General features: G+C 60.1%; 42 protein-coding genes and 1 pseudogene. 24 read left to right on the top strand and 19 right to left on the bottom strand.

Going from position 1 to position 50,888, the window contains the following annotated elements:
* On the top strand, nucleotides 1-411 hold a 411-nt coding region (locus KMP13_RS17940), incomplete at its 5' end, for an IS5 family transposase (RefSeq protein WP_215267349.1).
* Nucleotides 412-420: 9 nt separating this feature from the next.
* On the opposite strand, the gene KMP13_RS17935 is transcribed toward KMP13_RS17940, so the two are convergent.
* Entirely contained in the window at nucleotides 421-564 is a 144-nt protein-coding gene (locus tag KMP13_RS17935) for a hypothetical protein (RefSeq protein WP_215267348.1), read from the bottom strand.
* 628 nt (nucleotides 565-1,192) lie between these two features.
* Here KMP13_RS17935 and KMP13_RS17930 point away from each other — a divergent pair.
* The 6 genes from KMP13_RS17930 to KMP13_RS17905 all read left to right on the top strand — a co-directional run bounded on the left by KMP13_RS17930 (nucleotide 1,193) and on the right by KMP13_RS17905 (nucleotide 7,931).
* Entirely contained in the window at nucleotides 1,193-2,272 is a 1,080-nt protein-coding gene (locus tag KMP13_RS17930; protein ID WP_215267347.1) for a mandelate racemase/muconate lactonizing enzyme family protein, read from the top strand.
* 31 nt (nucleotides 2,273-2,303) lie between these two features.
* Nucleotides 2,304-3,272: a helix-turn-helix transcriptional regulator gene (locus KMP13_RS20995; RefSeq protein ID WP_215267346.1), complete on the top strand. Its 969-nt coding sequence runs from the start codon at nucleotides 2,304-2,306 to the stop codon at nucleotides 3,270-3,272.
* Nucleotides 3,273-3,485: 213 nt separating this feature from the next.
* Nucleotides 3,486-4,991 (top strand): aldehyde dehydrogenase, encoded by a 1,506-nt coding sequence (locus KMP13_RS17920; protein ID WP_215267345.1) that lies wholly within the window; start codon nucleotides 3,486-3,488, stop codon nucleotides 4,989-4,991.
* 47 nt (nucleotides 4,992-5,038) lie between these two features.
* Nucleotides 5,039-6,076, top strand: coding sequence for a C4-dicarboxylate TRAP transporter substrate-binding protein (locus KMP13_RS17915; RefSeq protein WP_215267344.1), 1,038 nt, complete (start codon nucleotides 5,039-5,041; stop codon nucleotides 6,074-6,076).
* A gap of 20 nt (nucleotides 6,077-6,096) precedes the next feature.
* Nucleotides 6,097-6,618: a TRAP transporter small permease subunit gene (locus KMP13_RS17910; RefSeq protein WP_215267343.1), complete on the top strand. Its 522-nt coding sequence runs from the start codon at nucleotides 6,097-6,099 to the stop codon at nucleotides 6,616-6,618.
* Entirely contained in the window at nucleotides 6,618-7,931 is a 1,314-nt protein-coding gene (locus KMP13_RS17905; protein WP_215267342.1) for a TRAP transporter large permease, read from the top strand. Before KMP13_RS17910 ends, KMP13_RS17905 begins: the two co-directional genes overlap by 1 nt.
* An 87-nt stretch (nucleotides 7,932-8,018) precedes the next feature.
* Here KMP13_RS17905 and KMP13_RS17900 read toward each other — a convergent pair whose 3' ends face one another.
* The 3 genes from KMP13_RS17900 to KMP13_RS17890 all read right to left on the bottom strand — a co-directional run bounded on the left by KMP13_RS17900 (nucleotide 8,019) and on the right by KMP13_RS17890 (nucleotide 10,832).
* Nucleotides 8,019-9,290: a TRAP transporter large permease gene (locus tag KMP13_RS17900; RefSeq protein WP_215267341.1), complete on the bottom strand. Its 1,272-nt coding sequence runs from the start codon at nucleotides 9,288-9,290 to the stop codon at nucleotides 8,019-8,021.
* A complete protein-coding gene (locus tag KMP13_RS17895; protein ID WP_215267340.1) occupies nucleotides 9,287-9,781 on the bottom strand; it encodes a TRAP transporter small permease in 495 nt (164 codons plus the stop codon). Before KMP13_RS17895 ends, KMP13_RS17900 begins: the two co-directional genes overlap by 4 nt.
* Nucleotides 9,782-9,842: 61 nt before the next feature.
* Nucleotides 9,843-10,832, bottom strand: coding sequence for a TRAP transporter substrate-binding protein (locus KMP13_RS17890; RefSeq protein ID WP_215267339.1), 990 nt, complete (start codon nucleotides 10,830-10,832; stop codon nucleotides 9,843-9,845).
* 200 nt (nucleotides 10,833-11,032) lie between these two features.
* Between KMP13_RS17890 and KMP13_RS17885 the strand changes: the two genes are divergently transcribed.
* On the top strand, nucleotides 11,033-11,791 hold the full coding sequence (locus KMP13_RS17885; protein WP_215267338.1) for a DUF3047 domain-containing protein: 759 nt from the start codon (nucleotides 11,033-11,035) through the stop codon (nucleotides 11,789-11,791).
* Here KMP13_RS17885 and KMP13_RS17880 read toward each other — a convergent pair.
* Together KMP13_RS17880 and KMP13_RS17875 are read right to left on the bottom strand one after the other, a co-directional pair.
* Complete coding sequence (locus KMP13_RS17880) at nucleotides 11,788-12,399, bottom strand: YHYH protein (RefSeq protein WP_215267337.1); 612 nt, start codon at nucleotides 12,397-12,399, stop codon at nucleotides 11,788-11,790. The genes KMP13_RS17885 and KMP13_RS17880 overlap by 4 nt on opposite strands.
* Nucleotides 12,362-12,724, bottom strand: coding sequence for a hypothetical protein (locus KMP13_RS17875; protein ID WP_215267336.1), 363 nt, complete (start codon nucleotides 12,722-12,724; stop codon nucleotides 12,362-12,364). Before KMP13_RS17875 ends, KMP13_RS17880 begins: the two co-directional genes overlap by 38 nt.
* A 266-nt stretch (nucleotides 12,725-12,990) precedes the next feature.
* Between KMP13_RS17875 and KMP13_RS17870 the strand changes: the two genes are divergently transcribed.
* Nucleotides 12,991-15,498: a GcvT family protein gene (locus tag KMP13_RS17870; protein WP_215267335.1), complete on the top strand. Its 2,508-nt coding sequence runs from the start codon at nucleotides 12,991-12,993 to the stop codon at nucleotides 15,496-15,498.
* A gap of 129 nt (nucleotides 15,499-15,627) precedes the next feature.
* Nucleotides 15,628-16,017 carry a hypothetical protein gene (locus tag KMP13_RS17865; protein WP_215267334.1) on the top strand — a complete coding sequence of 130 codons (390 nt, stop codon included), beginning with the start codon at nucleotides 15,628-15,630 and terminating at the stop codon, nucleotides 16,015-16,017.
* Between the two features lie 275 nt (nucleotides 16,018-16,292).
* On the opposite strand, the gene KMP13_RS17860 is transcribed toward KMP13_RS17865, so the two are convergent.
* From KMP13_RS17860 to xdhA, 9 genes are all read right to left on the bottom strand, one after another.
* Nucleotides 16,293-16,667 (bottom strand): hypothetical protein, encoded by a 375-nt coding sequence (locus tag KMP13_RS17860; RefSeq protein ID WP_215267333.1) that lies wholly within the window; start codon nucleotides 16,665-16,667, stop codon nucleotides 16,293-16,295.
* Between the two features lie 72 nt (nucleotides 16,668-16,739).
* Nucleotides 16,740-17,417, bottom strand: coding sequence for a DUF938 domain-containing protein (locus KMP13_RS17855; RefSeq protein ID WP_215267332.1), 678 nt, complete (start codon nucleotides 17,415-17,417; stop codon nucleotides 16,740-16,742).
* Between the two features lie 523 nt (nucleotides 17,418-17,940).
* The gene (locus KMP13_RS17850) at nucleotides 17,941-19,014 is read right to left on the bottom strand and encodes a BMP family ABC transporter substrate-binding protein (RefSeq protein ID WP_215267331.1); all 1,074 of its coding nucleotides are present in this window, start codon (nucleotides 19,012-19,014) and stop codon (nucleotides 17,941-17,943) included.
* Nucleotides 19,015-19,122: 108 nt separating this feature from the next.
* The gene (locus tag KMP13_RS17845) at nucleotides 19,123-20,043 is read right to left on the bottom strand and encodes an ABC transporter permease (RefSeq protein WP_215267330.1); all 921 of its coding nucleotides are present in this window, start codon (nucleotides 20,041-20,043) and stop codon (nucleotides 19,123-19,125) included.
* Nucleotides 20,043-21,125 (bottom strand): ABC transporter permease, encoded by a 1,083-nt coding sequence (locus tag KMP13_RS17840; RefSeq protein ID WP_215267329.1) that lies wholly within the window; start codon nucleotides 21,123-21,125, stop codon nucleotides 20,043-20,045. Before KMP13_RS17840 ends, KMP13_RS17845 begins: the two co-directional genes overlap by 1 nt.
* Nucleotides 21,126-21,230: 105 nt before the next feature.
* Nucleotides 21,231-22,748: an ABC transporter ATP-binding protein gene (locus KMP13_RS17835; protein ID WP_215267328.1), complete on the bottom strand. Its 1,518-nt coding sequence runs from the start codon at nucleotides 22,746-22,748 to the stop codon at nucleotides 21,231-21,233.
* On the bottom strand, nucleotides 22,745-23,722 hold the full coding sequence (xdhC, locus tag KMP13_RS17830; protein WP_215267327.1) for a xanthine dehydrogenase accessory protein XdhC: 978 nt from the start codon (nucleotides 23,720-23,722) through the stop codon (nucleotides 22,745-22,747). Before xdhC ends, KMP13_RS17835 begins: the two co-directional genes overlap by 4 nt.
* Entirely contained in the window at nucleotides 23,719-26,073 is a 2,355-nt protein-coding gene (xdhB, locus tag KMP13_RS17825; RefSeq protein WP_215267326.1) for a xanthine dehydrogenase molybdopterin binding subunit, read from the bottom strand. Before xdhB ends, xdhC begins: the two co-directional genes overlap by 4 nt.
* Entirely contained in the window at nucleotides 26,070-27,512 is a 1,443-nt protein-coding gene (gene xdhA, locus KMP13_RS17820; RefSeq protein ID WP_215267325.1) for a xanthine dehydrogenase small subunit, read from the bottom strand. Before xdhA ends, xdhB begins: the two co-directional genes overlap by 4 nt.
* Nucleotides 27,513-27,905: 393 nt before the next feature.
* Between xdhA and dnaE the strand changes: the two genes are divergently transcribed.
* A complete protein-coding gene (gene dnaE / locus KMP13_RS17815; protein ID WP_215267324.1) occupies nucleotides 27,906-31,403 on the top strand; it encodes a DNA polymerase III subunit alpha in 3,498 nt (1,165 codons plus the stop codon).
* A gap of 31 nt (nucleotides 31,404-31,434) precedes the next feature.
* Here the strand turns inward: dnaE and KMP13_RS17810 are convergent, their stop codons facing one another.
* Nucleotides 31,435-31,857: an RrF2 family transcriptional regulator gene (locus KMP13_RS17810; protein ID WP_215267323.1), complete on the bottom strand. Its 423-nt coding sequence runs from the start codon at nucleotides 31,855-31,857 to the stop codon at nucleotides 31,435-31,437.
* Nucleotides 31,858-32,026: 169 nt separating this feature from the next.
* On the opposite strand from KMP13_RS17810, the gene hmpA reads away from it, so the two are divergent.
* The gene (gene hmpA, locus KMP13_RS17805; protein WP_215267322.1) at nucleotides 32,027-33,211 is read left to right on the top strand and encodes an NO-inducible flavohemoprotein; all 1,185 of its coding nucleotides are present in this window, start codon (nucleotides 32,027-32,029) and stop codon (nucleotides 33,209-33,211) included.
* A gap of 79 nt (nucleotides 33,212-33,290) precedes the next feature.
* Here hmpA and KMP13_RS17800 read toward each other — a convergent pair whose 3' ends face one another.
* Nucleotides 33,291-33,488 (bottom strand): SlyX family protein, encoded by a 198-nt coding sequence (locus KMP13_RS17800; protein WP_215267321.1) that lies wholly within the window; start codon nucleotides 33,486-33,488, stop codon nucleotides 33,291-33,293.
* Between the two features lie 367 nt (nucleotides 33,489-33,855).
* Here KMP13_RS17800 and KMP13_RS17795 point away from each other — a divergent pair, with 367 nt between their 5' ends.
* Nucleotides 33,856-34,596, top strand: a complete 741-nt coding sequence (locus KMP13_RS17795) for a GntR family transcriptional regulator (RefSeq protein ID WP_215267320.1) — start codon at nucleotides 33,856-33,858, stop codon at nucleotides 34,594-34,596.
* Nucleotides 34,597-34,606: 10 nt separating this feature from the next.
* On the opposite strand, the gene KMP13_RS17790 is transcribed toward KMP13_RS17795, so the two are convergent.
* Nucleotides 34,607-36,055, bottom strand: a complete 1,449-nt coding sequence (locus tag KMP13_RS17790; RefSeq protein WP_215267319.1) for an alkaline phosphatase D family protein — start codon at nucleotides 36,053-36,055, stop codon at nucleotides 34,607-34,609.
* Between the two features lie 572 nt (nucleotides 36,056-36,627).
* Here KMP13_RS17790 and KMP13_RS17785 point away from each other — a divergent pair.
* The 11 genes from KMP13_RS17785 to aroA all read left to right on the top strand — a co-directional run bounded on the left by KMP13_RS17785 (nucleotide 36,628) and on the right by aroA (nucleotide 50,584).
* Entirely contained in the window at nucleotides 36,628-38,199 is a 1,572-nt protein-coding gene (locus KMP13_RS17785) for an ATP-binding protein (protein WP_215267318.1), read from the top strand.
* Nucleotides 38,200-38,584: 385 nt separating this feature from the next.
* The gene (locus tag KMP13_RS17780; RefSeq protein WP_215267317.1) at nucleotides 38,585-40,012 is read left to right on the top strand and encodes a serine/threonine protein kinase; all 1,428 of its coding nucleotides are present in this window, start codon (nucleotides 38,585-38,587) and stop codon (nucleotides 40,010-40,012) included.
* Nucleotides 40,009-41,532: an FHA domain-containing protein gene (locus tag KMP13_RS20680; RefSeq protein WP_251363932.1), complete on the top strand. Its 1,524-nt coding sequence runs from the start codon at nucleotides 40,009-40,011 to the stop codon at nucleotides 41,530-41,532. Before KMP13_RS17780 ends, KMP13_RS20680 begins: the two co-directional genes overlap by 4 nt.
* Entirely contained in the window at nucleotides 41,525-42,457 is a 933-nt protein-coding gene (locus KMP13_RS17770) for a PP2C family protein-serine/threonine phosphatase (RefSeq protein ID WP_251363931.1), read from the top strand. Before KMP13_RS20680 ends, KMP13_RS17770 begins: the two co-directional genes overlap by 8 nt.
* A complete protein-coding gene (locus tag KMP13_RS17765) occupies nucleotides 42,454-43,788 on the top strand; it encodes a hypothetical protein (protein ID WP_215267316.1) in 1,335 nt (444 codons plus the stop codon). Before KMP13_RS17770 ends, KMP13_RS17765 begins: the two co-directional genes overlap by 4 nt.
* Entirely contained in the window at nucleotides 43,785-45,917 is a 2,133-nt protein-coding gene (locus KMP13_RS17760; protein ID WP_215267315.1) for a dynamin family protein, read from the top strand. The genes KMP13_RS17765 and KMP13_RS17760 overlap by 4 nt, the downstream gene beginning before the upstream one ends.
* A gap of 32 nt (nucleotides 45,918-45,949) precedes the next feature.
* Complete coding sequence (locus KMP13_RS17755; protein WP_215267314.1) at nucleotides 45,950-46,849, top strand: dynamin family protein; 900 nt, start codon at nucleotides 45,950-45,952, stop codon at nucleotides 46,847-46,849.
* Between the two features lie 7 nt (nucleotides 46,850-46,856).
* A complete protein-coding gene (locus KMP13_RS17750; protein WP_215267313.1) occupies nucleotides 46,857-47,354 on the top strand; it encodes a hypothetical protein in 498 nt (165 codons plus the stop codon).
* On the top strand, nucleotides 47,342-48,085 hold the full coding sequence (locus KMP13_RS17745) for a hypothetical protein (RefSeq protein WP_215267312.1): 744 nt from the start codon (nucleotides 47,342-47,344) through the stop codon (nucleotides 48,083-48,085). The genes KMP13_RS17750 and KMP13_RS17745 overlap by 13 nt, the downstream gene beginning before the upstream one ends.
* Before the next feature lie 117 nt (nucleotides 48,086-48,202).
* Nucleotides 48,203-48,940 (top strand): tRNA (guanine(46)-N(7))-methyltransferase TrmB, encoded by a 738-nt coding sequence (gene trmB / locus KMP13_RS17740; protein WP_215267311.1) that lies wholly within the window; start codon nucleotides 48,203-48,205, stop codon nucleotides 48,938-48,940.
* 291 nt (nucleotides 48,941-49,231) lie between these two features.
* Nucleotides 49,232-50,584: a 3-phosphoshikimate 1-carboxyvinyltransferase gene (gene aroA / locus KMP13_RS17735; protein ID WP_215267310.1), complete on the top strand. Its 1,353-nt coding sequence runs from the start codon at nucleotides 49,232-49,234 to the stop codon at nucleotides 50,582-50,584.
* 201 nt (nucleotides 50,585-50,785) lie between these two features.
* On the opposite strand, the pseudogene KMP13_RS17730 reads toward aroA, so the two are convergent.
* Nucleotides 50,786-50,888, bottom strand: a pseudogene (locus KMP13_RS17730) (IS481 family transposase); the annotation flags it as partial.

The following is a 50,888-nucleotide window of genomic DNA, read 5'->3' as shown; positions in this document are numbered from 1 at the left end:
GCGGTCGGACCGAGGGGGGGAATGAACAGTGTGCGTCACGCGAGCTGCGACAGCCTGGGCCGCCCACTCAACTTGTTCGTCACCGCCGGACAAGTCAGCGATTACATCGGCGCGCGCGCCATGCTCAGCAGTCTGCCAGAAGTCGACTGGTTTCTCGGGGATCGCGGCTACGATGCAGATTGGTTCAGAGAAGCGTTGGAAGACAAAGGGATACGAGCCTGCATCCCCGGTCGCAAGCAGCGCATGATAGCCGTCAAATACGACAAGCGCCGCTACAAACGCCGCAACCGCATCGAGATCATGTTTGGAAGGCTCAAGGACTGGCGGCGTGTGGCTACCCGATACGACAGATGCCCCAAGGTCTTCCTGTCAGCAATCGCGCTTGCTGCAACCGTGATCTATTGGTTATGAGGCCAGACCCTAGGGCCAGATTTCCATGATCATCACCGACCCGGCCACCGGCGAGGCGATTGGCGCGATGACGGTTGGTGTAAACGCTGAAACCTTGATGTAAGTCACCTGATTTCCTTCGGATGGCATCATGGCACTGATGTGTTTCCGCATCTTGGCTGGTCCCGAAGCAGCAGTATCTGGACCGACGCACTCAGCTCGCCCTTTCCGTCGCGTGCCGTCCAGATCGGGGCGTCTGCATATGCGGATGCCCACTTTTCATTGGGTTGCAATCCCAACCAGGCGGCGTTTCAGCTACCAAAGTCGCGGGCCAACACATTCCACCTGCGTAGGGTGTTGCGCCCCCTGCGAACGCCCACCACACTCGGCGTTTACCGCGCGCGCCTATGGTGGCGGGGATCGCGATCCGTGGCTGGACTGACACCCCCGCCGCACCAGGAACAGGAGCCCGGTTTGGCAGCCGGGCCGCAAACCAAGACCTTGAAACGCGCAGGGGAAACCCTGTCCGCCTCCGCCCTCCGTGGCGGGCCCGTCCACCTTATGGCCACTGCTCGGTTCACGTCCAATGACACGCAACCGACCGGCACCAGAGCACAGGATTTTGCACTGTTCCCCACCGGAAAACCCGGGTTTGGGGCCCATTGGTATGTCCGGAGCCCGCGTGTCCCCAAACGGCGGCTTGAGCGTTTGCGGCCAAAGTCTGAGCGAAGAAAGCGCGCGAAGCCGCAGCGCAGTTGGGCATCCTGATCGGAAGTTTCGCAGGAATATAGGTGCCCCGATTATGACCCCTCTCACAGTGCAAAATGCGCAATGGTCCCTTCTGTCTTACCAGCTGGAAAACGCGGTCGGCGGCTCGGGCGTGTCGAAAATCGACGTGATCCTATGCGACGTGACCCTCAGCAATGGGGCGGCGGGCTTTGGCTTTAGCTATGCCATCGGTGGCAAAGGGGCCGGCGCCATGGTTGCGGCCCGCGACATCAGCGATGCGGTGATCCAGGGGCAGCCCTTTGTGACGCCCGAGGCCAGCTGGCGCAAAGTCACCGCCGCCTGCAACCGCACCGGCAAGGGGCCCAATTTCGTTGGTCTGGCGGCGCTGGATGTGGCGCTGTGGGATGCCTATGCCAAAACGCTGGACGTCCCCTTGGGCCAGGCCATGGGAGGGGAGATGCGCGCGGTCAAAGTCTATGGCAGCGGCGGATACCGTCCCAACCACACCGGCGATCAGACCGAGGCGCAGATCCAGATGCACCGCGAACAGGGATTTGACGCCATCAAACTGCGCCTGTCAGGCACCACTAGTGATCAAGTCCTGCTGGACCGCGCCCGATCCGTGGGCGGCGACCGGTTGCAGATCATGGTCGACCTGAACGAGAAAACAAATCTGATCGATGCGCGCTACACGTTGGACATGGCCTCGGACTATGGCGTCTATCTTGTCGAGGAACCGTTGCGTGCCCGCGATTTTCAGGGCTACCGGATCCTTGCCGAACGTTATCCCGGCCTGATCGCCACCGGTGAGCACCTGCAAGGTCTGGACGAAGCCGCGCCCTTTTTGCAGGACAGCATGTGCGCCGCGATGCAGCCGGATCTGGCGATGATGGGCGGGTTGACGGAATCTCTGCGGGTTGCACGATGGGCGGAATATGTGGGCATCGAAATCATGCCGCATTTCCTGCCGGGTCTCTTTGTCCATCTGGCCGCCGCCGCGCCAAACCTCACCTGGCTCGAAGATTTCCCGCTGCTGGAACCGCTGTTTGAGACCATGCCAACCGCCAACGACGGGATGCTGGACGCGTTTGAAGTCGCAGGCCATGGGCTTTTGTTGACCGAGCAGGCTCGAAAATCCGCAAAAACTCTGTAAGCTTAACCCTGTATGAAAAGGTATCGCGCCCGTGTCTGATGATTTTGACTGCCCCAAACCTCGATTGCATGCCTTTCCCGGTGGCAAGGCAGCCAGCCGTCCGCCGATCTCAACCGATCCGACCCTGTGTCGCCTGTATGATGAGATCCTGAAACGCGGCACCGCCTTTGGTCAGGTCACCTCGCAATGCGAATTGGGCGTCCAAAGCTGTTATGTGCCGCAGCGCATTTCCTCGGTTGTGTTTCGCAACCCCGCCGCGCTTTTGGTTCTGGCCGGGCGCAAAGAGGTGCAGATCGGCGATCAGGTCCACACCGCCAGCGCCGGTGAAATCCTGATTGTGCCGTCGGACACTGAAACCTGGCTGGAGAAAACCCCCGATCCGCGTACCGGCTATTATCAGGGGCTTGGCATCCGGTTTGACATCGACATCCTGGAGCAGTTCCAATCCACTTATGGGCAATATCTCGACACATGGGATCTGTCGCAGAAATGGAGCCTGCAGACGCCCGAGAACCTGATCACCTGGCTCACCGATTGGCTGCGCTGGTCGCGGGAATACCCCACCGCACGCCAGATCCAGCGCCACCGTTTGGTTGAATTCCTGCTGTTGCTCGCCCAGGCGGGCATGGCCGGCAATATCCTGATGGCGCGCAATCCCAGCTGGAAACAACGGGTTGCACATCTGGTCCGTCTGGACCCGGCGCAAGAATGGCGCATCGCCGATGTTAGCCGCCGTTTGGGCACCAGCGAATCCTCCCTCCGGCGCAAACTGTCGATGGAGGAAGCTTCGTTCCGCGACATCCTGGAAGAGGCGCGGCTGATGGCCGGGCTCAATATGTTGCAAGAGACGCGGCTGTCCATCGGGCGCATTGCCGGGGCGGTGGGCTATCAGTCCCAGTCCCGCTTTACCGAACGGTTCAAGATCCGCTTTAACGTCACCCCAACGGAGCTGCGCCGCGGTGCACCCGCCGAAGATGAACCTACCGCCACGACCGGATGATTGAACCCGCCCCACGCGATCACAGCCGCAGCCCGCACCCCGGGTCTGCGGCTTTTGTGTTCAGACCACACAGCCGCGTGCAATTTGTGAAAGCCGATCCAGGCGAAGCCTTGACTGTTTCTGGCGAAGTGGCGGCGCGCGCCGCTCTAACCTCAAAGCCAGGCAAAGGGTCGCGCTGCGGCTCCGGACCCACCGCAAGAACAGATGTGCGATATGGATGAGGGCTGGACATTGGCTGAAACGCAACGATTTAATCTCTTTATTAACGGCCAGGAGACCCCGGCGCAGGCGGGCGAGACGCTGGATAGTTTTGACCCGGTCACCGGCGCGCCTTGGGCCAGCATTGCACGGGCGCGTGCTGCAGATGTGGACGCCGCCGTCATAGCCGCCAGTGATGCTTTGGCCAATCCCGCATGGCGCGATATTTCCGCGTCCGATCGCGGTGCCTTGATGCGCCGGGTGGGCGATCTGATCCTTGAAAACGCTGAACGACTGGCAACGCTGGAAGTGCGCGACAATGGCAAGCTGATGGCGGAAATGCTGGGTCAACTGCGCTATATCCCGCAGTATTACTACTATTACGGCGGTCTTGCGGACAAAGTCGAAGGCGCGGTGATCCCCACCGAAAAGACCGGCATGTTTGTTTATACCGAACATGAACCCATTGGTGTTGTGGCCGCCATTACACCATGGAATTCGCCTTTGCTGCTGACCACTTGGAAATTGGCACCCGCTTTGGCGGCAGGTTGCACCGTGGTGATCAAACCATCCGAACATGCCTCCACCTCGATGATCGAATTCGCCAAACTCTTTACCGAGGCAGGCTTTCCCCCCGGTGTGGTCAACGTGCTGACCGGCTATGGGGATGAGGTCGGCGCGCCCCTGGTGGCCCATCCCAAAGTCAACCGCGTGGCCTTTACCGGCGGTGAAGTGGGTGGCAAAGCGGTCTACAAAGCGGCCGCCGAGCGGCTGAAAGGCGTGTCGCTGGAACTGGGCGGCAAATCCCCCAATATCATCTGCGCTGATGCCGACATCGAACAGGTGGTCAAAGGCGCGGTGTCGGGCATTTTCGCCGCCACCGGGCAGACCTGCATGGCGGGCTCGCGGGTGTTGGTGCATGAAAGCATCCATGACGCCTTTGTCGCCCGTCTGGTGGATTTCATCGCCGAAGCGCGGGTGGGCGATCCCACCGATCCCAAGACCCAGATCGGACCGGTCGCAACCAAGGACCAGCTGCGCAAAGTTCTGTCCTATGTGGATATCGCGACGTCTGAAGGGGCCCATCTGGCCTTTGGCGGCAAGCAGCTGACCGACATTGGCACCGGCAATGGCTGGTTCGTGGAGCCGACGGTTTTCACCAATGTCACCAATGATATGCGCGTCGCCCAAGAAGAGATCTTTGGCCCCGTCCTGTCGGTCATCAAATTCAGCGACGACGATGAGGCGATCCGCATCGCCAATGACACGCCCTATGGTCTGGCGGCGGCGGTCTGGACCAATGATGTGGCGCGCGCGTTCAAATTCACCAAAGCGCTGGAGGCCGGCACCGTCTGGGTCAATGCCTACCGCGTTGTCAGCTACACCACGCCCTTTGGTGGGTTCAAAAATTCCGGTCTTGGCCGGGAAGGCGGGCAGGAGATGATCAAGGAATATCTGCAGACCAAAAGCGTCTATGTGAACCTTGGCAAAACCACCCCAAACCCATTCGTGCTTGGATAGGGAGGACAATTCAACACGGGTTTCAAATTCAGGGAGGAGACTGAAGAATGAAAAAATTGTTGTTGGCTGCATGTGCAGCGATCGGACTGTCTGCAGCAGCGCTTGAGGCTGCGGACTATCCCAAAATGAACCTCAAACTGGCGCATTTCGGCCCCAAGGTCTTTGTCCAGAGTGAGGTGGACCAATGGTGGGCCGATGAGATCGAGCGCCGCAGCGACGGGCAGATCAAGATCCGCGTCTATTGGGGCGGCTCGATTGGCAAAGCCACCGAAATCCTGAAACTGGTCGGCAATGGCGTGATCGATTTCGGTGCCACGCCGCAGGCTTATTTCCCCAATGAACTGCCGCTGATCGGCGCGCCAAATGCGGTGCCGGCCGTGTTCCAGGACCGCGCCGCCGCCGTTGCGGTGTCCCAGGAACTGGTAGAGCAGAACCCCCATGTGCAAGCCGAACTGGACGCCAATAACGTCCACCCCTTGTTCTTTCACGCGCTCAACTCCTTTTATCCGCTGTGCACCAAGCCGGTCACCAGCATGCAGGATTTCGAGGGTCTGAAAATCCGCAGCTTTGGCGCGTTTCAGCCGCCGATGTGGGATGCGCTTGGCGCGGTTGGGGTCAATGTCTTTCCGCCGGATATCTATGAGGGGCTGCAACGCGGCCTGTTGGATTGCGGCTTCTTCTCTGCCGATCTCTACAAGGCCACCAAACTCTATGAGGTCGCCACCCATATGGCCGATGTGGGCGTTGGTCCCGTGACCACCTGGCCGATCTGGGTCAATCAGGACAAGTGGAACAACAGCTACCCCGACAACGTCAAACAGCTGATTTCAGAGGTCAGCCAAGAAGCCCAGGCGCGCAGTCTGGCCGCATTGGCCAAGGCCGAGGTTGAGGCTTTTGCATTCCTCAAAGAAAAAGGCGTTGAGCTGCACACGTTTTCCGACCCCGACGCCTATAACGCGGCGATCCCCGATATGATCGACGTTTGGTCCGCCAATATGAAGGCCAAAGGGCTGGAGGCTGAGGCCAAAAGCGTCGCCTCCTTCTGGCGTGACCGCATGGCCGAACTGGAAAACCTGTCGCACTGACAGGTAGGATCCCAATTCACATGCTTACATTTATGGACCAAACATTGTCCGTCATCAGCAGGGTCTCCCTTGCTGTTGGCGGTCTTCTCATCCTAGCCCTTGCCCTGATCGGTGCGCTCGACACGGTGATGTCGGCGGCGCTGAATGTGCCGTTGCCCGCCGCCAATACAATCGCCGAAGAGGTGCTGCCCGGTGCGGTCTTTTTGTCGATGGGCTTTGTCATCCGCTCCAATGGCAACATCGTGGTGGATCTGTTCACCAGCCGCATGGGGCCAAAAACCAAACATATCACCTCCGCTCTGGCGGCTTTGGCCACCCTGTTGTTTTTCTGCGCCTTTTCCATTGGCGCCTGGAAGCTGGCAAGCGAAAGCCTGCATCTGCGCGAAGTGGCGGTGGCGGCTGTGGAATTCCCGGTCTGGCCGTTGAAACTGGCCTTTGCGATCGGGGCGAGCATTGCCACGGTTGAAACCTTTGCGCTGCTGTTGCGCAGCCTGTCCGGTGTCGCCGTGCCCGGCCCGGCACTCTTGGAAGAGGACCTGTAATGGACCCGCTCACACTTGGACTGTTGGCCCTGGGGGCTGCCTTGCTTGGCACCATGATTGGGGTGCCGGTGGCCATATCGCTGGGCCTCACCGGGCTGGTCGGCCTTTGGGGCGTTGGCGGTTTTACCCTGGTGACCACCACGTTGGAAACACTGCCCCATGATGCGCTCAGCGATTATTCCTTTGTGGTGATCCCGATGTTCATCCTGATGGGGGTGCTGGCCAGCCACGCCAAGGTCACCAATGACATTTACGAGGCCTGCTATCGGTTTATGGCCCATGTCAAAGGCAGCCTTTATATGGTGACCGTGATCTCCTCGGCGGGGTTTGCGACGATCTCGGGCTCGACCATCGTCAGCTCGGCGGTGTTCACCCGGCTTGCCCTGCCTGAAATGATCCGCTTTGGCTACAATCCCGGCCTCAGCGCGGGTTGTATCGCGGCGGCCGGGACTTTTGCGACGCTGATCCCGCCGTCGATCATGATGGTGATCTATGCGCTGCTGACCGGTGAATCCATCGGGCGGTTGTTGATTGCCGGGGCGATCCCGGGGTTTTTGACGGCTGCGGTCTATCTCGCCGCGCTTTGGGGGCTGGTCCGAATGCGGCCGCAATTGTCTTCCCCGTTAGAAAAACGCTTCACCTGGCCTGAGCGGCGTCAATCCCTGACCAAGGTCGGCCCCTTTGTCATCCTGTCGGTGGTGGTCATCGGCGGCATTTACACGGGGTTGATCTTTCCGTCGTCGGCAGGCGCGGTTGGCGCCATCGGGGCGCTGGCGCTGGCGGTTTGGCGCGGGGTGGCGCAGCCGGGCAAGATCCAGTCCTGCCTAAACGACACCGCATCCACCGCAGCGGCGCTGTTTCTGGTGCTGTTGGGAGGCTTGCTGTTCTCACGCTATCTGGTGTTTTCCGGCTTTATCTTTGACGCGGTGGATTTCATCACCGACAGCGGCATTGCGCCCTGGCAGGTTTTGATGCTGATCATCATCGGCAATCTGATCCTGGGGATGTTCATCGATACTGTGTCGATCACCGTGGTCACCGTGCCCTTTATCCATCCGATCATTGTTGGGCTTGGGTATGACCCGATCTGGTTCGGCATCTTGCTGATCAAACTGGTGGAAATCTCGGCCATTACACCGCCGGTGGGCCTGAACCTCTTTGCGGTGATGGCGGCGTCTGATGGCAAGGTGGAGACCGGCGATCTGTTTCGCGGGGTGTTGCCGTTCTTGTTGTTGGAACTTCTGGTCCTGCTGGCGCTTTTGACCTTCCCGGATCTGTCCCTGTGGCTGCCGCGTCTGGTGCTGGGCAGCTAGCCATTCCTCACCGGAACAAGACATGTAAAAACCGGCCAGAGATCGTCTGGCCGGTTTCTTTTTGTCTCGGGTCTCTGTGCTGCCCCGCTACAGTTTAAAGGGCAGATACAGCGCCAGATCCGGCAGCAGATAAAGCACCACCACACATAGGATCATCAACGCCAGAAACGGCAAGGCCCCGCGCGCCACATCCGTCAGCGACGCCCGTGCCACCGATTGGATCACATAAAGGTTCAGCCCCACAGGCGGGGTGATCAGCGCGGCTTCCACCATCAGCACGATGAAGATACCAAACCAGATCGGATCAATGCCCAGACCCAACGCCGCCGGCAGCAACACAGGTGTCATGATCAACACCATCGACAGCGCCTCAAGCACCAGCCCCATCAGCACCAGAATGAATGCCACCAAGATCACAAAGCCCGCCGGACCAGACACAGTGTCCGAGATGAACGCGCTCAGATCTTGCGGAATACGATAAAGCGCGATGGCTTTGCCAAACACTTTGGCGCAGGCAACGATCATCAAAATCGCAACGGTGGTGGCCATCGAATTGATGGCGGCTTCCTTGAACCCTTTCCAGGTCAGGGTGCGCAGCACCAGCGCGGTCAAAACCACGGATGCGGCAAAACCGATCGCGGCGGCCTCAGTCGGGGTGAAAATCCCGCTGTAGATCCCACCAACCACAACCGCAGCCAGCGACATCGACGGGATGATCCGCAAGGTCGCCCGCAGGCGCTGTGGCATCGGGGTTTTCTCGGACCTGCCCATCCCGTGATAAGCGGCATAGCCCATGGAATAGACGCAGAACATCACCAACAGGAACAGACCCGGCCCAATGCCCGCCAAGAACAGCGCGATCACCGATTCCTCGGTCACAAAGCCATAGACGATCATTGGGATCGATGGCGGGATCAGGATGCCCAATGTGCCACCAGCCGCCAGCAAGCCATAGACAAATTTCTTGTCATAGCCCCGGTTGATCATCTCGGGGATGGCCACTGTGCCGATGGTGGCCGCGGTCGCCACAGAGGAGCCGGAGATCGCCGCGAACAACCCGCAGGAAATCACCGTTGCAACGGCCAGACCACCGGGCCAATGGCCGACCCAGGCTTGCACGGCGGCATAAAGGTCTCCGCCCACCCCGCCTTTGAGCAAGACATTGGACATCAGCAAAAACAGCGGCACCGCCAGCAGGATAAATCCATCAAGCGCCGACAGCAGACCCTGGGGTGCGATCAGCGGTGACAGGTCGGCAAAGAACAACATGCCCAGCCCAATAGAGCCAAGCGCCAGCGCAACGGGCACGCCAAACAACAACAGGGCAAACAGAATACCAAGGATTAGGATAACGGTCATTCGTGCTCTCCTTCGGCAACGATTTCACCACGCGCAGCGCGCAGGGTTTCGATACAGGCCTGTGCAAACAACAAGGCACAGCCCGCAGGGACCGCCATTTCGACAATCCAGATTGGCATATTCAGCAGGGTTCCGGTGGTGCGGTTCAGATGCAGACTGTCCAGCACGATGATCGCGCCTTGAAAGCCTACGATGGCGGAAAACACCGCAACCACACCCATGGCGACCGTCTCGCTTGCGGCGCGGGGTGCGCCTTTGAGTTGGCCGATAATGGCAGTGATGCGGATATGGCGCCGCTCCCGCAGACACCAGGGCGCCGCCAGAAGCACCCCCCACAACAGACACAGCTGGCTGAGTTCCGCCGCCCAAGAGGTGGGCTGCACAAAGATGTAACGCGCCAGAACCTCATAGGTCAGCATCACGCCGCTGAGCACAAAGAGACACGCCGAAAGACCCGCCATGGCGGTGATAAACTTCGAAAAAATAGTCATGAGATCTCCGATGATGAAGGCTGGTCAGACCGCGAAACGGCTTGACCAGCACCCCACCCAATCAGTCGTTTTGCGCCGCCTTGAGGATCTGTGCCCCCAGGTCTCCGGCTTGCTCAAGGAAGCTGTCGTAAACAGCGGCGGAACTTGTGCGCCAGGCCTCGATCTCGGTCGGGCTCAGCTCTACCACCTGCATGCCGTTTTCAACCGCTGCGGCATAGGCATCGGCCTCGATGCTTTCCAGATCATTGCGCACGGAAATCTCGGCCTTGATCGCCGCATCGGTCATGATGGCGCGGTGCTCTTCTGACAGCTCCGCCCACCAGTCCGAATTGGTCACCACCACAAACTCGATATCGGCGTGATTGGTCACGGTCAGCGTGTCCATCACCTCCCACAGGCGGCGGGATTTGACGCCCGAGACACCGGTCATGCCGATATCCACTGTGCCGCGCTGATAGGCGAGATATTGTTCCGAGCCGGAAATCAACGTCGGCGCACCGCCATTTTCGGTGACGAAATCACCCAGGGTCTTGCCAAAGACACGCGCCTTTTTGCCTTCCATGGTTTCCGGCATCCGCAGCCCGTCGCCCTTGGACAACAAGATGGTGCCACCATAGGGCTGCCACCACAAAACTGTGGCGCCGGTGGCCTTGATCGCGGTCTCGATCGGCGCGCGTACGGGGCTGCCCGGTTCGGTGGCTTTGCGGACCTTTTCCGGTGAGTTGAACAGGAACGGCAGGTAGAAAATATCCACCGCCGGGATGTAGCCGACATATTGCGTCAGCGAGACAACTCCCATTTCAATGGCCCCACTGCCCACGGCGGCTGGCACTTCCTTGTCGCGATACAGCTGGGCGCTGTCGTAAATCTGGACCTCGATATCGCCTCCAGATTGCTTTTCAACCTCCTCTTTGAAAAGCGTCAGATTCTGCCCAAGATGGTTCTTGAGCGGCAGCTGCAGGGTGATCCGTGCAGTGACCTCGGCGGCAAAGCTTGTACTGGCCATCAAGACCGCAAGTGTCGCGCCAAGAGCTGTTCCGGCGTTGATCATTTTAGTTCCTCCTCCGTTGATTGGCCGCACCGCAGATCACGCGGTGACTTCCCTTCCAATCATTCAAAAACGCTACCGATCCGGCCGAGGCGTGATGGCTTTCATCGTTCAGAACTTCGCCTTTTCCAGTCAGCCCGGATCGGCCCTCACACGCGGTTGTGACGCCGCAGCGTGCGAAATCCGGTTATGGATCGGGGCAGGTGGCGCAGCATTTGGATGTGCTGGGGCTTGCGGTCAAAGGCTTGGAGAAGATGATGCATAAATTGGGTTTGAAACTTGCGGCAGGCGTGGTTGTTCTGGCCGGGGCTTATGCCAGCTATCACTTTACCCGCCCGCCGTTCTGGCAGACCGACACGCCGCTGCGCGCCACATCTGGACCGGTGGACCTGCTGGCGGATCTTGACCCGCAGGATCCGGACAAGGGTTGGAAAGAGCGGCGTTTTTTCCGCATCACTCCGGCCGAGTATCGTTTTGCCGATCACGATGGCAGCCGCGCCTTGCGCTGCAGCACGGACAACAGCGCCTCCATTTTAGCGCTGGATACCGAGATCGCGGTGGCGGATCTGCCCGTCCTGTCCTGGCGCTGGAAAGTGGTCACCCCGATCCAGAGCGATCTGGATGAGGCCACCCGAGAAGGCGATGACCACCCGATGCGGTTCTACATCCGTTTCGCCAATGAGGCGGGCGACAGCAAAGGGGTTGAGATCATCTGGAGCAACCAAAAGTTCGAACCCGGTGGGTTCAAGATCATCGGTGATTTCTACCATCTCGTCGCCAATGGGTTGGATGAGAACATTGGCACCTGGCACGATCAACGGGTCGATCTGGCACAGCTATACCAGGACATCGGCGGCACTGGCACGCCGACGTTGGACGTGATCGGCTTCTTCTGCGACAGCGACAACACCGGCGCCCAAAGCGACGGCTATTTCGCAGATGTGCAGCTGTTGGAAGGTTAGGGGGCGGTGGGCTCTACACCCAGCTTTTCGGCAATCGCTGCGAAATCCGGACACGGCCCATTGAGACCACCCTGGGCGCGGGGGGAACCGATGCCTTGTTCGGCGGTCGTGGTGAGATTGTTCAGGGCGACCACTCCCACCAGACATTTCGGCAGGTTGGGGAAGCTGTCGTTGGCGTGGTAATGATAGACCCCACCGGTTTGGCCCGGCACCGGACCTATATGTCCGCCGCAGGCATCAAGGCCGATGGGGATGGAGCCGTCAGCCTCAAGTGAGCCGTAAATCGCAAACCCGTCAAAGGCATAGGCAAATTGTGCGGTGGCATCCTGGACCACATTGGCGCAGCTGGCGTCAACGCCTTCGCTTGCGAAAACCGAATTGATGTCGGTGGCCGTGGCATGCCAGTGATACCAGCCACCCGGATCCACATGGCCGCCGCAGGTATTCAGAGCCGGCATATGCCCGATTTCCAACACCGACGGGGCATCGGCAAAAATCGGCACGCCGTCCAGCGCCAGACCGACTTTGGCCACGGTGCCAAGGGATGTGGGCTCTGCTGCCGTCACCGGGTCAATTGGGATCAACATCGCCGTCATTGTAAAACACATAGCCCAGCTCCGCCAACATCTCGAGATAGGCGACATCAATCCGGTAGAGACCGGCCTTGTCACCATCCCAGCTCCAGATGCCACCTGCGTCATCCAATGTGGCTGGGCAAAAGGGGCCGATTTCCAGGTTTTCGGGCAGGTATTGAACCGTATAGGATATGCAATGCGCCGCATCGCCGTTTTTCAGGGTGCAGTCAACAACAGTGCCCGTGTCCACCAACACATTGCCGGTCAGTCGATCCGCATCCCCATGCGCCAGAGCCGCCATCGGCAAAACGCAGGAAAATGTTGTGGCGAGGAAGAGGTGAAATACTGCCGTTTGCATGGGTTTCGTCCTTTAGTCATGGGCCTTTAGGGATAAACGGGCAGTGTAACAAAATCCGTCGCAATGGGACCTTGAAACTCTATTTTATCGCGCCGCTGCGCCTGATCCAACCGGGGTGGGCACGCCGGCGCCTGTGCCGCTTTGGGCCAATAACGTCGCAAGAGGTCGGTTTTGTTGTCTGTTGCGTCGGATGGATTTGCGGCGGGTTTGTGGGCTTTGGGCATAAATAGGATCAAAGGATTCTCTATTTCGCGGAGTGCGGCAGAATGAAGACGCAGGTCAAAGCCCTAGTCGTTGGCGGAGGTGCCATTGGTACCTCAATTGCCTACCACCTGGCCAAAGCAGGTTGGGACGATGTCATGCTGATCGAACGGGACGAGCTGACGTCCGGTTCCACTTGGCATGCGGCGGGTCTGTTGCCGCTGTTCAACATGTCCTACGCGACCACCCATATCCATAAATACTCGGTCGATTTCTACAAACAGCTGGAAGAAGAGACCGGTCTGAACGCGGGCTTTGCGGTTGTTGGCAACCTGCGTATGGCCCAGACCCAAGAGCGTATGGACGAGTTCATGCTCTATGCCTCCACCGCGGAAACCTGCGATGTGGATTATGAATGGCTGACCGCTGACCAGATCAAGGAACGCTGGCCGCTGATTGAAACCAGCGATCTGAAAGGCGCGCTGTATCACACCGAGGATGGCTATATTAACCCTGCCGATGTGACCCAGGCGATGGCCAAGGGCGCGCGTCAACGCGGTGTCGATATCGTGCGCAAGATGCAGGCCGATGCCTTTCATTGGACCGGGACCCATTGGGAAGTCACCTGTACCAAAATGGTGGAGCAGGGCGGCAATCTGGTGCCTTCGGACGAACAGATCGTCATCACCGCCGAACATGTGGTCACCGCTTCTGGCAACCACGCGCAGCGCACCGCCAATATGTTGGGCATCAAGATGCCTGCGATTCCCGTGGAACACACGTTTATCGTGATGGACAAGGACCCCGAACTGGTCAAGTGGCGCGAAGCAGGCAATCCCGAACACCCAGTTATTCGCGATGCCGACAAGGAATCCTATGCGCGCGAAGAACGCGGCGGCTGGATCCTTGGCATCTATGAAAAAGGTGCGCCAGCCCGGTTCGAACACGGCGTGCCGGACAGCTTCCGCGCCGATCTCTTCCCGCTGGATCTGGACCGCATCGCCGAGCAATATATGGCGATGACCGAACGGGTGCCGTCCTGTGCGGAATCCGGTCTCAAGGATGATTTTAACGGCCCCATTTGCTACACGCCTGACGGCAACCCGCTGGTGGGCCCGGCACCCGGTCTGCGCAATATGTGGCTGGCCGAAGGCTTCTCCTTCGGGATCACAGCCGCGGGCGGCACCGGCTATTATCTGGCGCAGATGATGGTGGACGGCGAGGCCGAGATCGACATGGCGAGCCTTGACCCCAAACGCTACAGCTCCAATTGGATGACAACCGAGTTCGCGGCGCGCAAGAACGAAGAATGCTACGAACACGTCTATATCCTGCACCACCCGGACGAAGAACGCCCGGCAGCGCGCCCCTTGCGCACCTCGCCTGCGTTTGATCGTCAAAAAGCGCGCGGCGCGCAATTTGGCTGGGTCAACGGTTGGGAACGTCCGAACTATTTCGGCCCTCTCGATGCGCCGGAACATTTTGACGAGGAAAACCGCTCCTTCCGCCGTGGTGGCTGGTGGCAATATGCGGTGGATGAGGCCAAGGCGATCCGCAACGGCGTGGGTCTGGTCGACGCCACTGCATTCACCAAACATGTGGTAAAGGGGCCCGGTGCGACGGCGTTTCTGGACTGGTTCACCTGCAACAAGCTGCCCAAAGTGGGCCGCATCAACCTGACCTATGCGCTGACGGCGGCGGGCACCACCCGCACCGAATACACCATAGTGCGCAACGGCGAGAACTCCTATTACCTGGTGTCAGCCGGGGCCTGGACCGAGTATGACGCGGATTTCCTGCGCAAAGCGGCCGAGGACAAGATGGAGGAATTCGGCTATATCGAGATCCAGGATGTCACCACCCAATGGGGCGTCTTTGCCATCGCAGGCCCAAAATCCCGCGATGTGCTGAAAGAGGTGATCGTCGACGCCGATCCCGACACCGCCCTGTCGAACAAACGCTTCCCGTGGCTGTCGGCCCGTCAGATCGAGCTGGGCATGTGCCCGGTCAATGCGATCCGCGTGGCCTATACCGGCGAACTCGGCTGGGAGCTGCACCACCCGATCGAGATGCAGAACTACCTGTTTGATCTGCTGGAAAAAGCCGGTGAAAAACACGGTATGAAGCTGGTGGGCGCGCGGGCACAAAACTGGCTGCGTCAGGAGAAAAGCTATCGTGCCTTTGGCACTGAACTGGGCCGTGATGCGACCCCGGCCGAGGCCGACCTGCCGCGCTTTATCGATCTGGAAAAGGAGTTCCACGGCAAAGAAGCCATGGTTGAGACCGGCGTGCGCGTCAAATGCTGCACCCTGCTGATTGATGGCCCCGAAGACGCCGATCCCTGGGGGCGCGAGGTTCTGTATACCCCTGAAGGCACGCGGGTTGGGCGTCTGACCTCGGGCGGCTATTCGGTGGCGTTTGAGAAATCCATCGGCATGGGCTACCTGCGCCCCGATCTTGCGGTGGAAGGCACCAAGCTCAAGGTCAAGATGCTGGATCAGCTGTGGGATGCCACGGTCACCTGCGACAGCCCCTATGATCCCAAGAACGAGACCATCCGCCAAAACGGCTGATCCCGTCAGCAACCAAGCACGCAATTGGCGAATGCAACTATTGCGCGAAGATGGGTTGTGTGATTTGAATGTAAACGCGTCGAGCCTTTTCGGGGTTTCGACGCGTTTATTTATTGAATGGACATTCTTATGAGACTGATTTCATTTGCCTTTCTTTCAGTGCTGTTGGCGACTTCTGCCTGTGGGCCGTCCTATACCAAAGCTGTCGATACGGATAAGGTGGTGGTGGACATCCGAGGCGGAGAAAGCATCAAAGGGCGCTATGATCCGGCAGGCTTTTCTACAAAGGACGCACACAAAATGGCTGCGTCGATCTGCAAGCACGACACGCTGGCGAGTTATTCTGAGGCTGCTGTGGACGGTCAAATTATCTTTGACGTGCGCTGCAAAAATGGAAACAAATATGGCGAAAATGCTGGGGTGCTTTTTAAGCGTGCGGGCTCTGAAGCCGTGCTCGTGGTGGCGACATTTTCCGTAAATGACACTTTATTGCAGACCAAAGACCAACTCTCACTCTGATCTGATTTTGCAAGTCTTGGTTTCGGACTAAAGTTTAGAGGCTGGATCAAAAGTTGAGTGCTGCACACACCTAAACTAGTCACTATGACCAAAGCTATTCACCAATTTTGTTGATCCCTCTGGATCGACGGCCTCAACTACACTGCGAAAAGCCTCGGTTCAAAAGGACTGGGGCTTTTAGGAAGCTAGCAGCAAAGCTGAAAGCCGGAGGTTCCGGTCTTCTGCTCAACGCGCGTCAACAACGACATGGATTTGCAGAGAGCAGGGGCGCGGGCTCAATGGCCGTCTGCGCGGCAGATTTCGTCATAACGGTCCATGACCTCGGCCGCGTGGGCCATGACATGGGGGCCGCTGACCTGGGTGGTCAGGGTCATCAGCTCTGCCAGTTGATCACGGCTGAAACCGCAATACTGCAGGATCCTGAGCTGGGGCAGGAAATACTGCCGTTGCCCCGTGGTCACCGCCAAAGACAACAACGCCAGCGCCTGTTCATAGGGGCCGATGCCCTTGGAAGCGGGGGCGTGTGGCTCTGTGGGGAATGAGGCCTCTGTCGGCACCTCAGATCCCGCATGCACGCCCAAAGCGGTGCTGTCTGATGTGTCCACCAGGCGCAGATGGGGCCGGGTTGGGGAGTGTTTCTTGTGCTTCACAGTGATCTCTCCTGTGGTCTCTTCACGCGGGGTTAGCGTGGGCAGAATGGGGCGGTGGGTCTTTGATCTTGATCAGGTTGTTCCAGGTGACGTGGGGTGAAGGCGTTCGCCCACCAGCAGCAGATTGTTGGCAGGCATTTCAATGGGTTCCATAACGGCAAGGCCCAGCTGTTCGAACAAAGCCCGGATCGCCATGTCGTCTTTGTAGCCGATCTCGGGATCATGGGAGCGCAGGCCTGCGTCGAATTGCTGATCGCCCTGGCTGGTCAAGCGCCCGTGGCGGCGGAAGGGACCATAGAGCAGGATGCGCCCACCGGGCGCGAGGGTGCCTGCGGCCTCACGGATCAAGGTCTCGGCTTCATGGGTGCTGACGAGATGCAATAGGTTGACCAGCAGGATCAGATCTTGATCGGGCAGCGTTTCGGCCCACCCCGCGCGGGTGGCGTCGATCTGGATCGGCGGCAGGATATTGTCGGTGCCGTTGATCTCGGCGTAGGCGCGGATACTGGTAAGACGGGTCGGGTCCACATCGCTGGGCTGCCAGCTGAGGTGCGGGAGGGCGGCGGCAAAGGCGAGCACATGCTGACCGGTGCCACTGGCCAGCTCCAATGCGCGCCCCTCATGCGGGGCAAGGCGCAGGATCTGGGTCAACAACGCTTCTTGGTTGCGGGCGGCGGAAGGGGCAAACATGCGGCCGGTGGCATCAGTGTCGGCAACAGAGGCGGAGCCAGGAACGGATCGTAGGGGCATGTGTCAGTATCCTCCGTTTGCATGTCAGGCGTGTGTCATCTGCAGGCCGTGAGATCACACCGGGCGGTTGATCTATGAGCCCGCCTGTCCTTTACCCGAATTCTTTCCGCAAGACTTTGATCCCGCGCAAACCGCGCGTCTTGTGGGAGATTTTACCCTGCCACGACCAAGGGTGTGTTCAAAGGGGGATCCCATCACAGTCCCGTGCTCGGCAAGGGCTGGCCGAGGACCTGCCTGCATCCTGAGCAAATCTCGTGGTGAAGGCGCGCAACAAATAAGCCGCAAAGGGGGGTGCTCCCGCGCCCGCAGGTGCCTTGCCTGTGGCAAGACCCCTTGGCGGCCTTGGGCCAGGCTCGGCGCATGCGCGCCGAGCCTGGCCCAACGGAAGCGGATGCGCCTTTGGCGGATCTGGCGACGGGCGGGAGTGCATCGTTGGATAATGCGAAGGATCGCGCAGAAGGGCGTACAATGAAAAAAGCCCGCCGGGTGAGGCGGGCCTTCGGTGCCTTAAGAACGGTGCCGCTTATTGCGGGATGTCGCCGGTCAGACCTTCAACAAAGAAGTTCATGCCTGCCAATGTGCCATCATCCGCGGTTTCACCTTCGGCCAGCCAGTCGCTGCCGTCTTGTTTCTTCAACGGACCGGTGAAAGGGAAATACTCACCCGCCGCGATTGCATCCTTCAGCGCCAGGGCTTCGGCTTTCACCTCTGCCGGAACCGCATCCGAGATCTCACCAATGCCGACCATGCCGGGGGCGATACCATCCCAGGTGTCAACGCTGCTCCAAGTGCCGTCCATCACAGCCTTGGTGCGCGCCACATAATAGGGGGCCCAGTTGTCGATGATCGAGGACACCCGCGGGAAGGGGCCGTATTCGGCCATATCCGACGCCTGACCAAAGGTCACAACATTGCCCGCAGCCTGCGCGGCGGCTTGCGGCGCGGTGGAGTCCGTGTGCTGCAGGATCACGTCAGCGCCCTGTTCGATCAGAACCTTGGCCGCATCGGCCTCTTTTGCCGGGTCAAACCAGGTGAAGGCCCAGACGATCTTGAACTCTACATCCGGGTTCACCTTCTTGGCGTGGATATAGGCGGCGTTGATGCCGCGGATCACTTCGGGGATCGGGAAAGAGCCGATATAGCCGATCACATTGCTTTCGGTCATGTGACCCGCAATGGTGCCTTGCACGGCGCGCCCTTCGTAGAAACGCGCGGAATAGGTCGACACGTTATCCGCACGTTTGTAGCCGGTGGCGTGTTCAAACTTCACGTTGGGGAATTTCTTCGCCACGTTGATGGTCGGATCCATATAGCCAAAGGAGGTGGTGAAGATCAGATCCGCACCCTCCAGCGCCATCTGGGTCATCACGCGTTCGCTGTCGGGACCTTCGGCCACGCTCTCCACAAAGACGGTTTCGACCTTGTCGCCAAACGCCGCCTCAACCGCTTTGCGGCCCTGGTCGTGTTCATAGGTCCAGCCGCCATCACCAACAGGACCCACATAGACAAAGCCAACTTTGGTCGGATCATCCGCCATTGCACCGGTTGCCAGGCCAAGGGCCATCGCAGCGCTGGCCAGAAGTGTATTCAATTTCATCAAAGGGTTCCCCCATGTTGTATTTCAGAGTTTTTATCGTCGGACCCCCGTGAACCCGGGGTTTTAGATGCCCCACCTATGGTGAGGACTTGCGAGTCTGCGCCGCCGTTACCGGGACGCATGGAAGGCACGTCCAAGGGCGGCAGGTGCGCTGCTCTTGTCCGCAGAAAGAATGACGAGGACCACAATGGTGATCAGATAAGGCGACATTGCCAGATACTCGACCGGGATGGCAACGCCAGCCGCCTGCAGGTTCAACTGCACCACGGTCACACCGCCAAAAAGATAAGCACCCAGCAAAGCACGCCAGGGTTTCCAGCTGGCAAAGACCACCAGCGCCAGGGCAATCCAGCCAATGCCGGCCGTCATGCCCTCGGTCCATTGGGGCACGCGGATCAGGCTGATATAGGCACCACCCAACCCCGCACAGGCGCCGCCAAACAGGATGGCAAGAATGCGGATACGCACCACTTTATACCCCAGCGCATGGGCGGCATCGTGGCTTTCTCCCACGGCCCGCAGCACCAATCCGGCACGGCTGTATTTCAAAACCGCCCAGGTGGCCGCGACCAGCGCGATGCCGAAATAGACCATAAGATCATGATTAAACAAGATCGGGCCAATCACCGGCAGATCGGTCAGAACGGGGATGTCGATTTTGGCCGTGGCGGGCGGCTTGACCCCCACATAGGACTGCCCGAGCAGGGCCGAAAGCCCAAGGCCAAACAAGGTCAACGCCAGCCCCGAGGCCACCTGATTGGCCAGCGCAAACTGCGTCAACACGACAAACAGACAGGACAACAGCGCCCCGGCCACAGCGGCGGCGATAAACCCGATGGTGGGCGATCCCGTCTCAACCGTGGCCGCAAAGCCTGCGATCGCGCCGGTGATCATCATCCCCTCAACACCAAGGTTCAAAACACCGGATTTTTCGACCACCAATTCGCCAATGGCCGCCAGCAACACAGGGGTCGCCGCCACCATCAAAAACGCGATGAGCTGGACCGGGTTAATTGCAGAAAGATCCATCACGCCACCTCACCTGCACCCAATCGGATGCGGAAATTGGTCAAAACGTCAAAAGCCAGCAGGAAGAACAGCAACATCCCTTGAAACACCTGGATCGCAGCCGACGGCAGGCCCAGATTGGACTGGGCGATATCGCCGCCAATATAGGTCAGCGCCATCAACGCTCCGGCCAGCAGAATGCCTACGGGGTGCAGACGGCCCAGAAAGGCCACGATAATCGCGGTAAACCCGTAGCCGACGTTGAAATCAATACTGACCACACCGGCAGGGCCCGAGACCTCAAACAAGCCCGCCAGACCCGCCAACGCCCCCGACATGCCAAGGCAGAACAGCACCAACCGGGTGGGCGAAACACCTGCAAACCGCGCAGCCCGCGGAGCCTCACCGGTCAGGCGGATGTGAAACCCGGTCATATGGCGGTTCATCAGCACATAGGCAAAGATCACCGCGATCAGTGCCGCCGCAGCCCCCCAATGCATGCCGCTGCCCGCAATCAGCTCAGCATTATGGGCGCTGTCGTAATGTTGCAGATTGCGCGAACCCGGAAAGCCATATCCTTCTGGGTTTTTCAACAATCCCAATGACATCGACGCCAACAACTGCTCGGCCACATAGACCAGCATCAGCGACACCAAAATCTCATTGGTGCCAAAACGGGTCTTCAATATTGCTGGTATCATTGCCCAAGCCCAACCGCCAAACGCCCCGGCCAGAACCATCAGCGGAAAGACAAACACGCTCTCCAGCGGATAAAAGGCCAGCCCCACTGCAGCACCCGTCAGCGCGCCAACGATATACTGCCCCTCGGCACCAATGTTCCAAATCCCAGCCTTGAACCCCAGCGACAGACCGATGGCAATCAACACCAAGGGTGCGCCTTTCACCACCAACTGCGGGCGGTAATAAAAGGAAAATTCCCCAAACAAGGGCTCCCAGAAAATGGTGCGGATCGCCTCAACCGGGTCTTTGCCAAGGGCGGCAAACAGTAGCCCCCCCGCCAGCATGGTGGCCAGAACCGCCACCAGCGGGGTCGCCATCGACCAGGCGCGCGAAGGCTGGGGCCGTCTTTCAAGTCCGATCATATCCCCACTCCGATCCAGCGCGATTGCAGTGCCACTGATATTTCATCTTTTCCCAAATACTTCCGCCGGAGGCTCCCCAAAGGCGCAATCAGGTGCTGCGTCTGCTTAAACATGTGCAACCTCCATCCCATGCGCACCGCCCATCATCAGGCCGATCTCATCCACCGTCAGACCTTGCGTGCTGCGCGGGTTGCTCAACCGTCCTTCGTTCAACGCGGCAAAATTGTCAGAGATTTCCATCAGCTCATCCAAATCCTGGCTGATACAGATCACCGCCGCGCCTTTGGCGGCCAGATCCAGCAGCGCCTGTCGAATGGCGGCTGCGGCGGCCGCATCCACGCCCCAGGTGGGTTGGTTCACCACCAAAACATCCGGGTCCTGCAACACCTCGCGTCCGATCACAAATTTCTGTAGATTGCCCCCCGACAAGGAGCGTGCCGCATTGCCGGGGCCCGGCGTGCGCACGTCAAATCCGGCAATCACCGCTTCGGCGAAGCCCTTGGCGCGGGACCAGTTGATCATGCCGCGCGTCTCCAGCCCCTGGCGCACCGATCCGGTCAGCAGCGCGTTTTCCGTCAGGCTCATATCCGGGGCGGCGGCATGACCCAGCCGTTCTTCGGGCGCAGCCAGCACCCCCAACTTGCGCCGTTTGGTAGGGTTCATCTGACCAATGGCATCGCCGTGTAACAGAACCTCGCCGGGGGCGCATAGCACTTCACCAGACAGCACGGACAGCAATTCATCCTGTCCGTTGCCCGCAACACCACCAATCCCCAATATCTCACCTTTGTGGACGGTCAGGGTCACATCCTTGAGTGCGGTGCCAAAGGCCGAAGGCGCAGGCACTGACAGGCCACGGATCGACAGGGCCACCGGCCCCAGATCACGCCCACCGCGTTCCGGCGTCTTGAGCGCGGCCCCCACCATCATCTCGGCCATATCCCGCGCCGAGGTGTCACGCGGCACGCAGGCACCGACGTTTTGGCCCAGCCGCAGAATGGTTGCAAAATCACACAAGGACCGGATCTCTTCCAGCTTGTGGGAGATATAGAGGATAGACGTCCCCTCGGATTTCAACTTGCGCAGGGTCTGAAACAGGATCTCGACCTCTTGCGGGGTCAAAACCGATGTAGGCTCATCCATGATCAACAGCTTAGGGTCTTGCAAAAGGCAGCGAATGATTTCAACGCGTTGGCGTTCACCCGCCGAAAGGTCCCCAACGGCGCGAAAGGGGTCCAGCGGCAGGCCATAGTTTTCCGAGACCGATTTGATCCGCTGCGCCAGATCGCGCATGGGCGGCGGGTTCTCCATCCCCAAGGCAATGTTCTCCGCCACATTCAGCGCATCAAACAAGGAGAAATGCTGGAACACCATGGCAATACCATCGGCGCGCGCGGCACGGGGTTCGGCGGGCATATAGGGCGCGTCGTTCAGCACCATTTCGCCACTGTCGGGTTTCACAAGACCATAGATCATTTTCACCAGGGTAGATTTCCCGGCGCCGTTCTCTCCCAACAGGGCGTGGACTTCTCCCACACCGATGTCAAAGGAAACGTGATCATTGGCCACCACGCCGGGATAGGCCTTGGTCAGGCCCTTTAGGCTCAGCAATACGTCACTCACGCGCGTCTGTCCTCTCTGTGTCCCTGCCGGATGGAGCCCGGTCTGTTGGTCTGTTCTGCCTGCGTCACTTGCGCCGCCTGCAGGATCTGTGCTGCAACGCCAATGGCGATCATCTGCGGATGTTTGCCCAAGGCGGGATCGCCAATCGGGCAGGTGATCCGGTCAATGGCCGTGGGGCCATGGCCCAATTGGCGCAAACGCTTCTTGAACCGCACCCATTTGGTGGCCGACCCGATCACCCCGGCAAAGGAAAAACCGCGTGCAAGCAATGCGTTGCATAGCGCCAGATCCAGAGCATGGGAATAGGTCAGGATCAAGTGCAACGCATTTTCCGGCGCATGGGGCACCAGCAATGCAGGCTCGGCCGCGGGTAGGGCGGTGATGCGGTTTGGGATGTCCCCAGGGAAGCGATCCTGCGCCGTGTCGACCCAGGTTATATCCAGATCGGGCAGGGGTGACAGCACATCCACCAGGGCGCGCCCCACATGACCAGCACCCCAGATCCACATGGGCGTCTGGGCGCGGGAAACCGGCTCGATCAGCCAGCCGTCGATCAGATGCGGTGCGGGGGGGTGCCCCTGTCCACGGGCATCCGCCAACAAGCGTTTGACGCGCAATGGGGGCTGGGTGGCGGCATCTACTGGGCGGGCAATAACGTCTGTATCCAGATCGCGCAGGCGCGCGGCATCATAGACCTCACTCACCAAGGTGACGGCCCCGCCGCAGCATTGCCCCAGATCCGGCCCCAACGCGCGGCGGATCACCCGGGTCGGCGCAGATTGACACCGCGCCTGCTCTGCAGCTTCATATTCCAAGGCACCACCACCGATCGTGCCGCTCTGACCACTGTCCCAGACCAACATCGCAGCCCCCACGTCACGCGGGGAGGAGCCTTTGACCTCGGCGATCACCACGCGGGTGACACGGGCGTGGGCCGCAACCAGATCGCATAAGGTGCCAAGATCAAAGCTCACGACGCACCTCCAACACGGGCAATGCCACGCCAGACTTCCTCAGATGTGGCCGGTGCATCCAGCGCCGGGTAGCTGCCATCGCCAAACCTCGCCACCGCATCGCTGAGCGCCAGATAGGCCGAGATGCCCAACATAAACGGCGGCTCCCCCACCGCTTTGGAGCGATAGATCGTATCCTCGCGGTTCTGCCCATCCCACAGCGCCACATTGAAGACATCCGGCGCGTCCGAGCAGGCGGGGATCTTATACGTAGATGGCGCATGGGTGCGCAGGCGACCGGAATTGTCCCAGACCAGCTCCTCGGTGGTCAGCCAGCCGGCACCCTGCACATAGGCCCCTTCGACTTGACCAATATCCAATGCGGGGTTGAGCGAGGCTCCGGCATCATGAAGAACGTCCGCGCGCAAAATCCGATATTCACCGGTCAGGCGATCCACCACAACCTCGGTCAAAGCCGCGCCATAGGCGAAATAGAAAAACGGGCGACCTTCCCCTTTGATGCGGTCCCACTCCAGACTGGGTGTTTTGTAAAACCCGGTCGCCGACAGGCTGATCCGGCCCAGATAACACCGCCCTGCTGCCTCCGCAAAGGAGAGACCGTCGCCGCCCACCTGCACCCGACCATCAGCAAATGTCACAGCCGACGGTGGCAATTGATGCTCTGCCGCAAGAAAGACCGCCATGCGGTCGCGAATGGTGTCACAGGCCGCCTTGACCGCCATACCGTTCAGATCTGACCCGGATGAGGCCGCAGTCGCAGAGGTATTGGGCACTTTGGCGGTATCCGTTGCGGTGATCTTGACCGTCGCCATATCCACACCAAACCGGCTTGCCGCGACCTGCGCCACCTTTTGGAACAGACCTTGCCCCATCTCGGTGCCGCCATGGTTCAAATGGATGGAGCCATCTTGGTAGACATGCACCAAAGCCCCGGCCTGGTTCAGATGGGTCAGGGTAAAGGAAATGCCAAATTTCACCGGCGAAAAGCCAAGCCCCCGGCGCAAAGACGTCTGCCCGGCGTTCCACTGGGTAACTTCAGCCTTACGCGCTGCATAGTCTGAAGTCGCAAGCAACCGCGTAGTGATGCCTCCCAACTCAAAATCGCGCACTTCCATGCCATAGGGCGTGACCCGCCCTTTCATCTTTTCAGAAATACTTCGGGGGGAGGCCGCAGGCCGGGGGGCTGGCCCCCCATCTTCGCTCGTCTCCGGCGGCAGGTAGTAATTGCGCTGCCGCAACGCCACCGGATCCATCCCCAACGCATAGGCCACATGATCCATCACCCGCTCGATGCCCAACATGCCCTGGGGGCCACCAAACCCGCGATAGGCGGTGGCGCTTTGCAGGTTGGTTTTCAATCGGTGCGAGGTGACGCGAAAATGATCCAGGAAATAGGCGTTATCCGCATGCAACATGGCGCGATCCGCCACCGGCAGCGACAGGTCCATCGCCCAGCCACAATTGACCAGATGGGTGAAATCAACTCCCAGAATAAGGCCGCTGTCGTCATAGCCAACTGCATAGTCCACCCGAAACGCATGGCGTTTGCCGGTGATCACCATGTCATCATCGCGGTCATAGCGCATTTTGCAGGCCTGCCCGGTCTGGCGCGCGGCGATGGCGCAGGCAACCGCCAGCGCGTTGCCCTGGCTTTCCTTGCCGCCAAACCCGCCGCCCATACGCCGGGTTTCGACCCGGACGCTGTGCATGGGCTGGCCGATGGCCTCGGCCACTTTGTGTTGGATTTCGGTGGGGTGCTGGGTGGAGGAATGCACATGCATGCCGCCGTCTTCCTGGGGCAGGACCAGGGCGGCCTGACCTTCCAGATAGAAATGCTCTTGCCCACCGATTTCAAAACTGCCTGTCAGACTGATTGGCGCGTTCTCAATGGCGGATGGCGCATCACCGCGGGTCCAGATCCGGGGGCCGTCCTCAAACCGGCTGTTGGCGGCAAGGGCGGCATCCACTGTCAACAGTGCAGGGTGTTCGTCATATGTGATCTCAGCCCGGCTGGCAGCAATCCGCGCCGCCCGATGCGAGGTAGCCACCACCAGAAACACTGGCTGGCCGACGTAGTGTACCGTGCCGGTCGCCAGAAGTGGTTCGTCATGGTTGGAGGGGGAGACATCATTGTCAAAGGGCAGATCGGCGGCCGTCAGCACCGCAACCACGCCGGAAGAGGCGCGCACTGCAGACAGGTCCAACGCGGTGATGTCGCCATGGGCCACGGTCGACAGGCCAAAGGCCAGATGCAGGCAATCGCGCGGGGTTGGGATGTCATCCACATAACGCGCCGCTCCGGTCACATGCAGGCGGGCCGCGTCATGGGGCAGGGGTTTTGCAACGCTCATGGGCGGACCTCCAACACCGATTGAGGGGTGCCCGACAGATCCGCAAAGGCACGCTCTAACATGTTTTGCGCGGTGGCCAGCCGGTAGTCGGCTGAGGCGCGCATGTCGTCCAGTGGCGTGTAGTCCTTGGCAAAGGCGGCTTTGGCTTTGGCGATTGTTGCAGTCGTCCACGGCTGGCCAATCAGCGCCTGTTCCACATGGGATGCGCGTTTCGGCGTGCCGGCCATGCCGCCAAAGGCGATACGCGCGGCGGTGATCGTGCCGTCGGCGACCCTGATGTCAAAGGCGCTCAACACGGCCGAGATATCCTGATCAAAGCGTTTGGAGAGTTTATAGACCCGCAAATTGACGCCTGTGCTCGGTTTGGGGATCAGGATTTTCTCCACAAATTCACCGGGGGCACGGTCTTGTTTGCCGTATTCGACAAAGAAATCCTCGAGCGGGATTTGGCGGCGGGTGTCGCCACGGCGCAGGCAAAGGGTTGCGCCAAGGGCGATCAGTGGTGGTGGGCTGTCTCCGATCGGGGAGCCATTGGCGATATTGCCGCCAAGCGTTGCGGCATTGCGGACCTGCTGGCTGGCAAAGCGGCGCAGCATTTCGGCGAAAGACGGGTAATGGGGCGCAAGCGTGTCGCGCAGGCGGTTCATATCGACCATGGCGCCGACCTCAAACGCGGTATCGCTTTCGGTGATTTGTTTCAAATCGCTGCAACCTTCGAGGAAAATCACCGGGTCGAGGTCTTGTAATCCTTTGGTGACCCAGAGGCCCACATCGGTGGCCCCGGCGATCAGGGTTGCAGATGGGGTGGCGAGATAGGCCGCGGCCAGATCATCGCTGGACGTAGGGTGTGCTGTCTGTCTGGCTGAAGGGGGCTCAGCCACATGCTTACTGGAGGGGGGCTCCGCCCCCCGGTCTGCGACCTCCCCCCGAAGTATTTCGGAAAAGATGAAAGGCGCGGGCGACAGATGCGGTGGGGGTGGTGTGGCCTCGCAGGCTTTTGCGGCGCGCAGAATGGGGGCGTAGCCGGTGCAACGGCAGAGGTTTCCGGCCAGTTGGTCGGCGTGATCGGTGGCACCATTGGTATGCGCCGTGGCCATCGACATGATGAACCCCGGTGTGCAGAAACCGCATTGGCTGCCGTGGTGGGTGATCATCGCGTCCTGGACCGGGTGCAATGTGCCATCGGGGGCGGCGAGGCCTTCGACGGTGGTGATCGATTTGCCCTGCAGTTGCGGCAGGAACAGGATGCAGGCGTTCAGGCTGCGGGCGCCGCGCTGGTCCTGGATCATGACGGTGCAGGCGCCGCAGTCGCCTTCGTTACAGCCTTCTTTGGTGCCGGTGAGGCCGCGCGCCTCCCGCAGGTAATCGAGCAAGGTCGTGGTGGGGGCGCTGCCGTCCACCCGGATCTCTTCACCGTTCAAGAGAAAGGTGAGTGTCATGTGGTCTACCCGTCGCGTTACCCTGTGTGCCCTGACCCTGCCCCGCATGTTTGGGGGCGGATGCCGTGCCGGGCCTTCGATGCGACATAGAAGGGGCGGCGGGCGTTGTGTTTTCAATATGTTGTCCCTAGCCTAGAAAGGGTTCGCGCCTCTTCGCAACAAAAACTTGGCGTCAGGGGGTATGGCACGCATAAAACCCCATATTCGGCGAAGTGTTTGAAAGCCAAAGGGGAATGCAGCCGGATAAAGGTGCAATTGCGGTGCGGTTTTTGGGCTTTGGCTAAGTAATTTCAAATGAAATTTGACAATACTGCCTGATCTTTCGGCAAATCTAGGGGCTTGTGGATAACATCGCCCTTGGTTGTTGCCCCTTGGGTGCGCTAGGTCTGGGGGATGACAGCCCCTCGATTCATACACCTGCGCACCCATACCGAATATTCCCTGCTGGAAGGGGCCGTGCGGCTGAAGAAGCTGCCCGATCTGTGCAAGGCGCATAATATGCCGGCCATCGCGGTCACCGACAGCAATGCGATGTTTGCCGCGCTGGAGTTCTCGGTCACCCTGGCGGATGCCGGCGTGCAGCCCATCGTGGGCTGTCAGGTCGATCTGACCTTTGATACGCCTGAGCCCGGCGGCAAGCCCAAGTCTCCCGCGCCTTTGGTGCTGCTCGCCCAGAATGAGGCGGGATATGAGGGGCTGATGCGCCTGTCGTCCTGTCTTTATGTCGACAACAAGGATCAGCTGCCGCAGGTCACGCTGGCGGAGCTGGAGGCCAATGCCGAGGGTCTGATCTGTTTGACCGGCGGGCCGCTGGGGCCGGTGGGCATGTTGTTGCAGGACGGCAAACGGGCCGAGGCCGAGGCGTTGATGCAGCGGCTCAAATCGCTGTTCCCGGATCGTTTGTATGTGGAGCTGCAACGTCACCCCGGCGAGGATGGCCAGCCCGAGGCGGAGCGTCTGACGGAACGGCCGATGATCGAGATGGCCTATGGGATGGATCTGCCGTTGGTGGCGACCAATGACGTCTATTTCCCGAAATCCGAGATGTATGAGGCCCATGACGCGCTGATCTGTATCGCCGAGGGCGCCTATGTGGATCAGATGGAGGGGCGTCGTCGCCTGACGCCGCAGCATTACTTCAAAAGCCAGGAAGAGATGATCACGCTGTTTGCGGATCTGCCCGAGGCGATTGAAAACACGGTGGAAATTGCGCAGCGCTGCGCCTTTGCGACCTATCGCCGCGATCCCATCCTGCCCAAATTCGCCGATGATGAGGTCGCCGAGCTGCGCCGGATCGCCAATGAGGGTCTGCAGAAACGGCTGGCGGTGATCCCCCATGCGGTGACGCTGGAGGAATATCAGGAACGGTTGGAATTTGAGCTGGGCATTATCGAAGGCATGGGGTTTCCCGGCTATTTCCTGATTGTTGCCGACTTTATCCAATGGGGGAAGGATCAGGGCATTCCGGTGGGGCCTGGTCGGGGTTCTGGTGCGGGCTCGCTGGTGGCTTATGCGCTGACGATCACCGATTTGGACCCGCTGCGGTATTCGCTGCTGTTTGAACGGTTCTTGAACCCGGAACGGGTGTCGATGCCCGACTTTGACATCGATTTCTGCATGGATCGCCGCGAAGAGGTGATCCGTTACGTGCAAGAGAAATACGGTCGCGACAAAGTGGGCCAGATCATAACCTTTGGTGCGCTTTTGTCCAAGGCGGCGGTGCGTGACATTGGGCGCGTCTTGCAGATGCCCTTTGGCCAGGTGGACCGCCTGTCCAAGATGATCCCGGTGGAAGGGGTCAAACCGGTCTCGATCGAGAAGGCGTTGAAGGATGAACCGCGCCTAGCCGAAGAGGCGCGCAGTGAACCGGTGGTGGACCGTCTGTTGACCTATGGCCAGCAGGTCGAGGGGCTGTTGCGGAATGCCTCGACTCACGCCGCTGGCGTGGTGATTGGGGATCGGCCGTTGGATGCGCTGGTGCCCCTGTACCAGGATCCGCGATCCGACATGCCCGCGACCCAGTTCAATATGAAATGGGTGGAACAGGCCGGTTTGGTCAAGTTCGACTTTTTGGGTCTAAAAACCCTGACTGTTATCCAGAACGCGGTGAACCTGATTTGCCAGTCGGGGCGTTCCCTGCATCAAAGCGCCGATGGGCGCGCGCTGTATGAGCCGCCCGAGGGCGCGGTGAATGAGATCAACGCCATTCCGTTGGACGATAAGGTCACATATGATCTGTATTCCGCGGCCAAAACCGTCGCCGTGTTCCAGGTGGAATCCACTGGTATGATGGACGCGCTAAAGCGGATGAAGCCGACCTGTATCGAGGATATCGTGGCCCTTGTGGCGCTGTATCGTCCGGGTCCGATGGAGAACATCCCGGTCTATTGTGAGGTCAAGAACGGTCTGCGCAAGATCGAGTCCGTGCATCCGCTGATCGACCATATTCTGGAAGAGACCCAAGGCATCATCGTCTATCAGGAACAGGTGATGCAGATTGCCCAGGTGATGGCGGGTTATTCACTTGGTGGTGCGGATTTGCTGCGCCGCGCGATGGGTAAGAAGATCAAAGAGGCGATGGACGCCGAACGCCCCAAATTCGAAAAGGGTGCGGCAGAAAACGGGGTTCCGGCCAAGAAAGCCTCGGAAGTTTTTGACCTGTTGGAGAAATTCGCCAACTACGGGTTCAACAAATCCCACGCCGCCGCCTATGCGGTGGTGAGCTATCAGACCGGATGGCTTAAGGCGAACCACCCGGTGGAATTCATGGCTGGCGTCATGAACTGCGATATCCATCTGACCGAAAAGCTGGCGATCTATTTTGAAGAGGTCAAAAAGGGTCTCAAACTGCCCTATGTGCCTCCTTGTGTGAACCGGTCGCTAGCGACGTTCAACGTGGTTGATGGCGCGCTGGTCTATGCGCTGGGCGCGTTGAAGAACGTCGGCGTCGAGGCGATGAACCTGATTGTGGCGGGGCGCGATGACCGCCCCTTTGCGACGCTGTTTGATATGGCGCGCCGGGTGGATCTGAAGAAAGTGGGCAAGCGCCCGCTGGAAATGATGGCGCGCGCCGGGGCCTTTGATCAGCTGGACAAGAACCGCCGCCGGGTGTTTGAGAGCCTTGAAGGCCTGGTCAATTATTCTGCCGCCATTCAGGAACAGAAGAACTCAAACCAGGTTTCGCTTTTTGGTGAGGCCGGTGACGACTTGCCAGAGCCGCGTATGGCGGGCGTGCCCGATTGGCTGCCTGCCGAACGTCTGTCGGAAGAGTTCAAGGCGATTGGCTTTTATCTCTCGGGCCACCCGCTGGATGACTATATGCCAGCGCTCAAACGCAAGGATGTGCTGACGCTGGATGAGGTCACTGCCAAGGCAGAGCGCGGACCGTTCATGGCCAAGATGGCGGGTGTGGTTGCCGGACGTCAGGAACGCAAATCCGCCCGTGGCAACCGCTTTGCCTTTGCGCAATTGTCGGACCCGTCTGGCGGGTTTGAGGTGACGCTGTTCTCGGAAGTTCTGGAGAAAAGCCGCGAGTTTCTGGATACGGGGTCAAAAGTCGTGATCACGGCCGAAGCCACGCTCGAAAGTGACCAGCTGAAACTGCTGGTGCGTTCGGTCGGGCCGGTAGACAGCGCGATTGCCGATGCCGGTCGCTCCTCGTTGCGGGTCTATGTGGATGACGCAAAGGTTGTGCGCACGGTGGCGACGGTTCTGGAAGACGCCAAGAAAGCGGCGCGAAACGCCAGCCCGGGTGAGATCTATGTCTATTTGCAGGATCCAACCCTGCCGGGGGATGTCGAGATGGAGTTGGGCCAGATGTTCCCGATCAACCCCCAGATCAAAGGCGCGCTCAAATCGCTGGACGGGGTGATGGACGTGGAAGAGATCTAAGCCCCGGCACTTTCCCGGATGCGGGTGTCGGTCACTCCAGCGATGGGAAATGGTGCGGTTCCAGCAGGATATCGGCCAGCGTATAGGCGTCGAGGGTCGCCAAGAAAGCCTGTTGTGCGGCGCGCAGCGGGCTTTTTAATTTGCAGGGCGCGGTAATTGCGCAGGTGTTGCCCTTGCGCATGCATTCTACCAGACCAAAGTCCGGCTCAACCGCGCGGGTGACTTGGCCCAGATTGATCTCATCCGGGGCGCTCGCCAGAAGCAGCCCGCCAGAGCGTCCGCGTTGTGCGGTCAAAAAGCCCGCTTGGGTCAGGCCGGTGACCACTTTCTTCACGGTGCCACGCGGCAGATCATAGACCGCAATGATGGTGTCGATGCGCAGCAGCTGATCTGGAGTGGAACCTGCCAGGATCAGAATGCGAAACGCAATGTCGGTCATATCTGCAAGACGCATAGGGCAGGCCTCCTTTGCTCGGCGCGGGCCGGGATTTGCATAACGTCTTTGCGCCGACATGACCAGAACCTGCGGCAGATTGTCAACATTAAAAGACTCATATTGAATGTCCCTTAATGGCAGGATTAAAGGGTCACATAATATATCCATTTAAGAGCGGAGCATCAAAATGACCCAAGCCCTGTCCGAGACCACTTTGCAAACCATCGAAGCCACCGTGCCCGCGCTGCGCGAAGCCGGGGGTGTTGTGGTGGCCACCATGTACAAACATCTGCTGTCTGATCCGCAGGTGCGGGTGCTGTTCAATATGTCCAATCAGACCGGCGACAGCCCCCAACACCAAGCGCTGGCCGGGGCCATTCTGGCCTATGCGGAAAACATCCGTCAGCCCGAAGTTCTGCTGGGGGCAATTGAACGGATTGCGCAGAAACATGTGTCCTTCCAGATCCTGCCCGAACATTACGAGGCCGTCGCCGCAGCGCTGTTGACCGCCATCAAGGACGTTCTGGGAGAGGCCGCAACTCCTGCGATTCTGGAAGCCTGGGGCGAGGCCTATTGGCTGCTGGCCAATATCCTGATCGGGCGAGAGGAGCAGCTGTATAAAGGGGCCGCAACGGCTGCGGGCGGCTGGCGGGGCTGGCGCACATTTGAGGTGGCGGAAAAGCGGCAGGAGGCGGTTGATATCACCTCCTTTCTTCTGCGTCCCATCGATGGCAAACCGGTGATGGCCCATCAGGCCGGGCAATATCTGACGCTCCTGGTGCCTGCGGATCCGGGCGCGCCGGTGCGGCGCAACTACTCGATCTCCTGTGCGCCCAATAACACCCACTACCGCATCACCGTGAAACGCGCGCCACAGGGGGTAGCCTCCGGGTGGTTGCATGACACGGCCCAGGTTGGCTCTGTGATCGAGGCGGCCGCGCCGGCCGGACATTTCTATTTGGAAGCGCAGGACAAGGCCGAGATCGTGCTGGTGTCCGGCGGTGTCGGGTTGACGCCAATGGTCTCCATGCTTGAGGCGCAGGCGGGCAAAGGGGTGCCGATCACCTATGTCCACGCCACCCGCGACGGGGCCCATCACGCCATGGGCGAGCATCATCGCAGCCTGTCGGATCGGTCGATCGTTTTCTTTGATGCGCCCCGTAATGAGGATGAACCGGGACGTGATTTTGACCATCAGGGTCAGATCAATGCGGATTGGCTGGCGGCGCAGACGCGCATGGATGTGGCGGATTATTACGTCTGCGGCCCGCTGCCCTTTATGCGCGCGATCGTGACCGGGCTCAAAGCCAAAGGGGTTGCGGCAAGCCGGATCCATTATGAATTCTTTGGCCCCGAAAGCGAAAGCTTCTAAGCGCGGTGACACATGCGGCTGCATCCCCTAGGGTGGGGTGCAGCCAGTGCCAAATTCATTGGTGGTTCCGAAGCAGGGGTCAGTAATGAGGCGGGCGTTCGTCGCCAAAGACCACACCGCCACCGCCGCCTTCTGCTTCGCGCCCGGCTTCGCGTTCCATCAACATCTGAATCCGCATCTTGAGACGGTCGATATCCTGCTGTTGACGGGTCACGATATCGCTCACCTCATCCAAACTGCGCGTGAGGTGGGCGATCTTTTCTTCGAGGTGCTGCATTTTGTGGCTCATTTACGCAAGTGCTGCGAAATTGTGCGCCCGATCCTGACGTAAGGGAAGCTTTGCGTGTGTTTTCCCCTTGCTGTGTCGTGGGAATAAAGCTCTAGTCCGTCGTTGGGGGCGCATGAAATCAGAAATAGTTTGTGTCGCAAAACGGTACACCATATTCTTCCGCGCGACTATAGGCATTGCGCGGCTGTTTCTGCGGCATGTCATGTCATCCAGAGCGATTTTGAGCCGCATTTTGCAGGGGTCTTGGACGAAAATGACCCCGCGATCTGAAAGGCCCGGCTGATGTGTCGGCAGCGCTACGAGACGAAATAGAAGGGTACGAGGGCATATGGGCGGACAAATGGCGGTTAAACAGATGGCATCGCTGTCAAAGATCGACAATCGCCCGCAATATGTACGCATGGCGGATGTTCTGACCGATCGTATCCGCAGCGGTTGCTACCCGGTCGACAGCCTGCTGCCCACCGAGGCCGAGCTGTGCCTGGAATTTGCAACCAGCCGCCACACGGTCCGCGAGGCCCTGCGCCTGTTGACCAATTCCGGTCTGATTTCGCGCCGTCAGGGGTCGGGCAGCCGGGTTTTGTGCCGCTCTGAGGAGGCCTTATATGTTCATGCGTTGGGCAATTTCACCGATGTCCTGCGCGAAGTGAGCGAAACGCGATTTACGGCCAATATCATCGAAGAAGTGGACACGCGGGTCTTTAGCTGCCCGTTTATGAAGTTGCCGGAACGTCGGAAATGGCTGCGTATTACAGGTGTGCGCAGTGATGCGAGCAGCAACCGTGCTTTGTGTTTTTCGATGATGTTCATCAACGCCACTATGCGTGACGTGGTCGAGTCCGCGCCCGAGGGGACGGATCTGAGCCTCACGGTCAGCGATGCGTTGGGCGACAGTGTCAACGAAATCCAGCAGGAAATCTCGGTCGTGCCTGTACCACAAGAGGTCGCCACCTCGGTCGATCTTGATCCCGGTAATCTGACGGTGCAATTCCTGCGCCGCTGCACCGATGTAAATGGCGAAATGCTGGTGGGCTCTGCCAATTTCTACCCGGTGGATCGCTTCTCTTATGGAATGAACGTCAAACGCGAAGTTTGAACCCGCGGGCTCACAACGCCAGCGCTGGTGAGCGGCCCGAGGGTTCGATCTCCCAGGCGGCGGACCAGCTGTTGTTTTGGCGTGCGAGCACCAGATAATTGCGTTCGGCTACATAGCGGAACCGTTGCCCCGGAATGCGGCGGATGCGGACGGGGTGCTCCGGCAGAGGGTCTTCGCCGAGCCAGGACAATGCGCCCAGAATGCGAGCCCAGGCCGCAGGTGGTGCGCGATGTGAAATGCCAGAGGCGACCAGCTGATGCAGGACGTCACCGCCACCGAGATCAAGCGTGGCGCGGGTAGCCAGATGGATTTCGCCAGACAGTACGGTCAGGGTCTGCGTTGGGCTGTCGCCCATGCGCAGCACCAGATTTAGCATGCGCCGCCAGCTGTCCCTGTGGGCGCGGCTTTGCCATTGGTCGCGCAGGTCGTCCTCGTATTTCTGCATCGACGGGATCGCAACCATCACCGCCTCAAGCAGGGACAGGCGCGGCCCCAGCAAAGGCACGCTGGACATCAAAAAGGTCTGACCCTCAAATTGCGCGTTGGCGGCGGCCTCCATCATGGCCCAGCCAGAGGGGCCCATCACCTCGCGCCGGGTGCGTTGGCTGCGCAGATCTGGGGCAAGAATGCGAAATCCGTCGGCTTGAATGTGCCAGCCCAGATGATGACCGCGCGGATCGGCAAACCGGTTGGGCAGTTCCCCTTCGCGGGCGGCCGCTTGGAAAGTCAAAAACGCCTCACGCGCGACGGTGAACAGGGTCTGACCAACCGGCGAATAGGTGCGGGATCGTTTCAAAGAGCCCCAGCCGTCGCAGATATCATGATCATCCCACTGCATGAGCGAGGGCACACGGGCCGCGATCCAGGCAAACTCTACCCCCGCATACAGGCGCGCATAACGTTCAAAGAACCGCTGACGCAGATGGGCATAAAGATCATCCAGATCGGCGCGGGCAGGATCTGAGGGCAGATCATCCGGCCAACCAGCACTGAGCGGGTGGTCGTGGGTGGCTTCATCGGCATAGACCTGATCGCCGCCGTGCAACAGCAGCGAAAAGGGCCGGTCGCGGTGCTGATCTGCAAGGCGCGCCCACATGGCGTTGCGCTCGGCCGGGCTGCGGTCCATGTCGCCATGTTCCTCCCCGTTGCAAGAGACAAAGGCGCAGTGCATATCGGCTGTCAGCGGTCCGGACACCGGGTACTGGGTGCCGTTCCAAGTATAGGCGCCGCTGCCATCGGCGGGCAGCGCAAACCGCGCCACCTGCACATGGTGGTTGGGGTAGCGCGCGATTTCGGTGCAAGGGATCTCCTGTCCGGCCACTGTCACCGGCGGCAAAGCCGTGCCATTTTCGACAACAAACAATGCGGCTAGCTGCAGGGCAGCGCCGTCAGGCGGGACTTCATCAAGGAAAAGGATCGGTCCGATGAGGGCGGGAAGAGAGGCGTTTTGATCAGTCATGTTACAGACATAGGTAGGATGCAGCCCGTAGATTGTACAAGGTGGGGTATGACTGTTTTTGACAGGCTTTTTATTCTGCGCAAATAACCGGCATATATTACGTTTAGCTTACGATTGAATTTCAGCAGTAAGGTCGAAATATTCATTTTTGTGAAGGATTTGAGGTGGGTTCGTCTGCATGCACACATGTTCTGGACGTGTTTTTCGTTAACCCTTTTCTCGCTGAAAAATTGCGTTTTTCGCATTATAAGCGCTTCGGGGATGATTCGAGGGGTGTACCGACCTCCCAGGTGGCACATGCCGCGCGGCTAATGAGAGTTGGGCAAACCGAAATTTAACGGCTGTTGAGTAGTCTTACCGAGGGCGATTTTTCGTCGCGCATGTCTTGGGGTGTCTTGGTGTCTTGTTGGACACTCAGGCGGCGTGAGGTCCGGTCAGTGTCTTAGGGTCGGCAAAAGCCCCGTGTGTGGTGGGTGATGAGTTGAATTTTTGCGCCGCTGTCTTGGTGCTTTGGGGGAAACGCGTGCTGCGACGGATGAGCTGTGCTGTGAACGAAACGACGGGGGGCATTTATGGGCTACGCTGATGGTGAGGGTGACTGGTCAGCCTCTTCCTCTGCGTCCCGTTCTGCTGTGCGGCGCGGCGCGATACTGGGACAGCAGGACGACAAAAAGCCAGGCCTGCGCGCAAAAGTGTCGGATTTCCTGCCAGATCGTTTGAGCCTGCGCTTGGTTCTGGCGTCGCTTTTGATCAGCTCTTTTCTGTCATTGTTTGCCACAGCGATCCAGATTTTCAGCAGCTATCAACGGCAAAAGACCGATACGTTGCGGGTATTTCAGCAGGTTGAACAGGTCATGCAGCGCCAATTGGAACAGGCGCTGTGGGAGTTCGACTTTGAACAGGTGGAGCTGATTCTGGACGGGCTCATGGCCCAGAGTGAGATTTTGCATGTGGTGCTGGTTTCCCCAACCGGACATCAATGGATGCGCGGGGATCCAAAACCGGGTCCGATGACTGGCATGTTCGAACTGTCGGTGGCGGATTCCAACGGCGAGATGGCGCATGTTGGCGATCTGGTCGTCCATTTGACACTGGATGCGGTCAAAGACAGGGTAAAAGCGCAGTTTTGGACAACGCTGATCTCAAACATCGCCAAAGCCTATGTCGGGGCGACACTTTTGATGATCGTCGTGCACCGGTTGATCGTTCGACATCTGATGAAAGTGGCGGTGCATGTCTCAAGCGCGGGGCCCATTGAGCCGGGACGAAGGCTCAGACTGGATCGCGCGCCGCCGCGGGAACCGGATGCATTGGACCAGATCGTCGGAGCCGTACATGGTTTCGAGGCGCGTGTCGAAGGCCATGTGCAGCAGCTGGATCAAGAGATGTCTGACCGTGCGCAGGCCCAGCGAGAGGCCGAACAGGCCGCGCTTGCCCGCACGCAGTTTCTCGCCAATATGAGCCAGGACATTCACACGCCGATGAATTCGATCCTAGGATTGTTTCAGCTGATCCAGAGCAGCGACGCGGTGCCAGACCGCCATCGCGAGCAGGCGCAATTTGGTCTCGGCGCGGCGCATCGGTTGAGCACACAATTGATCAATATGTTGGATCTGTCCCGTCTGGACAGCGGCGATATCACCCCGGCGCCAATTGCAACCGATCTGCGGTCGCTGGCCGATGGTTGGCTGGCCCGTACCCGCGCATTGGTGCAGCGTCAGGAAAGTAAAGTGGAAGTCTCGTTGGACTGGGACCCTGATCTATCTGCCAACTACAGTTTGGATGGCACCCAGGTGACGCGTATTGTCGAATGCCTGTGTGACAACGCGGCGAAATTCTGCCCCTCTGGCCGGATCTCGATAGCGTTGCGCCCGGCGGTTGATACGGCATCAGGCGGGCTGGAGATCCTGGTGCGCGATTGCGGCCCAGGCATTCGCTATGAGGATCGCGACAGGATCTTTGAACGGTTCACCCGGATCGAGGATCATCTGGCGCGAAAAACGGATGGCACGGGCCTGGGCCTTGCGCTGGCGCGCGAGATGGCACAGCTTTTGGGCGGAAGCCTTGAGGTGATGGACTGCGATAGCACGCCGTTTACCAACGGGTTCCGCCTGATCCTGCCAAATGTGACGTCGGTCTCCTGATCCTACCCCTTATTTCGGTGTGATACGGGACCTCGGGCGGCTGAGACCTGGCGGGGATTCGCGCGGTCTATGGCCGTGTTTGAGCTCATATGAACCCGGGTCGTTAAAATGCGCGCGAAATCCGGGGCTAAATCTCTGAATTCGCGCAATTTTACCAAAAATCCCCGGATAAAGTTAAGCCTGCGTAAAGGCCTTGTTTTCAACGTGTTTACCCTCGCTTGTGGCGAAAATGGGGCGGGAATGCCGCAATTGCCTGAATGTGGACGCATTTCGGACACAGGTCTTGCCGAGCCTTTGAAGGATCATACACCGCCAGAAGCTGCGGTTGAATGGGTGCAAAGCCCGCCAGTCCCTTTGATCGACAAGCCAAGGAAAGCGAACCCTCGTGTTGCCACAAACCTGTGTCCCTCCGTCTCAGCCAGAGACCATCCGCGCCAGCGATGACGTGCTGGCGCTGCCATTTGGGCACAGCCTGTTGCAGGGGCAGTACCGGATCGAGCGGGAGTTGATGGCAGGCGGTTTTGGCATCACCTATCTAGCGCGCGACAGTCTGGACCGGCAGGTGGTGATCAAGGAATGCTTCCCGGCCGGGTTCTGCATACGTGAAGGTGCCAAGGTCGCGACCCATTCGCCGTATCGCGCGAAATCTTTCAAAAATGTCCTGCGCCATTTCCTGCGCGAGGCCCAGTGGCTGGCGCGCGCCCAGCACGACAATATCGTCACCGTGCATCAGGTCTTTAAGGAGAACGGCACCGCCTACATCGCGATGGAGTGTATCGAGGGCTGCGATCTGGTGACCCTGCGCGCCGAGAATTCGGCACGGTTGGATCAGGAGTTGTTGTCGCATCTGCTGGATCAGGCGTTGCTGGCGGTCTCGGGTTTGCATGCGCAAGGGATCCTGCACCGGGACCTGTCGCCGGACAATTTTCTGATCGATGCGGCAGACCATCTGACCTTGATCGATTTCGGTGCGGCGTGCGGTGTGCACGGGGGGGCGGATACTGCTCTGGGTGCAATGCTATCGGTCAAGGACGGCTATTCGCCCCATGAATTTTATCAACCGGATATGCCGCAGCGGCTGTCCAGCGATCTTTATGCTTTGGGGGCGACGTTTCATTTTCTGATCACCGGCATGCCACCGGCGGATGCGCAGGCGCGTCTGAAAGCGGTCACCGCGGGCTATGACGATCCCTGCCCGTTGTTGGAAGAGGGCGACTGGCCGTTTGCAGCGGATTTCCTGCGTGCGGTGGACAAATCCATGTCGATCCTGCCCGGTATGCGGTTTCAGTCGGTCGAGGAATGGGCGGATAGTCTGGCGGCTGAGACGCCGGCACCCGTGGTTGCACAACCAGCAGCTCCTGTCGCGACACTCCCTGATGCACCCGCGCCCGATGCCGTAGCCCCCGCCGTGCCGGAGACGGTGATTTCCGACCTGGTGGCGGCCACCAACAAACAGGTGAAACCGGGGCAGCCCGCACAAAGCGCGTCGCCTGCGTTATTGGTGACTGTGCCCAAGAAGCCGGCCCAGATGGTTGATATGTTTGGAGAGCCGATCGGGGATGTGGACCAATGGCTGGAGACGCAGGATCAAATGGCGCGCCGCGCGATGGATGAGGTCGCAGATAAAACCACGCCGCCACGGCGCGCGGAACACAGATCGCCACCACCACCCGCCGTGGCCGCTCACGCCCCAAAGCCGGAAACCAAAGCTGAGAAACGCGCGCGTGAGACCGGATGGGTCGACCGTGTGGCGCGGATTTGGGGCGCGGACACTCGAACCAACGCCATGACAGTAAATGGGAAGACAACATGAAGTTTATCAAGGACATCATCGGCGAGAAACGAGATCAGATCCCGTTGAGCCCGGCAGATGGTGGGCAAGTGCAGGGTGCTGCGACGCCGGACCGGGATATGTTGACCTCCATTCTGGCGGAGACCCGCGCCAATGCGCAGCCTGCGCCGCCCTTGAAACTGGAAGCGGCGTCGCGTGTGGCAGAGGCCGCTCCGCGCCCTGGGGACGTTGCCGTTGCGACCGAGCCGACTGATGCGCGCGCAGCGGATGCGGCCTCGGCAGGGAGCGATGCGCTGACGGCCTTTCTGGCGGAGCGCAATCGCGTCTTGCAGGCGGTCGCACCCACGCCGGACCCGGCACCGCAGGCCGCAGACCTTACGGATGTCGACGTCACGGATGATGCAGGCCCAGATGCGGGCCACGAAGAGGCGGATGGCGGGCTAGAGCGGCCCTACCGGATTTTCACCCGTCGCAACCGCACCAAGATGCTGCGCCTGGAGGCGGCGGCGGATGCTGCGTCGCAGGGCGGTCTATACGAAGATTTTGACGATGAAGCGGAGGCAGAAGACGCGGATTTTGCGGCAGATCTGGATTTGGGCGAAGGCCCGGGACAAGACGTCGGCCAGGAAAACGGCTTGAACCTGCTGGATCACGGGCGGGATGAGTTCCTGCATATCCGCGACACTGCATCGGCACCCTCTCACCCAGATGTCGCGGCGCATACCCGAACTGACACTGATGTCCTGTCGCACGCGCCTGCGTCTCGCGCTCCGGTTCATGGCGAAGATGCGGGCGATCCCACTGGGTCACGACCCGGGCGACAGGAAGTGACGCCGGATCCGGTTACGCTGGTCACGGATCCGGCGTTCACCGGGGATGCTCAAGGTGCTGAACGTCCAGACGATGAACAAGACCGGTTAAAGCAAGTGCAGACGGACCCTGCGCCGATGCGGGTGGTTGAGACGACGCCGAAAAGCCAAGGCCCGGCGTTGGGTGCGGCCTTTCCGGAACCGGCCTTTGCCGAAACTGCGGCGGCGGCGGGTGTGGATCTGGGTGAGGCGGATCTGGGCCTGCCCATGGGGCGCGCGGGCCGGGTGAAAACGCGGCTGTTGGGATTTGACGCTGATGTGGACGCTGGTGATCCTTTTGCCCAGACGGGCGTATCGGATGATGGCGGTGTGACGCAGTTCCCGGTGGGCTGGCTGGTCGTCGTCGATGGTCCGGGGCGCGGCGCCGGGTTCACCTTGTTCGCGGGGGTCAGTGTGATTGGCCGGGGCGAGGGGCAGACCGTGCGGTTGGATTTCGGCGACAGCAGTATTTCGCGCGACCAACATGCCGCCATTGCCTATGACCCTGAACAGCAAGGATTCTTTATCGGACACGGTGGCAAGGCAAATCTGGTGCGCCGCAATGGCCGCCCAGTGCTGAGCACCGAAGCGCTGGCGCCGGGTGATGTGATCCGAGTGGGTGCGACAACCCTGCGGTTCGTGCCGCTCTGTGGGCCAGAGTTCTCCTGGCAGGACGGGGCGCATCTTGGCTGATTTGGTCTATGATACGGCCACCGCGCTGAGCCAGGGGCGACGTGATCGGCAGGAAGATGCGGTTGTGGCCGATTTTCAGGCCGGGGCCGGTCATGGGTTTGCGGTTTTGTCGGATGGTATGGGAGGCCACGCGGGCGGTGATGTCGCCAGCAAGATCGTGGTGACCGAGGTCTTTGCCGAGCTGAAACTGCGCAGTGGCGACCCGGCTGCGCTGGAAACGGGCATGACGCCGGTTCTGGTAGAGGCGGCCAAAGGGGCCAATGCCTGTTTGGCGCACTATGCCGAGAGCGACCCAGCCCGCAAAGGCATGGGGGCCACACTGCTGGCTCCGGTGATCCTGGGGCGCAAGCTCTATTGGGTGTCGGTCGGCGATTCACCGCTGTTCTTGTTGCGCGATGGGCGGTTGCGGCGGCTCAATGCGGATCATTCGATGGCAGCGCGTCTGGATCAATTGGTGGCCGCTGGCAAGATCAATTCCGAAACGGCGCGGCGTCATCCGGACCGCGCCTGCGTCACCTCTGTTCTGGCGGGGCGTGCGATTGCGGAAATCGACTGCCCGGCGCAGCCATTGACCTTGCGGCCGCGCGATATTGTGGTGGCGGCCAGTGATGGTCTGCTGTCGATGGAGCTCAAAGCCCTGGAACGCAGCCTGTGCGCCCATGCCGACAGCCCCGCCGCGCAGATCGCGCAACATCTGCTGGCCGAGGTCGCAGCACTTGGGCAGGCGGAGCAGGACAATCTGGCCTTTTGCGTGATCCGGGTTTTGCCGCCTTTGGTGCCGGTTGCGATGGAGCCGCCGGAAAACCTGCAACTGCAACATGCGCCGCGCAAAAGCTTTCGCCGCCGCAAAACAACCATGGTGGCCGCCGCGCAGCATCAAAACGGCCAGCTTCATTTTCACAGCCTATCAAAGAGGTCTCTGTGACCAATACCGCCCCTCATTTCGCCGCAGCCGCGCCTGCCACGCCGCCCCAGTTTCCGCAGGATGACGCGCCGGGCTTGGAGCATCAAGTGCGTCTGGCTTTGGCCACACCCGGGCTTTCGCCGCAATTGGCCGCGCGCGGGCAACGCCTGTTGGAGCGGCTGACCCGTCCGGTGCAGGTCGTGGTCGTCGGACCCGAGGGGGCAGGCAAATCGGCCGTGATCGACATGTTGCTGGGCACCCGCGCAACCGGGGCATTGAGTGGCGTCGCGATGGTGGAGCTGGCCTATGGCACGGCACCGCGCGCGGTATTCGAAGATGCAAATGGGGATGGTGCGCCGATCGATGGTGTTCTGGGGGATTTTGTCGTGCCCGAGGACTGTGTCAGTGCACGACAGGTCTACCCGCATGCATTGTTGAAACTTTTGACTCTGACCGAGGTGACATTGGCCGGCGCTCAGGCGCAACAACGGGCCATCCTGCGCCATGCGGTGGAGTATGGCGATGTGATCCTGTGGTGCAGCCAGGAATTTGGCGCGGACGAACTGGCGCTGTGGGCCGAGGTGCCAGAATGCAAGCGCGACAGTGGGTTTCTGGTTCTGACCCAGGCGGATCAACAGATCATGCGCGGCACGTTGCACGACTGCGTCAGCCAATTGGCGCCCCTGGTGGAGCAGAGCTTTCTAGGGATGTATCCGGTGGCGGCACGGCAGGGGTTACAGGCCAAGGGCGGCGGCATTGGCGGTGACAAAGCGCTGTGGCGCGCCTGTGGCGGGCAACGTTTGGCCGAAGATCTGCGCCGCCGTGTCGCGCAGGGGCGGGCGGCAACCCAAGATCAGGCCGAGGCGTTTTTGTGGCAGCTCTCAACGCAAGATGCGACGGTGGCTGAGGTTGAGCCAGACCCAGTGGCAAACACTGTGCAGACGCAGGCCGAGGTTACAGCGAAACGCACACCCGAGCCACGCCCAACACCAGCCGCGCCCGATCCAAGCTCTGCGGTTCTGGAACAGGCATTGGCGCAGCTACAAAGCCAGGCCGAGGCGATGCTGGAAGAGGCCGGGGACACGCCAAAAAGTGCGGCGGTTCTGGATCATTGTCTGCTGGCAGTGCGTGAGATGGCCGAAACCCTGCTGAGCACACCGCAGGGCGCGGAGCAGAACATGCCCGCCTTGCAAGCCGCGCGCACGGCCAATGAAGACGGTGAAGAGATGTTGATGCTGTTGCAACTGGAACAGGACGAAGATGCCGCGGTGGATGCGGTTACCCTGTTGTTGCAATTGAAAAAAGAGCTGAGTGAGCCCGCGTTGGCAGCCGCTGAAGAGGGGCATTCATGACCGTTGCGCGTCCTTTTTCTGACCATGACCCCGCGCCAGAATTGGTGGAGCCTACCCCCAAGCCACAGGCGCTGACAGACATTCGCGCGGCATCGGCGCCGGGAAACCTGCAGGCCGGGTTGGAGCCGCTGGCGACCCTGGCCCAGCGGCGCGGGCAACTGCTGGAAGCACTTGAAAGTCTGAACGCTGTCTCTGGCGATGCGGCGCAGCGAGCCTTGGGGCGGCTCAAAAGCGAGCTGGTGGCCTATGAACCGGCAGTGACCGTTCTAGGGCAGGTGAAATCCGGCAAAACGGCGCTGGTCAATGCCATGGCGGGCTGGTCGGATCTGTTGCCAAGCGATGTGAACCCCTGGACCTCGGTTGTGACCTCGTTGCATTTGTCGCCGGATACCGCCCGCGCCGAGACCAGCGCGCGGTTCCGGTTTATGACCGAAGGCGAGTGGGATCGCCTGCTGACCAAGGGCGGCCGCATCGGAGAGATGGCCGGGCGGGCTGGTGCCGAAAGCGAGCTGCAAAAGATCCGCGAACAGATCGAAGCGATGCGCGATCGCTCCCGTAAACGTCTGGGCCGCAAGTTTGAGATGTTGATGGGGCAAAGTCATGATTACGGCTATTTCGACAAGAACCTGATCGAACGCTACATCTGCCTTGGCGACGATTTTGAGGACGACGACAGTGCTCGCGACGATCAAGGGCGGTTTGCCGATATCACCCGCTCGGCGGATCTCTATCTGAACAGCGGCATCGTCCCCCATCCCCTGTGTCTACGCGACACGCCGGGGGTGAATGACACCTTTATGATGCGCGAACAGATCACCATTCAGGCGGTGCGCGACAGTCGCATGTGTGTGGTGGTACTCTCGGCCAGCCAGGCGCTGACCTCGGTGGATCTGGGGCTGATCCGGATGATTGCCAGTCTGGACAGTCGCGAGGTGGTTATTTTTGTCAATCGGATCGACGAGCTGGCAGATCCCGCCAACCAAATTCCCGAGATTGAGGCTGCAATCCGCGAGACGTTGCGGCTGCACCATGGTCCACAAGAGGCCGAGATACTATTTGGCAGCGCCTTTTGGGCCAATGCTGCCCTGATGGGGCAGTTGGATGGCCTGCCCAAGGCCAGTTCGGATGCTTTGTTGAATTGGGCCGAGGCTTGCGTCGCCTCGGGGCAGACACGGATTGCCAAAGGTCCAGCCCAGAATATGGTGTGGCAGCTGTCGGGCCTGCCTGCCTTGCACCGGGTTCTGGGCGGGCGGATCCTGCGTGGCGAAGGGAAGGCGACCTTAGCGCGTATCGCAACCTCTGCCCTGACCGTGGCCAGCGGACAAGACGCGGCCCATGCTATTCGTATCCAGGCCAATCGCGCCAGCGCGCGCAAGGGGGAAGTCCCAGTTGCGGCGCTGACCCCGGATGCAGTGCGGATGACTTTTGAACGGCTGGCGGATCGCCACATGGAAACGCTGGAGGCGGATCTGGACGTGGTTCTGGCCTCTTACCGGGAGCGGGCGGATCGGGCGCATGCGACCTTTATTGATCGGGCGACGCGGGCTTTGATCGAACATCTGGAACAATGGGGCGATGAGAGCGTCTGGGAATATGACCCGGCCGGGCTGCGCCTATTGCTGCGCACCGCCTATTCGGTGATGTCCACGCGGCTGCAAGCGGCCGCCCAGTCACGCTATGAGGCCGCCGTGCGCGATGTGGCGGGGCTGTTGCATCAGGGGTTTGGCAGCGCGGTCGAAGGCGTGCAGCTGGCGGTGCCGCAAGTGCCGAATGTCACCGCGCCTGTGGCCTTGGGGCAGACGATTGCGCTGGATTTCAACGATGGATGGTGGGCCAGTTGGTGGCGACGCACCCGCGGCTACAGTGCCTTTGCCAGCCGGTTTCGCGCCCTCATCCAAGGCGAGACCGAGGATTTCATGATTCAGTTAAAATCGGTTCAAGTTGCAGACACTCGGGCCAAGTTTTTAGCGCGGCTTCAAGGGTTTTTTGACGAACAGCGCGATATCCTGTCGGAGATTACCGACGCGCAGGCGGGCGATTTGCGGATGTGGTTCAGCGACCAAGAGCTGGATGCGCAACACAAGGCCAGCCGCGCCGCGTTGGATGTGTTGAAGAGTTATGCCGCCTGATGTTTTCCAAGGCGCAAGAAATTGGAGCTGATATGCCTGTGACCCAACCAACAGGACGAAAGCCGCGTTTGGCATTGATGGGTGAATTCAGCGCCGGCAAAAGCACGTTGACTCACCTGCTGGTGGGGCTGGAACCCTTGCCTGTGCAGGTTACCGCGACCCGCCTGCCGCCGGTCTGGATCAGCCACGGCCCAGCTGCTGCCACGGTTGTGGGGCTGGATGGCCGCGAAGAACAGATCGCCGTGGAGCAGATCATCGATGTGCCGCTGGACAGCACCGCCCTGATCCGCCTGTCACTACCTGCCGAGGCGCTGGAGCTGTGCGATCTGATTGATATGCCGGGCATTTCCGATCCGAACATGCCGGCCGAGGTTTGGCGCGCCCTGATGCCCGAAGTGGATGCAGTGATCTGGTGTACCCATGCAACCCAGGCCTGGCGCCAGTCCGAAGCCGCCGCTTGGGATAGTATTCGCGATGGTCTGTCGGGGCCGTCGACCTTGTTGGTGACCCATTTCGACAAGCTGCAAAACGACCGCGATCAGGCGCGGGTTTTGAAACGCGTGGTGCGTGAGGCGGGTGAGAAATTTCAATCGGTCTTTCCCATCGCGCTCAACCAGGCGCTGGCGGCGGGCGATGATGCAGAGATCTGGCAGGCCAGCGGCGCCGATGCATTTGTCGAGAGCCTGATCGAATTGCTGGTGCGTTGGAATGACCCAAAGACACAATCGCCTGAATGTGCGGCAGAGCCGAGCAAGGCAGAAATGCTAGCGCGCGAGGCGGCCCGTGATCGTGGCAAAACGCAGACCCCACAACCCGAATCCCTGGTCGAGGGGCGGGTGGTGCCGCGTCGTGTCAAACGGGAACGCCGCAGCGAACGCCCTGATCGCAGTGCCGCGACAGCTGCGCGCCGTGCGCCCATGGTTCCGCGTTGAGGCATGTATGAAACCACAGGCACATGTTCCTGAAGAAGGTCACGCAAAGGGGAGTGATCGCACCTCTACTGGTCCGCTGTCGTTGGCGGAATTGTCGGCGATTTTAACTGGGCTTCATGCGCAGGAACCGGGTTGTATCTTGGCCGCCTTTGGCGATCTGAAGGCGCGGTTGGTGCTGCGGGCAGAACCTGCGGGTGTTTGGCCGCAGGAGGCGCTGGATGAACTCTGCGGCCAGGCGTGCGAGGCCTTTGATCTGGCCTGGATTGCATCAGATACGCCGGTTGTTGCGCCGATTATCGCGCTGGCCCCCGGTCAAACGCGTCTGTTTCTCAAAATCGGTGCAAGTCCGGTGGGCGACCATCCGGCAGGCGACAGTGACGATGCACTGTTGATCGTATGCGATAGCCTACCCACGGCGCGGCGGGTAGAGGGCCTGCTGGCGGAAAAATTGCGTGGTGTCGGGGCGAGCGTTAACCAGAACCAAGGTGACCCATGCGCGCGCTGAGCAATCCTGCACCCCTGTCGGGCTCGGCTCATGGGGAGCCAGGCGCCGGGAGCGCCGCGCAGAGCGGATTGCGGGTGCGCATAGAAGAGCTTGCCGCCGTTACTGATAACGTGGGCGCGCAGGCCGCGATGGATCAGATTCTTGCCGAGATTGATGGCATTATGCTGCCAAGAGAGGTGACGGTGTTTTGCGGCGCAACAGCCGTGGCGCGGTTGGTGATTTCTCAGCGCCGATTGGTTGGACTGGCACTGGCGAACGGCTGGCGTGGAGATCTGTTCGACGGGGTCCGGCGGTTGTTGACACAATGCGACGGGCAGGACTTGCGGTTTCAACGCCATGTGGCCCAGGCCCCCATTGGTGCGGAAAGCCTGTCGGCAGAGATGATCCGCGCGCGCCTATGGTCCACTGCCGAAAATGGGCCTGCGCGGTGGCAGCAGTTCCAGAACGATATCGCGGCCCATACGTTGGCCTGGCTTGAAATTAGCGGCGATGGGCAATGGCGTCAGGGAGGCGCGTTGCAGGATCAGGCGCTGCTGGAACATCTCGCTCAGAGGATGCAAGGTCCAGAGGGCGTTGGCGTCAAGGCGCAGGCCTCGATCTTGCCTGTGACACGCGCAGATCAAAACCTGCTGGTGGCGCGGGCGGGACGGATGCGTTCTTTGGCTCTGATCCGTGCGCCCGCGATGGCTGAGGTTGCCGCGCTTTGGCAGCGGGTGTTTGATAGCGCGTGAGCCTCATTGCGGCGTTGGAATAGGGCGGTTGGCGTGGGGCCCGCCTTGACCCAGCGGGTGAGATGCGGCACAGGGGCGTCCAACCCCACCTTCTTGCAAGCCCAGGACCCCTAGTTGATGTCTGACGATCAAAAGCCTTCTGCCGCGGAAAAACATGCCAGTGGAGCGCCTTGGCGGAACTTCTATGGGCGTATCAAAGGCAAGCATTTGAAACCTTCGCAAGAGCGTTATCTGGCGGAAGACCTTGAGAGCCTCAGCCCCGGTCCGGTGGGTTGGGATGAAAATCCCGATCGCCTACCACTAGATCTCGACGGGTTGTTTGGGGGGCAGGATGTCTGGCTGGAAGTTGGCTTTGGCGGTGGTGAGCATTTGGTGCATCAGGCCAAATCCAACCCGGACGTGAGTATCATCGGTGCAGAGCCTTATGTCAACGGTGTCGCGATGCTGCTGGGCAAGATCCGGGCGGCCAAAACCGGCAATATCGCTGTGCATCCGGGCGATGCGCGTGATTTGATGGATGTGCTGCCGCCACAGTCGATTTCGCGCGCTTTCTTGCTGTATCCCGATCCCTGGCCCAAGGCGCGCCACCACCGTCGCCGTTTTGTGACACAGGAACATCTCGAGCCGCTGGCGCGGGTGCTCAAGCCGGGTGCGATTTTCCGTGTGGCAACGGATATCCCCGACTATGTACGCCAAACACTGGAAGAAGTGCCGCAGGCTGGGTTCGAATGGCTCGCGGAAGGACCCGAGGATTGGCGCGCACCGTGGGGAGATTGGATTTCCACCCGGTACGAACAAAAGGCCCTTCGAGAAGGGCGGGCTCCGCATTATCTGACCTTCCGCCGTTTGGGGTAGATCACACCGATTCAGTTTGGAGCCGTGCATGGGGAGTACCACGTCGCCCGTTTTGAGGTGCCACTGCGAAAGATGTGCTCCCGCGCGTCTGGCTTGCTTTCAAAAGCAACCCATCCCCTTGGGCCGGGCAGCGCCGCGCCGAAGGCGCGGCGCTGCCCGGCATCGCGACGTGCGAAGCACGGCGCAATACCTCTGCGCCAATCAGCACCCTCAAACAGCGGCACGCAGGGCGTGGACGTGCCGCTTGTCATGCGGTAACAGCATGGCAACACAGATCACGAGGAAAATCTCATGTCCGGACACGGCACCCCCATCCCGATGACCTCTCGTCGCGCAGGCCCGCTCAAAGGTGTGGCCGAAGTGCCTGGTGACAAGTCGATCTCGCACCGCTCCTTGATCTTGGGCGCATTGGCGATCGGTGAGACGCAGATTTCCGGTCTGCTGGAAGGCGAAGATGTAATCGACACAGCCAAAGCTATGCGCGCTTTTGGCGCTGAGGTGACCGATCACGGCGGTGGGGACTGGTCGGTGCACGGTGTCGGCGTTGGTGGTTTTCAGGAGCCCGACAATGTAATCGACTGCGGCAATTCCGGCACCGGTGTGCGCCTGATCATGGGCGTGATGGCAACGCAGCCGATCACCGCTACCTTTACTGGCGATGCGTCGCTGAACAAACGTCCGATGGCACGTGTCACGGATCCGCTGGAACTGTTTGGCACCCAGGCCGTCGGGCGCGAGGGCGGACGTCTGCCCATGACCCTGGTCGGTGCGGCTGATCCCGTCCCCGTGCGTTATGAGGTGCCGGTGCCCTCTGCGCAGGTCAAATCGGCGGTTTTGTTAGCGGGGCTGAATGCGCCTGGCAAAACCGTGGTGATCGAAAAAGAGGCCACCCGTGACCACTCAGAACGGATGCTGGCCGGCTTTGGCGCTGAGATCACTGTTGAGGACACCGACGAAGGCCGCGTGATCACCCTGACCGGGCAGCCTGAGTTGAAACCGCAAGTCATCGCCGTTCCGCGCGATCCGTCCTCGGCGGCCTTCCCTGTCTGCGCAGCATTGGTCACACCCGGTTCCGACGTCTTGGTGCCCGGAATTGGCCTGAACCCAACGCGCGCTGGCTTGTTCACCACCCTGCGCGAAATGGGCGCCGATCTGGCCTATGAGAATGAGCGCGAAGAAGGCGGTGAGCCGGTTGCGGATCTGCGCGCCAAATTCTCCCCCGAAATGAAGGGGATCGAAGTTCCACCGGAGCGGGCCGCATCGATGATTGATGAATACCCTGTTTTGTCCGTGGTCGCGGCCTTTGCCACCGGGAACACCATGATGGCCGGCGTAAAAGAACTGCGGGTCAAAGAAAGCGACCGGATTGACGCCATGGCCCGTGGTCTGCGCGCAAACGGCGTGACCGTGGAAGAGGGCGCGGATTGGTGGAGCGTTGAAGGCCTTGGTCCGGATGGCGTGCCGGGCGGTGCGACCTGCGAAAGCTTCCTGGATCACCGCATCGCGATGTCCTTTATGGTTATGGGGATGGGTGCGCAAAAGCCTGTGTCGGTGGATGATGGCAGCCCGATTGCAACCTCATTCCCGATCTTTGAACCGTTGATGAGCAGCCTGGGCGCGCAGATCGTACGCAGCAACTCATAACGCCGCGTTGCCAAGACACTTTCAAAACCTCTAAGGCTCTCCTGATTGGGGAGCTTTTCTTTTTGCGATGGGATGTATTGGGACATTGCGGCGCCTATCAGTCAGGCACCGACGTGTTGCCACAGGGCATAAGTGCAGAATTTCTACCCAAGCGTGCAGTTTAGGCTTTGTCGACTAAATAGAAGTGATACGTGTATTTGCCTACTTGTTCAGTCCCGGCATCTGGTGGATCGGCTCGATGATGAATTGATCTGGCTGTGAAGTCCAGATTTTGCAGATGTATTCGTAGGGCGTGAGGCTGCTG

The sequence above is a fragment of the Epibacterium ulvae genome (assembly GCF_018678075.1).
In the GTDB taxonomy this organism is placed as follows: Bacteria; Pseudomonadota; Alphaproteobacteria; order Rhodobacterales; family Rhodobacteraceae; genus Epibacterium; species Epibacterium ulvae_A.
This window is presented reverse-complemented; position numbering and strand designations above follow the sequence as displayed.

What these genes read in the sequence shown, in the direction of transcription:
- KMP13_RS17935 (WP_215267348.1), bottom strand. Translation starts at nt 564, where the DNA reads ATGCGGAAACACATCAGTGCCATGATGCCATCCGAAGGAAATCAGGTG.
- KMP13_RS20680 (WP_251363932.1), top strand. Translation starts at nt 40,009, where the DNA reads ATGAAGTTTATCAAGGACATCATCGGCGAGAAACGAGATCAGATCCCG.
- KMP13_RS17915 (WP_215267344.1), top strand. Translation starts at nt 5,039, where the DNA reads ATGAAAAAATTGTTGTTGGCTGCATGTGCAGCGATCGGACTGTCTGCA.
- KMP13_RS17910 (WP_215267343.1), top strand. Translation starts at nt 6,097, where the DNA reads ATGCTTACATTTATGGACCAAACATTGTCCGTCATCAGCAGGGTCTCC.
- KMP13_RS17930 (WP_215267347.1), top strand. Translation starts at nt 1,193, where the DNA reads ATGACCCCTCTCACAGTGCAAAATGCGCAATGGTCCCTTCTGTCTTAC.
- KMP13_RS17800 (WP_215267321.1), bottom strand. Translation starts at nt 33,488, where the DNA reads ATGCAGCACCTCGAAGAAAAGATCGCCCACCTCACGCGCAGTTTGGAT.
- KMP13_RS17880 (WP_215267337.1), bottom strand. Translation starts at nt 12,399, where the DNA reads ATGTGTTTTACAATGACGGCGATGTTGATCCCAATTGACCCGGTGACG.
- KMP13_RS17810 (WP_215267323.1), bottom strand. Translation starts at nt 31,857, where the DNA reads ATGCGTCTTGCAGATATGACCGACATTGCGTTTCGCATTCTGATCCTG.
- KMP13_RS17870 (WP_215267335.1), top strand. Translation starts at nt 12,991, where the DNA reads ATGAAGACGCAGGTCAAAGCCCTAGTCGTTGGCGGAGGTGCCATTGGT.
- KMP13_RS17750 (WP_215267313.1), top strand. Translation starts at nt 46,857, where the DNA reads ATGAAACCACAGGCACATGTTCCTGAAGAAGGTCACGCAAAGGGGAGT.
- xdhB (WP_215267326.1), bottom strand. Translation starts at nt 26,073, where the DNA reads ATGAGCGTTGCAAAACCCCTGCCCCATGACGCGGCCCGCCTGCATGTG.
- aroA (WP_215267310.1), top strand. Translation starts at nt 49,232, where the DNA reads ATGTCCGGACACGGCACCCCCATCCCGATGACCTCTCGTCGCGCAGGC.
- trmB (WP_215267311.1), top strand. Translation starts at nt 48,203, where the DNA reads ATGTCTGACGATCAAAAGCCTTCTGCCGCGGAAAAACATGCCAGTGGA.
- KMP13_RS17890 (WP_215267339.1), bottom strand. Translation starts at nt 10,832, where the DNA reads ATGATCAACGCCGGAACAGCTCTTGGCGCGACACTTGCGGTCTTGATG.
- dnaE (WP_215267324.1), top strand. Translation starts at nt 27,906, where the DNA reads ATGACAGCCCCTCGATTCATACACCTGCGCACCCATACCGAATATTCC.
- KMP13_RS17840 (WP_215267329.1), bottom strand. Translation starts at nt 21,125, where the DNA reads ATGATCGGACTTGAAAGACGGCCCCAGCCTTCGCGCGCCTGGTCGATG.
- KMP13_RS17755 (WP_215267314.1), top strand. Translation starts at nt 45,950, where the DNA reads ATGCCTGTGACCCAACCAACAGGACGAAAGCCGCGTTTGGCATTGATG.
- KMP13_RS17760 (WP_215267315.1), top strand. Translation starts at nt 43,785, where the DNA reads ATGACCGTTGCGCGTCCTTTTTCTGACCATGACCCCGCGCCAGAATTG.
- KMP13_RS17855 (WP_215267332.1), bottom strand. Translation starts at nt 17,417, where the DNA reads ATGCCCCTACGATCCGTTCCTGGCTCCGCCTCTGTTGCCGACACTGAT.
- KMP13_RS17790 (WP_215267319.1), bottom strand. Translation starts at nt 36,055, where the DNA reads ATGACTGATCAAAACGCCTCTCTTCCCGCCCTCATCGGACCGATCCTT.
- KMP13_RS17845 (WP_215267330.1), bottom strand. Translation starts at nt 20,043, where the DNA reads ATGGATCTTTCTGCAATTAACCCGGTCCAGCTCATCGCGTTTTTGATG.
- xdhA (WP_215267325.1), bottom strand. Translation starts at nt 27,512, where the DNA reads ATGACACTCACCTTTCTCTTGAACGGTGAAGAGATCCGGGTGGACGGC.
- KMP13_RS17795 (WP_215267320.1), top strand. Translation starts at nt 33,856, where the DNA reads ATGGCATCGCTGTCAAAGATCGACAATCGCCCGCAATATGTACGCATG.
- KMP13_RS17865 (WP_215267334.1), top strand. Translation starts at nt 15,628, where the DNA reads ATGAGACTGATTTCATTTGCCTTTCTTTCAGTGCTGTTGGCGACTTCT.
- KMP13_RS17745 (WP_215267312.1), top strand. Translation starts at nt 47,342, where the DNA reads ATGCGCGCGCTGAGCAATCCTGCACCCCTGTCGGGCTCGGCTCATGGG.
- KMP13_RS17900 (WP_215267341.1), bottom strand. Translation starts at nt 9,290, where the DNA reads ATGACCGTTATCCTAATCCTTGGTATTCTGTTTGCCCTGTTGTTGTTT.
- KMP13_RS17920 (WP_215267345.1), top strand. Translation starts at nt 3,486, where the DNA reads ATGGATGAGGGCTGGACATTGGCTGAAACGCAACGATTTAATCTCTTT.
- KMP13_RS17895 (WP_215267340.1), bottom strand. Translation starts at nt 9,781, where the DNA reads ATGACTATTTTTTCGAAGTTTATCACCGCCATGGCGGGTCTTTCGGCG.
- KMP13_RS17875 (WP_215267336.1), bottom strand. Translation starts at nt 12,724, where the DNA reads ATGCAAACGGCAGTATTTCACCTCTTCCTCGCCACAACATTTTCCTGC.
- KMP13_RS17905 (WP_215267342.1), top strand. Translation starts at nt 6,618, where the DNA reads ATGGACCCGCTCACACTTGGACTGTTGGCCCTGGGGGCTGCCTTGCTT.
- hmpA (WP_215267322.1), top strand. Translation starts at nt 32,027, where the DNA reads ATGACCCAAGCCCTGTCCGAGACCACTTTGCAAACCATCGAAGCCACC.
- KMP13_RS17850 (WP_215267331.1), bottom strand. Translation starts at nt 19,014, where the DNA reads ATGAAATTGAATACACTTCTGGCCAGCGCTGCGATGGCCCTTGGCCTG.
- KMP13_RS17785 (WP_215267318.1), top strand. Translation starts at nt 36,628, where the DNA reads ATGGGCTACGCTGATGGTGAGGGTGACTGGTCAGCCTCTTCCTCTGCG.